The 57671-nt window shown below is 43.5% G+C and carries 39 protein-coding genes and 1 rRNA gene (1 of these 40 running past the window's edge); 23 read left to right on the top strand and 17 right to left on the bottom strand.

Features of this window, described 5'->3' with window-relative positions:
- The 3 genes from HMPREF1536_RS05705 to HMPREF1536_RS05695 all read right to left on the bottom strand — a co-directional run.
- A protein-coding gene (locus tag HMPREF1536_RS05705; RefSeq protein ID WP_028727770.1) for a RagB/SusD family nutrient uptake outer membrane protein crosses the window boundary here: on the bottom strand, positions 1-1479 show its 5' portion. The gene continues 15 nt to the left of window position 1, outside the view; 1479 of the gene's 1494 nt are visible here — the first part of the coding sequence; the start codon lies at positions 1477-1479; its stop codon lies off the left edge, out of view.
- 21 nt (positions 1480-1500) lie between these two features.
- Positions 1501-4539 (bottom strand): SusC/RagA family TonB-linked outer membrane protein, encoded by a 3039-nt coding sequence (locus tag HMPREF1536_RS05700; protein WP_028727771.1) that lies wholly within the window; start codon positions 4537-4539, stop codon positions 1501-1503.
- A gap of 98 nt (positions 4540-4637) precedes the next feature.
- Entirely contained in the window at positions 4638-8678 is a 4041-nt protein-coding gene (locus HMPREF1536_RS05695) for a two-component regulator propeller domain-containing protein (protein ID WP_028727772.1), read from the bottom strand.
- A 188-nt stretch (positions 8679-8866) separates the two neighbouring features.
- Between HMPREF1536_RS05695 and HMPREF1536_RS05690 the strand changes: the two genes are divergently transcribed.
- Complete coding sequence (locus HMPREF1536_RS05690; protein WP_028727773.1) at positions 8867-10072, top strand: glycoside hydrolase family 88 protein; 1206 nt, start codon at positions 8867-8869, stop codon at positions 10070-10072.
- A 123-nt stretch (positions 10073-10195) separates the two neighbouring features.
- Here the strand turns inward: HMPREF1536_RS05690 and HMPREF1536_RS05685 are convergent, their stop codons facing one another.
- The 3 genes from HMPREF1536_RS05685 to HMPREF1536_RS05675 all read right to left on the bottom strand — a co-directional run bounded on the left by HMPREF1536_RS05685 (position 10196) and on the right by HMPREF1536_RS05675 (position 15427).
- Positions 10196-12055 (bottom strand): sensor histidine kinase, encoded by a 1860-nt coding sequence (locus tag HMPREF1536_RS05685; RefSeq protein WP_028727774.1) that lies wholly within the window; start codon positions 12053-12055, stop codon positions 10196-10198.
- Positions 12056-12151: 96 nt separating this feature from the next.
- A complete protein-coding gene (locus tag HMPREF1536_RS05680; RefSeq protein ID WP_028727775.1) occupies positions 12152-14473 on the bottom strand; it encodes a glycoside hydrolase family 20 protein in 2322 nt (773 codons plus the stop codon).
- Between the two features lie 123 nt (positions 14474-14596).
- Entirely contained in the window at positions 14597-15427 is an 831-nt protein-coding gene (locus tag HMPREF1536_RS05675) for an MBL fold metallo-hydrolase (protein WP_028727776.1), read from the bottom strand.
- A 95-nt stretch (positions 15428-15522) separates the two neighbouring features.
- Here HMPREF1536_RS05675 and HMPREF1536_RS05670 point away from each other — a divergent pair, with 95 nt between their 5' ends.
- The 4 genes from HMPREF1536_RS05670 to HMPREF1536_RS05655 all read left to right on the top strand — a co-directional run bounded on the left by HMPREF1536_RS05670 (position 15523) and on the right by HMPREF1536_RS05655 (position 19517).
- Positions 15523-16443, top strand: coding sequence for a Mur ligase family protein (locus tag HMPREF1536_RS05670; protein WP_028727777.1), 921 nt, complete (start codon positions 15523-15525; stop codon positions 16441-16443).
- Between the two features lie 2 nt (positions 16444-16445).
- Entirely contained in the window at positions 16446-16994 is a 549-nt protein-coding gene (locus HMPREF1536_RS05665) for a DUF4924 family protein (protein WP_028727778.1), read from the top strand.
- A 4-nt stretch (positions 16995-16998) separates the two neighbouring features.
- Positions 16999-17859 carry a dTDP-4-dehydrorhamnose reductase gene (gene rfbD / locus HMPREF1536_RS05660; RefSeq protein WP_028727779.1) on the top strand — a complete coding sequence of 287 codons (861 nt, stop codon included), beginning with the start codon at positions 16999-17001 and terminating at the stop codon, positions 17857-17859.
- Positions 17860-17936: 77 nt separating this feature from the next.
- Complete coding sequence (locus HMPREF1536_RS05655) at positions 17937-19517, top strand: peptide chain release factor 3 (RefSeq protein ID WP_028727780.1); 1581 nt, start codon at positions 17937-17939, stop codon at positions 19515-19517.
- A gap of 95 nt (positions 19518-19612) precedes the next feature.
- On the opposite strand, the gene HMPREF1536_RS05650 is transcribed toward HMPREF1536_RS05655, so the two are convergent.
- The 7 genes from HMPREF1536_RS05650 to HMPREF1536_RS05620 all read right to left on the bottom strand — a co-directional run bounded on the left by HMPREF1536_RS05650 (position 19613) and on the right by HMPREF1536_RS05620 (position 26867).
- Positions 19613-20611, bottom strand: a complete 999-nt coding sequence (locus HMPREF1536_RS05650; RefSeq protein WP_028727781.1) for a glycoside hydrolase family 43 protein — start codon at positions 20609-20611, stop codon at positions 19613-19615.
- Between the two features lie 538 nt (positions 20612-21149).
- Positions 21150-22013, bottom strand: coding sequence for an Rpn family recombination-promoting nuclease/putative transposase (locus HMPREF1536_RS05645; RefSeq protein WP_028727782.1), 864 nt, complete (start codon positions 22011-22013; stop codon positions 21150-21152).
- Positions 22014-22294: 281 nt separating this feature from the next.
- Positions 22295-22987 carry a YjjG family noncanonical pyrimidine nucleotidase gene (locus tag HMPREF1536_RS05640; protein WP_028727783.1) on the bottom strand — a complete coding sequence of 231 codons (693 nt, stop codon included), beginning with the start codon at positions 22985-22987 and terminating at the stop codon, positions 22295-22297.
- On the bottom strand, positions 22987-23859 hold the full coding sequence (locus HMPREF1536_RS05635; protein WP_028727784.1) for a Cbp1 family collagen-binding glycoprotein adhesin: 873 nt from the start codon (positions 23857-23859) through the stop codon (positions 22987-22989). Before HMPREF1536_RS05635 ends, HMPREF1536_RS05640 begins: the two co-directional genes overlap by 1 nt.
- A gap of 18 nt (positions 23860-23877) precedes the next feature.
- Positions 23878-24582 (bottom strand): 16S rRNA (cytidine(1402)-2'-O)-methyltransferase, encoded by a 705-nt coding sequence (gene rsmI / locus HMPREF1536_RS05630; RefSeq protein WP_028727785.1) that lies wholly within the window; start codon positions 24580-24582, stop codon positions 23878-23880.
- Positions 24583-24585: 3 nt separating this feature from the next.
- Positions 24586-25341 carry a hypothetical protein gene (locus HMPREF1536_RS05625; RefSeq protein ID WP_028727786.1) on the bottom strand — a complete coding sequence of 252 codons (756 nt, stop codon included), beginning with the start codon at positions 25339-25341 and terminating at the stop codon, positions 24586-24588.
- Positions 25342-25451: 110 nt separating this feature from the next.
- A complete protein-coding gene (locus HMPREF1536_RS05620; protein WP_028727787.1) occupies positions 25452-26867 on the bottom strand; it encodes an ATP-dependent DNA helicase in 1416 nt (471 codons plus the stop codon).
- 94 nt (positions 26868-26961) lie between these two features.
- On the opposite strand from HMPREF1536_RS05620, the gene HMPREF1536_RS05615 reads away from it, so the two are divergent.
- The 3 genes from HMPREF1536_RS05615 to rsmD are packed head-to-tail and all read left to right on the top strand — an operon-like array spanning position 26962 to position 28962.
- Positions 26962-27588, top strand: a complete 627-nt coding sequence (locus HMPREF1536_RS05615; RefSeq protein WP_028727788.1) for a hypothetical protein — start codon at positions 26962-26964, stop codon at positions 27586-27588.
- A 10-nt stretch (positions 27589-27598) separates the two neighbouring features.
- A complete protein-coding gene (locus HMPREF1536_RS05610) occupies positions 27599-28426 on the top strand; it encodes a DUF3822 family protein (RefSeq protein WP_028727789.1) in 828 nt (275 codons plus the stop codon).
- Positions 28414-28962, top strand: a complete 549-nt coding sequence (rsmD, locus tag HMPREF1536_RS05605) for a 16S rRNA (guanine(966)-N(2))-methyltransferase RsmD (RefSeq protein WP_028727790.1) — start codon at positions 28414-28416, stop codon at positions 28960-28962. The genes HMPREF1536_RS05610 and rsmD overlap by 13 nt, the downstream gene beginning before the upstream one ends.
- On the opposite strand, the gene cls is transcribed toward rsmD, so the two are convergent.
- Positions 28959-30398 (bottom strand): cardiolipin synthase, encoded by a 1440-nt coding sequence (gene cls / locus HMPREF1536_RS05600; protein ID WP_028727791.1) that lies wholly within the window; start codon positions 30396-30398, stop codon positions 28959-28961. The two genes, rsmD and cls, sit on opposite strands and share 4 nt — an antisense overlap.
- Positions 30399-30496: 98 nt before the next feature.
- On the opposite strand from cls, the gene HMPREF1536_RS05595 reads away from it, so the two are divergent.
- A complete protein-coding gene (locus HMPREF1536_RS05595) occupies positions 30497-31090 on the top strand; it encodes a rhomboid family intramembrane serine protease (RefSeq protein WP_028727792.1) in 594 nt (197 codons plus the stop codon).
- A 109-nt stretch (positions 31091-31199) separates the two neighbouring features.
- Positions 31200-32486: a Gfo/Idh/MocA family protein gene (locus HMPREF1536_RS05590; protein WP_028727793.1), complete on the top strand. Its 1287-nt coding sequence runs from the start codon at positions 31200-31202 to the stop codon at positions 32484-32486.
- Between the two features lie 102 nt (positions 32487-32588).
- Here HMPREF1536_RS05590 and HMPREF1536_RS05585 read toward each other — a convergent pair whose 3' ends face one another.
- The gene (locus HMPREF1536_RS05585; protein ID WP_028727794.1) at positions 32589-35378 is read right to left on the bottom strand and encodes a TonB-dependent receptor; all 2790 of its coding nucleotides are present in this window, start codon (positions 35376-35378) and stop codon (positions 32589-32591) included.
- A 183-nt stretch (positions 35379-35561) separates the two neighbouring features.
- Here HMPREF1536_RS05585 and HMPREF1536_RS27840 point away from each other — a divergent pair, with 183 nt between their 5' ends.
- Complete coding sequence (locus HMPREF1536_RS27840; protein ID WP_157395714.1) at positions 35562-35720, top strand: hypothetical protein; 159 nt, start codon at positions 35562-35564, stop codon at positions 35718-35720.
- Here HMPREF1536_RS27840 and HMPREF1536_RS05580 read toward each other — a convergent pair.
- Complete coding sequence (locus HMPREF1536_RS05580; protein ID WP_028727795.1) at positions 35700-36263, bottom strand: RNA polymerase sigma-70 factor; 564 nt, start codon at positions 36261-36263, stop codon at positions 35700-35702. The two genes, HMPREF1536_RS27840 and HMPREF1536_RS05580, sit on opposite strands and share 21 nt — an antisense overlap.
- A gap of 149 nt (positions 36264-36412) precedes the next feature.
- Here HMPREF1536_RS05580 and HMPREF1536_RS05575 point away from each other — a divergent pair, with 149 nt between their 5' ends.
- The 9 genes from HMPREF1536_RS05575 to HMPREF1536_RS05535 all read left to right on the top strand — a co-directional run bounded on the left by HMPREF1536_RS05575 (position 36413) and on the right by HMPREF1536_RS05535 (position 51252).
- Positions 36413-37468 carry a FecR family protein gene (locus tag HMPREF1536_RS05575; RefSeq protein ID WP_028727796.1) on the top strand — a complete coding sequence of 352 codons (1056 nt, stop codon included), beginning with the start codon at positions 36413-36415 and terminating at the stop codon, positions 37466-37468.
- A 264-nt stretch (positions 37469-37732) separates the two neighbouring features.
- The gene (locus tag HMPREF1536_RS05570; RefSeq protein ID WP_052349828.1) at positions 37733-41125 is read left to right on the top strand and encodes a TonB-dependent receptor; all 3393 of its coding nucleotides are present in this window, start codon (positions 37733-37735) and stop codon (positions 41123-41125) included.
- An 11-nt stretch (positions 41126-41136) separates the two neighbouring features.
- Positions 41137-42870: a RagB/SusD family nutrient uptake outer membrane protein gene (locus HMPREF1536_RS05565; protein ID WP_028727798.1), complete on the top strand. Its 1734-nt coding sequence runs from the start codon at positions 41137-41139 to the stop codon at positions 42868-42870.
- A 79-nt stretch (positions 42871-42949) separates the two neighbouring features.
- A complete protein-coding gene (locus tag HMPREF1536_RS05560; RefSeq protein WP_028727799.1) occupies positions 42950-45094 on the top strand; it encodes a hypothetical protein in 2145 nt (714 codons plus the stop codon).
- Positions 45095-45104: 10 nt separating this feature from the next.
- Entirely contained in the window at positions 45105-46502 is a 1398-nt protein-coding gene (locus tag HMPREF1536_RS05555; protein WP_028727800.1) for a sugar porter family MFS transporter, read from the top strand.
- Positions 46503-46610: 108 nt separating this feature from the next.
- A complete protein-coding gene (locus tag HMPREF1536_RS05550) occupies positions 46611-48125 on the top strand; it encodes a Gfo/Idh/MocA family oxidoreductase (RefSeq protein ID WP_028727801.1) in 1515 nt (504 codons plus the stop codon).
- 21 nt (positions 48126-48146) lie between these two features.
- Positions 48147-49001, top strand: a complete 855-nt coding sequence (locus HMPREF1536_RS05545; protein WP_028727802.1) for a sugar phosphate isomerase/epimerase family protein — start codon at positions 48147-48149, stop codon at positions 48999-49001.
- A gap of 181 nt (positions 49002-49182) precedes the next feature.
- Entirely contained in the window at positions 49183-50775 is a 1593-nt protein-coding gene (locus HMPREF1536_RS05540; RefSeq protein WP_028727803.1) for a beta-N-acetylhexosaminidase, read from the top strand.
- A 111-nt stretch (positions 50776-50886) separates the two neighbouring features.
- On the top strand, positions 50887-51252 hold the full coding sequence (locus HMPREF1536_RS05535) for a hypothetical protein (RefSeq protein ID WP_028727804.1): 366 nt from the start codon (positions 50887-50889) through the stop codon (positions 51250-51252).
- A 59-nt stretch (positions 51253-51311) separates the two neighbouring features.
- Here HMPREF1536_RS05535 and HMPREF1536_RS05530 read toward each other — a convergent pair whose 3' ends face one another.
- On the bottom strand, positions 51312-52601 hold the full coding sequence (locus HMPREF1536_RS05530) for a 3-keto-disaccharide hydrolase (protein WP_028727805.1): 1290 nt from the start codon (positions 52599-52601) through the stop codon (positions 51312-51314).
- A 141-nt stretch (positions 52602-52742) separates the two neighbouring features.
- Here HMPREF1536_RS05530 and HMPREF1536_RS05525 point away from each other — a divergent pair, with 141 nt between their 5' ends.
- From HMPREF1536_RS05525 to HMPREF1536_RS05515, 3 genes are all read left to right on the top strand, one after another.
- Positions 52743-54434, top strand: coding sequence for a hypothetical protein (locus HMPREF1536_RS05525; protein WP_028727806.1), 1692 nt, complete (start codon positions 52743-52745; stop codon positions 54432-54434).
- Positions 54435-54585: 151 nt separating this feature from the next.
- Entirely contained in the window at positions 54586-55734 is a 1149-nt protein-coding gene (locus HMPREF1536_RS05520) for a 6-bladed beta-propeller (RefSeq protein WP_028727807.1), read from the top strand.
- Between the two features lie 403 nt (positions 55735-56137).
- A 16S ribosomal RNA gene (locus HMPREF1536_RS05515) occupies positions 56138-57664 on the top strand.
- Positions 57665-57671: the final 7 nt, after the last annotated feature.

Raw genomic sequence — 57671 nt, 5'->3', positions numbered from 1 at the left:
TTCGAACCCGCAGTCTTCTTGTTCGCGCTCGGGGAGAGGCATCAGGTAAACCCTCCGGTTGTCTTTTGTTATGCCTGTTTTGTCGAGTGCGGCCTTTACACGTGAATTATACTGGTTGGCTTCGTACACCTTTTCCGTACGGATAAGTTGGAACCATCTTTTGAATTCGGCGAAGAATTCCCAGCCCCTTTCGTCGAATACGGCCTGGTCGAAGGCTTCTTCGTTTAAGCCGGTTGCGAGGTTGTTGTCCGTACCTCCCATTGCCCGGCGGCGGATCTCGTTGATACATTTATAAGCCAGTTCATTCGGGCCATGATCGGCCTTGTTCTGGGCCTCGGCATAGGTTAGCAACACATCTGCATACCGGTAGAGAGCTGTGATACCTGCACTTTGTGCACTTGTCTTAGTACCATAATCACGGTATTTATTGACTGCCGGTGATTTCATGGCACTGTTCTGGTAAGGTACTTCTTCCCCGTCTTTCTTGACAAATACGGTTACATAGTTGAATGCCTTGCGTTCGTCGTTCGGGTAACGTTCGTAGAATGCCGCATCCGCCAGGTAATCGCCCCAGCCGCCTTCTTCTTCAGAGGTCATGTATGAAATGCCGTAGTTGCTGGCCTGTTCCGTAACGGAATGGTTAAGGGCGAAGATATGTTCCTGGTCGTCACTTTTGGTTGCTTCCTTCCAGAGGTCTTCGTAATGGGCGACGAGTGAGAAACCACCGTTGTCTATGATCTCTTTCGCCTTGTCGCGTGCAAGTGCATAGTTCTCTGTCTTTTTCAGCGGCCAGCCTGCCATTGTCAGATAGACGTCCGCCAGGCATGCTTTGGCTGCCCATTTGTTGGCGGTAGAGTTTTTAGCAGCGGTTCTACCACGGTTAGGCAGATATTCTTCTGCCACTTTCAGGTCAGGGATGATGATAAGATTGTAAATATCTTCCACCTTGTTTCTTGTAATATTGGTGTTTCCCAGTATATCGGCCGTACATTTGGAGTCGGTAAAACCGGGTACGTCGCCAAACCAGCGTACCAGTTGGAAATAGGCGAATGCACGCATGAAGTGGGCTTCGCCCATATATTGCTTTTTCTTATCATCCGGAAGGTCGGTTGTTACAGTCAGTCCTTCGAGTAGCTGGCTGCATCCCTGGATCACAGCGTACATATTCTGCCAGATAGTTTCCGTGTCTCCGTTGAAGGTCGTACCGTCGATCATCAGCTCATCGGCGATGTAGTGGCGTTTCTGGGGAGAACCGCCGATCAGGTCGTCAGCTCCCAGTCCGAGGATTTGCGGACGGCAATTGAACCCCCAGTTATTCCACCAGAGTGTTTTGTATAATCCGTTTGTCAGGCTGACAACGTTTTCTTCACTGTATTCGATATTCTCAGGAGTGAGGAAGCTTTGCGGCTCCTGCATCAGATCCACACATCCGGTGAGTGTAGCGCAGGCAATACATACTGTTATAATAGACTTTTTCATGATCTTTTCTGTTTTTAATGATTAGAATGAGAAATTTAAACCGACCAGATAATTCCGTCCGTTAGGGTAGTATCCGTAATCGATACCGGAAGTCAATGGGCTCTTCAGGGATACTTCCGGGTCTATTCCCGAATATCCGGAGAACAGGAAGGGATTCTGTACGGAGGCATAGATGCGCACGTTACCCAGCTTAGCTTTTCTAAGTAAGGATGTCGGCAAAGTATATCCGAGTGTGATGCTTTTCACTTTTACAAAGTCTCCCTTTTCTACATATTGGGAAGAAGGTGTTTTTGCATTTCTGACAGTGATGAACCCTGCGATATCAGAGTTCTCGTTTTCCGGTGTCCAGCGGTTCAGCCATTCCGGATTCGGGCCGAGCGACATCGGGTTTTGTCCGGCGCCGAAACGTGCTTCGCGGGTATAATTATAGATATCGAAACCGTGTACACCGATAATGAAAAGGCTCAGGTCGAAATTCTTGTAGTTGAACGTATTGTTCCATCCCCATTGGAAAGAAGGCTGTCCGTTGCCGATAACCGTTTGGTCTTCCGGTGTGATCTTGTTTTCCGGATCTCCGTCCAGGTTCTTGAATTTGTAGGAACCGGCCTGTGTCCCGGCGGGAGCGTTTGCCAGTTCGGAGGTTTTCCATACACCGTCACTTACATATCCCCACATGGTGCCCAGCTTCATACCTTTGATATTACGGAAATAGTCATTCTGGTATCCGCCGCTGATAACGGCATATTCCTGGTCACCGTTCAGTTTTTCGATGGTGCCTTCGTTATGGGAGAGGGTGATGTTAGTGCTCCAGCGGAAATCTTTGGTGACAACCGGGTCTGCCCCGATCGTGACTTCATACCCTTTGTTCTGTATTTCAGCAGCATTCATCAGGCGGCTGGAGAAAGCGGTGTACATCGGCGCGTTAACTTCGAGTAAGGCATCTTTGGTGCGCTTGTTGTAGACGTCGACAGAGACAGTCAGCCGGTTATCGAAGGCTCCGAAGTCGATACCGCCGTTCCACTGTGTGGTGCGTTCCCATTTCAGGTTTGGTGTGCCTAGGCGTTTAGTGGTAAGGGCTAATGTTTGGTCTGCATTTCTTTTGGCCTGCAACTCCGTCCATGCCGAATAAGCAGCTACACCCTGGTTACCGGTTTCACCGTATCCGCCGCGTAGCTTCAACTGGCTGAGGAAACCGACATCTTTCAGGAATGACTCTTCCTTGATGTTCCAGGCAAGTGCAACGGAGGGGAATTGCTCCCAGCGGTTGTCTTCCGACAGGTTGGAAGAACCGTCGTATCTCCAGGAAGCTGTTAGCATATAACGGTTCATAAATACATAGTTGATGCGTGCCATATAAGATAGGATCGTGGACTTGTTGCGCCCGGATTCGCCTTCGGAAGTGGAACCTAAAGAAGTGTTATTGGCTCCCACTATATTAGAAACCAGCCATTTTGCACGTGAGATGTTGGTGAAATTGTTGCTGTATTGTTGTTCCAGTACGGCTGTGGCGTTGATACGGTGCTTTTCGTTGAATTCTTTCACATACGAAAGGATATTCTGGTTTGTCCAGCTGTAGTTCTGGCCGGTTGTTGCATTAGCCTGGCTCATACCCCCATTGTTCCAGCCGCTGAGGCTTTCGGATGAATCGGTATTCAGGGCAGAACTGTTACCGAAATAGAAGCTTTGGTTCATGCGGAAGGTCAGTCCAGGAAGGATTGTTGCTTCCAGGTATCCTTGCAAGGTCGAGCCGTAGCTGTAACCGTCCTTGTTGACTTCCCATATCTGTCCCATCGGGTTATAGGCTTCACCGAGTAAGTTCATATTATTGTAGTTACCGTTCTCGTCTTTCGGCTGTATCGTGTTGGGCTGGTTCAATGCTTCATTCAGGATACTTTTCCAGCCGGAGAAGTTCGGCCCCTGGCTTTTGGAATAGCTGCCGGTGAAGTTAAGGCCGCCTTTCAGCCATTTCAATATCTCCGTGTCGACCTTCAAACGGTAGTTTATCAGTTCGCGCTGAGACTCTTTGGCGATACCTTCGTTATAGTTGTAACGGCCGGAGAAGATAAACTGGGTCTTATCGCTACCGCCGGATACGGAGAGTTCGTGTGTATGCTCGATAGCCGGGTCTCTGAATATGTTGCTGATATAATCATATCCGCCACCGTTGTAAAATCCCTGTATCTCTTCCGGCGTATAGAATACTTTGGTGTCTTGTCCGGCACTGGCATAAAATTCCCTTCCGTAAGCATTCGCCAGTTCGGCAAATTCGCCCGGGGAAAGCATGTCAGGCAATGAGTAGGATTTCTTGAAGTTCACATAGCCGTTATAGTCGACACTTACTTTACCGACTTTCGGTGCCTTGGTGGTAACAAGGATGACCCCGTTGGCCCCGCGTGATCCGTAGATCGCTGTGGCGGAAGCATCTTTCAGTACCTCGACCGACTGGATATCTCCGGGATTCAGTGTATTTAAAGAACCGCCGATAAAGCCGTCGATCACTACCAGCGGGCCGCCGTCTGCTTTGATGGAGTTCGCTCCGCGGACGCGGATCGTTGCTGCGGAACTCGGATCACCGGAGCCGGACACGATACTTACACCGGCCAGGCGTCCCTGCAATGCGGTTTCTATATTGGCGGTCGGCATACTTTTAATTACATCCTCAGCTTTGACGGAAGCGACGGCTCCGGTCAGATCGGATTTCCTTTGTACGCCATAACCGACTACTACGACTTCTTCCAATGCCTGTGAGTCGTCTTCCAGCCGGATAACAAAATACTTTTTACCGGCTACCTTCACTTCCTGCGTTTTGTAACCTATATAAGAGAATACTAAAGTAGCATTGCCGGCTACATTATCGAGTGAGAACTGTCCGTTGATGTCTGTAATGGTTCCCGTGTTGTTTTCCTTAATAACAATGTTGGCACCGATAACAGGTTCACCATTCAGGTCGGTGACGATACCTGTAACTGTACTGACCTGTGCGACCAGTTGCTGATAAAAGATGGTACAGAAGAGTAGTACCCATGCTCTTTTCAAGAATGTTTGTGATTTTGACTTCATAGAGATTTCTTATTAAAGTTATTTTATGATGCAAAAGTGGCATAAAAGGCAGGTCTCGGATTTCAAAATCATTCAGAAGGTGTATAATTTCGTACAAATTACTCTTCTGACTCTTCTTTTGAGCCATTTTTCCGGTATGCTCCGGGTGTCAGTTGATAGATATTTTTGAAACAGGTACTGAAATATTGGGAGGAACTGAACCCGGTCTGGTCTGCTATTTCGGATATGTTCAGTTCCGGCTTATTGCGTAACAGCCATGCACCTTTTTTCAACCGGATATTTAGTATGAAATCATTGGGCGTCTGTCCGGTCACGGCTTTGATCTTTGCAAATAGTTTGGTGCGGGCTGTTCCTACTTCGCGTGCCAGTAGGTCGATGTTGAATTCCGTATTGTCTAGGTTGCGTTCCACGATTTCGATTATTTTGTCCATGAACTCTTTATCCATCGGATTGGTGGCGAGCATCTGCGGTGTGGTCTGGGGTTGTTTACTAAACTTTTCCTGTAATAACAGTCGGCTGTTTACCAGATTGTTGCATCGTGAAACCAGTAGGTTTATGTTGAACGGTTTGGTGACATAGTCGTCTGCTCCCATCCGTAATCCTTCCAGGTTATGTTCGATTGCCGTCCGGGCAGTGAGCAGGACGATCGGGATATGACAGGTGTCTATATTATTTTTGATCTGTTTGCATAGTTCCGTACCTGACATGTTCGGCATCATGATGTCGCTGAGAATGATATCCGGCATTTCAATCTTTATGGCTTCGAGGGCTTCCAGTCCGTCTGCCGCCGTACTTACATTATAAAACGTACTGAATATCTGTACCAGCATTTCACGTAAGTTCTCATTATCTTCCACAATCAGCAATTTGGCATTGCGGATGCGATTTTGCTTGGATTCTTCCATGGCTATCTGTTCCAGGGAAAGAGCCGATTCGGGAAGTGTTTCTTTTTCTCCCGGGATAATGATTGCCTGTTCATGTATCTGGTCGGAGGTGAAATGATTATTTCCTAAGACTAAACTTACTGTAAACCGGGTTCCCTGACCTGGTTTACTGGTTACCGAGATTGTCCCTTTATGAAGTTCTATTATTCCTTTTGTTAGTGCCAGTCCTATTCCGGTACCTGAATCATTAGTCGTCAATTCCATGTTCTCGATCTGGTAGAAACGGTCGAAGATGCGGGAAAGCTCCTTTTCTTCCATTCCCCGGCCGTTATCACAGACTTCTATCACGGCCTGATTATCCGATTGGCTGATGCGGATTGTTATTTCTCCCCCTTTGGGAGTATGTTTTAGTGCATTCGACAGCAGGTTATTGATAACCTTCTGCATTTGCCTGTTATCGAACCATACTTCCAGTGAATCGACATCTTTTATAAACAGCAGGGAAATCTGTTTATTCCGGGCGTACTCAGAGAAGATCAGATAGTTTTCATACAGGAAGTTGACCAGATCGTTTGGGGAAACCATAATTTTCAGATGGCCTTGTTCCTGTTTCCGGAAGTCCAGCAATTCGGAAATAAGTTCGCGCAACTGTACGCTGCTTTTATAAACACCTAATACCTTATTATATATAGCAGGTGTAAACGACTGGTATTGCAGTAGCATCTCCACCTGTCCGATGATCAGTGTCAACGGGGTTCGGAATTCGTGCGAGATATTGGTGAAGAACCGGAGTTTCGATTGATTCAGTTGCTCCACGTCTAAGATATGCTGTTGCTCGTATTTGAGCGACTCCTGCAAACGTATCCTTTCCCGGTAGGCTCTGATGATGAAATAAATAATCCCACTGATGAGGAGTATATAACACAGGTAAGCCCAACCGGTTTTATAGAAAGGCGGTAGGATGGCGATTGCCAGTTGCGTTTGCGGATAAAACTTATTTTCAGATTCCTGTATCCGGAAAGACAAGGTGTATTTACCGGGGTTCAGGTTGGTATAAGTGATTATGTTATTATCCTGCGGGGTGATCCATTCATCCGAAAATCCTTCCAGCCTGTATTCTATTTTCTTTTTGTTGGCGGGAATATAGTTGGAGGTTGAGAAATAGATACTGAAGACAGAGCATTCAGGGCCCAGGACGATGGCGGGCGAATAGTTTAACTCTTTTTCCAGGATGCCGCTTTCATCATTGACTTTCACTTCTTTATTGTTTATCAACAGGCGGTCGAGGACGACGGTGTAAGGCTTGGGGGCGATGTTAAGGTCTTTTTCAAAGAACGAAATCATGCCGTGTGTGCTGCCTAAAAACAATTCTCCGTCTTGCGTGATATACATGGAATTTTCCGTCGTACTCCATGCCGGGAATCCATTTTCTTCGGTGTAGTTGGTGGACGTTTTGTTTGAGTAATCGAATAGGGATAATCCCCGGTCGGTTGCCAGCCATAATAAGCCGTAGCGGGATTCACAAATCTTAAAGACCTCGTCTCCAGCTAGTCCGTGTGTTTGGGAGTCGTAATTTTCAAATGTTTTGGTTTCGTAGTTGAAACGGTCGATGCCGTTCCCTTTTGTTGCAAACCATAGATTGAAATAATGGTCTTGCATGATATTGCTTATGTCATTATCGCTGATACTGCTCGGATCGTCCGGGTTATGGCGGTAATTCGTCAGCAAGTTTGTTTTAAAGTCGTAGGAGAATACACCTTCCCCTTTCACGGATATCCAGAGCGTACCGTAATAGTCGATGAACAATTCGTAGGCAGAGAGTGGGTAAAGCCTGTCTATATCGGTAAACAAACGTTTGCAACGGCCTGTCTCCGGATTAAAGAGGCAGACACCGCTGCGTGTCCCTACTATCAGTTGTCCCTTGTAGGGAATAATATCCAGCACTATATTATTCGGGATAGAGGTCGTGTCACCTTCTATGGATAAATAATGGGTGAATTTCCCGGTTTTTATTTCCAGTTTATTCAGCCCTCCCAGATGGGTGGCTATCCACAGGAGATCGTTGTTTCTGTCGTAATAGAGCGACTTTACATTATCTTGCGAAATACTGTTCTTTTGGTTGTCGCGTCGGTACCAGCGGAATGTCCCTTTTTTACGGTCATAGAAATTCAGTCCGCCGCCATCGGTACATATCCAGAGGTTGTTGTCTTTATCTTCTATCATCCGGCCAATGACGGGAGAACTGAGCCCTTTAAGTTCGTTGTTGCTGACATCGTAATGGGTGTAGATTTCATATTCCGGGTTGAAGTAATTGATGCTCCCGAAATAACCGCCTGTCCAGATCGTCCCCTGATTATCTTTTATGAGGCATTGGATAGAGGAGTGGGTAAGATTCCCTTTGTTTTGGCCGGAAGTATAAAGAGTAAATTTATCGGTCGACGGATTGTATTTATTCAACCCGTTGATAGTGCCGATCCAGATATTCCCCACATTGTCTTCCTGGCTGCAAACGGCGAAATTGGAAGAAAGGCCGTGCCCGGTAAAGTCTTCTTTCAGTTGGATCACCTTCTTGCCTATGATGCGGAGCATCCCTTGTCCCCATGTTCCGGCCCATATTCCTCCGTGAGAATCCATCGACAGGGAGATTATATGTCCTTTCGGATAGATATGTGAGAGTTCTTTCTTCTCGGAAAGGCAAAAAAGGCCATCTTTTTCGGTTCCTATCCATAAGTTGTCCTGTTTGTCGACAAGAAGCGATTTGATATTTGAATCAGTCTCCTTTACAGTATAATAAGGTAAGAACTTTTTCTCTGTTTCATCATAAACAATGATTTGGTTCCTGACGTTTGAATAAAGCCGTTTGTTGAAATAGACGGTAGAAACTTCATTTTCCTGTAGTAATACAGAGAACCGGCCGTCGACGAGGTTCAATCCTGTTACTCCCGTTGGCCCCAGGATATATATTTCCCCGTTCCGGTTGCCTGTGATCTGGGAGATAACGTTGTGAAGGAGAGTATTGTCTGAGTTGCGGCTGCGTTTGTACACTTTTATTTCATTGCCGTTATACCGGTTCAGTCCGTTACCGGTTCCTATCCAGATCAATCCGTTCTCATCCTGGTAGATGGTGTTTACGGTATATTGAGACAGGCCGTTTTCCGTTGTGATATGACTGAAAGTTATATCATTGGCATCTACGCGGTTGAAACAACAGCATAGAATAAACAAAAGTATGAAAGTAGAGTGTCGTAACTGCATCCTTTTTACTCGTAAAGATTAACTGATACAAATATATACAAAATATAATTGAATGTTATTCAGTTGATTGGTCTACGTGGGAGAATGTATTATTTTGAACATATTGGGGATGATTTTATACAATCTTTGGTTTGCTTTTGTTGACTTTTGTATCTGAAGAATTATGAATAACTATACATTTCCATATGATGAAGAAATATTTAGGATTGCTGTCGGTTGCTTTTTTCTTTTATAGTTGTGTAGAACAACCGCTTTCGGAGAGTGTCCTGGCAGATAAGGCATTGGAGTCGGCAGAAAAACAATTGTCGTTGTTGCGTGATGAGGCCGTTGCACGGAAAGGATTGCCCCGGACGGTAGAAGGCGGTAAGATCTGCTGGACGGACGAGATCAATTATATTGACTGGACGGAAGGCTTTTTCCCCGGTACTTGCTGGTATATGTTCGAATATACGAAGGATAACCGTTGGGAAAGTGCAGCAGGTCTGTTGCAGGCTTTATGTGAAAAAGATAAATATCTGACCTCTGCTCATGACCTGGGGTTTATGTTTAACAGTTCGTACGGGAACGGTTTCCGGCTGACCGGTAATGCCGATTATAAGGAAGTGCTACTCACGGCCGCCCATTCATTGAGTCAACGTTTTAATCCGGTGGTCGGTTGTATCCAGTCGTGGGACGTGAACAACGACAGCTGGCAGAGTTATAAAGGCTGGCAATATCCGGTTATCATAGATAATATGATGAATCTGGAATTGTTGTTTAAAGCAACCGCCCTGACAGGTGACAGTTCTTATTACCACATCGCTATTTCTCATGCCGATAAAACACTGGAAAATCATTTCAGACCCGACAATAGTAGCTACCATGTCGTGGATTATGATTCGATTACAGGGAATATCCATGTAAAACAAACCGCCCAGGGTTATGCCGATGAGTCGAGCTGGGCGAGAGGTCAGGCCTGGGGGTTATACGGTTATACCATGTGCTATCGCTATACCAGGGAAGAACGGTATTTGCAACAGGCAATAAAGATAGCGGACTACATTACTCATTTCCCCCTCATGCCGGAAGACCGTATTCCTTATTGGGATTATAATGTGTCGGAATTGGAGCAGCAACCCCGCGATGCTTCTGCAGCCGCCATCACTGCATCCGCCTTGTTGGAATTGTGCACGCTCGTACCCTCTTATAAGGAATATGCTGTTTCGATACTGCGAAGTCTGTCGTCTCCGGCCTATTGTGCTCCGGTAGGAAAGAATAATTTCTTTGTCCTGATGCATAGCACAGGTAGTGTACCTCATAATGCAGAGATCGATGCTCCGCTGAACTATGCGGATTATTATTATGTGGAAGCACTGTTGCGTTTGAAAGAATTAAGTGGATATGGAAAGAGGTAGTGACGGGCATAAAGTTTCATGCGCTTGAAACAACTGTTTCATTAGGGTGGAACAACTGTTTCATCTAGGTGAAACAAAAAAATCTGGATGTAAGGTAAAGACGTATTAAAGCAGGAAAGCACTTTAATCTGGTTTGATAGTAAACCAGAATAACGTACCTTTTCCTTCTTCCGATTCCACACCGATTTCGCCGCCCAGCTTTTCTACGATCGTTTTGCAGATGGAAAGTCCCAGTCCGGTACCTTGCTGGAAGTTGTTCAGTTTGACGAAACGGCCGAACACTGAATCGATCTTATCCGCAGGAATGCCGCAGCCGGTATCTTTTACGTAAAAGCGCAACATGTTTCCTTCCTGGCGGTAGCCGAAGCGGATGCTTCCCCGGGTAGTAAACTTCATGGCATTGTTCAACAGGTTGGTAATGACCTGGGTCAGGCGATTCTGCTCCGTATGGATCAGGCACTGGGGGAGACGTTCTTCGAAAGAGATCTGAACTTCCGGATGCTGGTTGCGGATCCGGCAGCTTTGCTCTATTCCCGTTAACAGACTGTTCACGTCTACATCCGAATAAGTGAATTCGAGTGTCCCGGCTTCTATTTTGGAAAGATCCAGTATGTCGTTAATCAGTTGGAGCAATAATTCATTGTTATTCTCGATGATCTTGATAAACTCTTCTCTCTCTTCCTGGTTCTCCTCATTGGTTAAAAGGGTGGAGAAGCCTACGATTGCATTCAAGGGAGTACGTATCTCGTGGCTCATATTGGCCAGGAAAGCCGACTTGAGACGGTTTGCTTCTTCCGCCTTTTCACGTTCGCGTATCTCCTGTTGTACCTGCCAGTAAAACCGGAGTCTCATCACCAGGATTATGATTATGGCACAGACAAGCGCGATGATGCAGATAATAGCCAGCTTGTTTTGTTCATAGAAACTCGGAGGGCGCTGATAATAGACTGCATTGTGAGGATAAAGGTTACTGTCGGTATTATGTAGTTTTAAATGTCGGTAATTCAGATAGGTTTGCGGTTCGCCTCCGTTGTGCGGCTGGATATCACGGGCCGGAGTGCCGTCTACTATTTGTTGTAAAGTATGAATAGCTTCTTCACTAAAGTCGGATAGCGAGATATAATGACCTCCGGCAAAGTTCCCGTTTTCCGCTTGTAGGTCGGCAACGGTAAAAACCGGATTATGGGCAAAGCCGTAAACGATCCGCTGTATGTTGTCATTCAGGAAATTATTCTCTTGAACCTGTTTTGAGAACCAGGAGTAATACAGTATTCCGGTTTCCTTATTGTAGCGTGAGATCGTATCCAGTAATTGTTCGGTAGAAAGCCGGGTCGTAGTGAGAAGGTCTAATTTCAGGGACGGATAATAGTCAGCCAATGCTTGTTCCACTTCTTTCTGTGCACACAGGCTGATATACCGGTTATCGGATATGAAAGCTATCTTCTTGATCTCCGGTTGAATGCGTTGCATGAGTTCAATCGTTTCCTTCATGTAGAAAGGTTGATATAAGGCCGTTATGTTATAACCTTTCAGCATCTGGCTGGCGGGGACAAGTTCTTTTTCTGATATATTCCGGAAAAGGAGATTATCGATACAGGCTGGCATTGTTTGACGTGAGTAGCAGATCAGGACAGGTACCTCTTTCCAATCGCTGTCGAATAAGGGACGGTATACTATCCATCCCGGGTCGCCGATAAAGACAACGGCTTTAGGGCGTATGGGGTATTTTTCCAGTAAGGAGTTTCTTTTGGCTTCGGCTTCATCCGCATTCGCGATGGTAGGAACCATCAGCTCTTCTGTGCAGACTGCATATTGAGGGCCATTAAAGGTATTGTAGATAGATTGATAGACTCCATTTGTCCAGACTTCGTCGTAATTGACGGAGTTCAGAACAAGGATGTATTCCTGCTTGCCTTGATTATTACCGTATACTAGTGTGAGGTGGCAGAGGAAAAGGCTTAGCATGATAATTGCTTTTCGCATAAAGCCCGTATGAATTTAAATGAAAAAGCCGGCTATAAGACCTATTGTCGGGAACAGATGAGTCTTGTAGCCGGCTTTTTGTGTGAATGTTTTACCCTATTGAATAATGATTTCGTCTACAAACAGATAGGCCGGATTGCCTGCACCACCGTGCCATGCCGGTAGTTTATCGCTCTTGATGATCACTTCCACATAGCGTGCTTTTACCGGGTCGAAAGTGATTTCCTGCGAATAGATGCCGTCTTTATCCGACTGCTTTAGTGAGGGGATTACTTTGGTAGCCACCTCTTTGAAGTTCTGGCCGTCTTCAGATACCTTTACGGTAATTCCGGCTGCCCCCATGATCCAGTCGCCTTTTACCACATTGGTGTTAAAGCTGACCTTGCTGATCTCTACCGGCTGTTTCAGGTCGATCGCTGCATCCAGGTCTTTTCCCTGGAAGCCCAGCCAGCGGCCGGTTTTGTAGTTGGTATCACCGGTAAGGCCGTCTGTCAGTTCGGGGCCACCGTTGAATTCATATCCTCTGCTCGGAGCTACGCGCAATGTTACAGGCTTCGCTGTCGATTTGCTGAAATTGATCTTTTCAGAGAATACGCGGCTGTTGCCGGTAGGACGTACAACGACTGCTTTTATAGTCGCATCTTCTTTGATCTTAACGGGTGCTTCATATTTACTGCTTGTACTTGTCGGTTCGCTACCGTCCAGTGTATAGTAAATATCACCATCACCCATCGTCGACAGGTTTACAAGGATCTGCCCGTTTTCAGTATCTGTAGTGAATTCGGCATGGATGTCGAAGATGTTCTTGGCATAGTTGTAACCCAGACGGTCGTACAATTTTGTCATGCGAACCAGGCGGGGAAGGAAACTTTCATATTCTTTCTTGCTCGGGTCTGTCCACTGTACTTCTGCCAGGGCGGCCATACGCGGCATTACCATGTATTCAACCTGTGAGAAGGTCGGGATATATTCAGTCCACAGATTAGCCTGTACACCGATTACATATTTCTTGTATTCGTCGGGGATGCCGGCAGTCGGTTCCAATGAGTAGACCCGTTCCAGCGGCAGGTAACCACCGATAGCCATCGGTTCGTTTTCCGTGTCGGTAGACTGGTAATAGTCGAAATAAAGGTATGTGTTCGGAGTCATGATAACGTTGTGGTGTTGTTTTGCCGCTTCGATACCTCCGTCTACACCGCGCCAGCTCATAACCGTAGCATTCGGAGCCAGTCCGCCTTCCAGGATTTCGTCCCAGCCGATGATGTGGCGTCCTTTGCTTTCCACGAATTTCTCCATCTGTGAGATTACAGAGCTTTGCAAATATTCTTCCGCACTGTGTTTCTTGTCAGCCTTAATACCTTCCGCTTTGATACGAGCCTGGCATTTCGGACAAGTCTTCCAGCGTACTTTCGGACATTCATCTCCTCCGATATGGATATATTCGGACGGAAACAGGTCGATCACTTCTGCCAATACATCTTCCAGGAACTGCATCGATTTCTCGTTTCCTGCACAGATCACATCATCGGAGATACCCCATTGTGTCCATACTTCGTACGGGCCGCCTGTGCAGCCCAGATCCGGATAAGCTGCCAATGCTGCCTGCTGGTGTCCGGGCAGGTCGATTTCAGGAATGATCGTGATGAAGCGCTCTTTGGCGTAAGCAATTACGTCGCGGATTTCGTCTTGTGTATAGAAACCTTCGTAAGGTTTACCGTCATATTCGCCGGTATTATGTCCGATCACGGTTTCTTTACGTTTGGAACCGATTGTTGTCAGCTCCGGATATTTCTTGATCTCGATACGCCATCCCTGGTCGTCGGTAAGATGCCAGTGGAATGTGTTCATATTATGTAACGCCAGTATATCGATATATTTCTTGATAGAGTCGACAGGGAAGAAGTGACGCGATACATCCAGGTGCATGCCACGATAGGCAAAACGGGGATAGTCGTTGATCGTTACAGCCGGGAGTTCGATATTCATTCCTTCGGCTACTGCGGGGATCGACTTGCGTAAAGTCTGTATACCGTAGAATACGCCTGCTTCGCTTGCACCGGCCAGTTCGATCCCTTCGGGTGTTACTGCCAGGCGGTAGCCTTCGGGGTTGGAGATGCTTTTGTCGATCGACAGGTTGATAGGTTTGGCACTCTTGTCGGTCACGACTTTTGGAGCATAGCCGGTCGCTTCCTTAATATAAGAGGCCAGAAACTCGCCTGCCTGTTTCAGTAAGTCATTTCCTTCCGGGTAAATGATAGAAGTAGAAGGCGTTAAGATAAAAGGAGTCCCGTTTGTCAGGGATACATCCTGCGGCAGCGGAATGATCTGATAATCACCTGTTACGACTTTCCCGTCGGAACAAGCTACCATTCCTGCAAAAGCTGCGCAAAGCAGCGCGTACTTGCTTAGTTTATTCATGCGTTATAAAAAGTTATAAATGATAATGTCTTTTTCTGCTTATTTTATATTTTGTCAGAGATTGTGTTCAAAGATAGGAATTTATTTCATATATGTAATAATCAGAGGAATAAAGAGGAATAATTATATATCTACAAGCCTGTCTTTTTTGTAGAAGTTATTAACCTTCTTTACTGTACTGCATTTGGTGTAAGCATCGTGGCAGTAAATCAGTACCTGGTCTTCGCGGGCGGCTTCTTCCAACATGCGTATTTTTTCCTGGTAAGAGGTCACCGGATAGGTGTCGTAAGCCGATATCCATTCGGGCGAAACACTTGCAACGAGAGGGATTACATCGCCGGCAAAAACAAAAGTCTGTTCAGAGGTGGTGATATAAGGTACGAGCTGTCCGGGGGTATGTCCGTCGAAGATACGCAGTTCGATATCCGGACAAAGCTTCGTATCGGTATTGATCAGGCGCAACAAACCTTTATCTGCTATTGCTTGCATGTTTTCCATGAAATAGGAGTCTTTTTCGAGCGGGTTAGGATGCAGGAAATTCTCCCATTGCTTCCGGCTGACCCAGTGTGTGGCGTTAGGGAAAGACGGGTATAACTCTCCGGTCTTTTCCTCTTTCCGGGTGGAATAGCCGCAGTGGTCGAAATGTAAATGAGTCAATATCACATCCGTCACCTGTTCCGGAGTGATCCCTTTTTTTCGCAATTCCTCTTCCAGATCGACCAGATTGAAGAAATTATAATAACTGAGTTGATCGAGATGTTTATTGCCCGCACCATTATCGACAAGTATTATTTTTTCGGGATGCTTTGATATAAGAAGGCTCCTCATCGTCAGGATACAACCGTTCTTTTCATTGCTCGGATAACGCCGGCTCCACGCTGTCTTGGGAATAGCGCCGAACATAGCTCCCCCATCCGCGTAAAAACATCCTGTGTCAATAAGATCTATCTCCATTTCACTTTTTTTGTGTCAAATATAAGCAAGTTTTTTCTATTCCCCATATGTTGAAGCTTGATGAAAATGTGTACATTTGCGCCAAAATCTAAGCGATGCGAAAAGTTCATTTAATCTCCGTAACCGAACCTCTTGTCCTTGACCTGGCTTTGGCTATTCACGAGAAGGGATATGAAGTAAGCGTTTCCGGCGATGGTATAACAGAAGAAGTTGTTGCAAAGCTCCGCGCTGCAGGTTGTACTTGTCATGGAAACGGATGGTTTCCGGAGAGATTAATTAAAGATAGTAATTTTGTCGTTCTGGGTGCCACTGTCAAACAGGATAATCCGGAATTGATAAAGGCCAAAGAATTAGGCTTGCTGATTCTCTCAATCCCTGAATTCATATTTCAGCGTACTAAGGAGAAAACACGGGTAGTTGTTGCGGGTAGCCGCGGAAAGAAAACAATTATCTCGATGATCGTTTGTGCCCTTCAGCGGCAGAAGCTGGTTTTCGATTATGCCCTGACTAGCGAGGTCGCTCTGCTGCCTAACCGTGTACGGATGAGCTATGAAGCACGCATTGCCCTGATTGAAGGAGACGAACATGTTACTTCTGCGTTGGAAAAACGTTTCCAACTGGAATTTTATCGCCCGCATATCGCTATTCTTACCAATCTGTCGTGGACACCGGATACCGACCATGCCACACCGGATGCTTATTATGATACATTCAGGAGTTTCACAAAGCTGATAGAGCGTGAAGGCAAACTGATCTATTTCGAAGGCGACCGTATGGTCAAGCAACTGGCCGAGAACGTTCGTGAGGACATCACCGCTATCCCGTATGGAGAACATGCTGTGATCGAGAAAGACGGAGCTACGTTTCTGCAAACCCGTTACGGGGACTTCCCGATACGGATAGCCGACAGTTATTTCCTTACCAATCTGAATGCTGCCCGTCTGGCCTGCCGTCAGTTAGGTGTTAAAGATGCCGATTTTTATCGGGCGTTATCCGAATATAGTGTATCTTTGTAGCTATGATTATAGCAAAACAGAAAAGAAAAGAAAATATAGCCGAGTATTTGTTATACATGTGGCAGGTGGAAGACCTGATACGTGCCAATCATTTTGATATCGATTCCATCCGCCGTACGGTTATCTCCCAATACGATCAACCGGACGAAGTAAAGGAAGAAATCGCCCGATGGTATGAAGAACTGATCGAAATGATGCGTAGCGAAGGCGTCATGGAAAAGGGACATATTCAGTTGAATAAGAATGTGATTATCACCTTGACCGACCTGCATCTGCGGCTGCTTAAATCTCCGAAAGAAATGATTTACGGGGCGGCCTATTATAAAACGCTCCCATATATAGTTCAGCTCCGGGCTAAATCCGGGGGAGAAGAGCTACCCGAACTGGAAACCTGTTTTAATGCTATCTATGGTTTTCTGCTTCTGCGGATGCAGGGAAAGCCGGTAAGTCCGGAAACCCAGGAAGCTATTAAGCAGATCAGTTCTTTTCTGGCCCTTCTTGCCGAGAAATATCGCGAGGATATGAACGGAGAACTGAAATTAGAAGATTAAAGACATGAAAACAATCTTAGTAACAGGTGCCAACGGACAGCTGGGCAATTCTATCCGTCTGCTGGCAAGCCAACATCCGCAATACAATTTCCTTTTTACGGATGTCGATACATTGGATATAACAGATCCTGTAGCGGTAAAAGCCGCGATAAAAGATAACCAGGTAAACTATATACTGAACTGTGCAGCCTACACGGCTGTAGATAAGGCGGAAGACGACGAGGCTTTATGTCGCCGTTTGAATTGTTATGCGGTACATGTATTGGGTGAAGCTGCCCGCGAAGCCGGAGCAAAAATCGTCCATGTCTCAACCGACTATGTGTTCAGCGGTACAAGCTGCCGTCCGTATAAGGAGACCGACGATACACGTCCGGTTTCTGCTTATGGCCGTACCAAGTTGGCCGGTGAAGAAGCCCTGGTGGAAGTTTGCCCGGATGCGGTAATCATCCGTACTGCCTGGCTGTATTCCGAATTTGGGAATAACTTTGTCAAGACCGTTCTCCGTCTGGGTAAAGAACGGGATCAGCTTGGTTTCGTATTCGACCAGATAGGTACACCGACTTATGCCGGCGATCTGGCTGAAGCGATCCTGACTGTTGTTACTGCCGATGAAAAGGGAGCTTTCGTTCCGGGAATTTATCATTATTCGAACGAGGGTGTTTGCAGTTGGTACGATTTCACTGTGAAAGTACTGCAGATAGCCGGAATAGCTTGTAATGTCCGGCCGATTGAAACAAAAGATTATCCTACACGGGCAGTGCGTCCGCCTTATAGCGTATTGAATAAGAGTAAGATAAAAGAAACGTACGGTATTGCTATCCCGCATTGGGAGGAGAGCCTTCGTGTTTGTATGAAGAAACTATAGGGTGTTGATAACCCTGTTGATAAGTATGTTTAAAACCCTGTTCATAACCCTGTTGAAATAAAATAAACGATATAAAGATGAGTCAATATTCAGAAGAGATTAAAAGAAGAAGAACGTTTGCTATTGTCAGCCACCCGGATGCCGGTAAGACGACATTGACAGAAAAACTGTTGTTGTTCGGAGGGGCTATCCATGTGGCTGGTGCCGTGAAGTCTAACAAGATCAAAAAGACGGCTACTTCCGACTGGATGGAAATAGAAAAACAACGTGGAATCTCCGTTGCAACCTCTGTAATGGCTTTCGACTATGAGGATCATAAAGTGAATATCCTCGATACACCCGGTCACCAGGACTTCGCCGAAGATACTTTCCGTACCCTAACGGCCGTAGACAGTGTAATTATCGTGATCGATATTGCCAAAGGTGTGGAAGCACAGACACGTAAACTGATGGAAGTCTGCCGTATGCGTAAAACGCCGGTGATCGTGTTTGTCAACAAGATGGACCGTGACGGTAAAGATCCTTTCGACCTTCTGGATGAGATAGAAGAAGAACTGCAGATCAAGGTACGCCCGCTGAGCTGGCCGATTGATATGGGACAGCGTTTCAAAGGTGTATATAATATATATGAAAAGAAACTTGACCTTTACACTCCGAGCAAACAGTATGTAACGGAGAAGATCGGTTTTGACGACATCAACAATCCCGAACTGGAAGACCATATCGGTATTAATCTGGCTGATAAACTTCGTTCGGATATCGAACTGATCGAAGGTGTTTATCCTGAGTTCGATGTAAATACTTATTTGAGAGGCGATATCGCCCCGGTATTCTTCGGTTCAGCCCTGAATAACTTCGGTGTGAAAGAGTTGCTGGATTGCTTTATCAAGATCGCTCCGTCTCCCCGTCCTATACAGGCTGTAGAACGTGTGGTCGATCCGGAAGAGGATAACTTCACCGGCTTCATCTTCAAGATCCATGCGAACATGGATCCGAACCATCGTAGCTGTATCGCTTTCGTAAAGATCTGCTCCGGCCGTTTCGAGCGTAATGCCAACTATAAGCATGTACGTTTTGGCAAACAGATGCGTTTCAGTAGCCCGACAGCGTTCATGGCTCAGAAGAAAGAGACGGTGGACGAAGCATTTGCCGGTGATATCATCGGTCTGCCGGATACCGGTAACTTCAAGATCGGTGATACGCTGACTTCCGGTGAAGAACTTCACTTCAAGGGACTGCCCAGCTTCTCTCCGGAAATGTTCAAATATATCGAAAATGCCGATCCGATGAAGGCTAAACAGCTGAACAAGGGAATCGAGCAATTGATGGATGAAGGGGTTGCACAGCTCTTTACCAACCAGTTCAACGGCCGTAAGATCATTGGTACGGTAGGGCAGTTGCAGTTTGAGGTTATCCAGTATCGTTTGTTGCACGAATACGGTGCACAGTGTAAATGGGAACCGATCAGCCTCTACAAAGCCTGCTGGATTGAAAGTGATAACCAGGTTGCTTTGGAAAACTTCAAGAAACGTAAATCGCAGTATATGGCTCTCGATAAGGAAGGGCGTGATGTATATCTGGCAGACTCCGGTTATGTGCTGACTATGGCGCAACAGGACTTCCCGGATATTAAATTCCACTTTACTTCGGAGTTCTGATATTGTTTGAGATAACAATATCTATATTCAGAAAGAGCCGTGTCGACAATCTCAACACGGCTCTTTTCGTTTACTTTTATCTTGTCCGGCAATATTTATTTATAAGGCTTACCTACCACCAGTTTATCTCCCGACAGATCGACTTCAAACAGATGAGGAACGCGGTGATAGTGTCCGTTCCTGTTTTCATGGCTATGAACAGACATCAGCCATTTCCCTTCCAGTGTCTGAAACAGCATCCCGTGACCGAAGTTCTCAGGAGTGATAATCTCTTTCTCCTGAATCCAGGGGCCATCCAGCGTACCGCTTTCCGAATAGGCAACTCCCTGTACATAGACATCATAAATCCAGCTAGTCCAGATCATTCCCAGACGACCTGTTCCGGTCGTGAACAGATAAGGGCCGTCGGTGACCTTGTGCGGGCCAATCTTTCCATTTTCGTCTTTCTCCCGGCTCCACGGAGAGTCGCTGGCACGGAAAAGGAGTTTCCCTTCGCCGACAGAACCGCTTAAATCAGGTTTCAGTTCTATCTTTTCGATTGTACCGTTCCAGTTTTGCAGCCATTCGTAACAATAGATCATATAGGGCTTTCCGTCTTTATCCACCCAAAAAGTACCGTCCAGAGTCGGCTTATCGGCGGGTAGATAAGTCGGATCTTTCATCGGGACATAGGGACCGTCCGGTTTATCACTTACCAGGATATGCGAAGCCCGGCGCTCTATCGGAGTACTGCGAACCGTATCGATCATTACCGCCTGGTTCGTGAATGTGGCAAAATAGTAATACTTATCCTTATAGTGATGCAATTCCGCCGCCCAGATCATAGGGGTAGGGCCCATCCATGATTGCGGATCTGTTTGGGCAACCTGAAAAGGCCCTTCCCAGAGCTTCAGGTCTTTACTCTTCCAAAGCAGGCCTCCGGTACCGGTCATATAGTACATAGAGGTTTTCCGGTCGGCCAGAATAGCCGGATCACTTAATGTGATGGAATCCAGTGGAATATTCTTTCTTACGGGGATATTTCCTTTCTTTTGGGCCGGAAGTATGAGCGAGAAAGTCAGGCAAGTCAATACGATCAGACAAAGTTTATTCATAACAATGGTATTTAAAGTTGATAATATGAGTAATCGAAACACTTATCGTGTGCAAAAATAGGGATATAATCTTATAAAGCTGCTTACAGACTCCCAAAAAATGTTTATGCGGATTTTGCCTTCATGGGTTCATATGCTAACTATGCCTGTTGATAATCTGGGTTTCATGGCATGAAGGCACTGCTTTGTTTTGCCTTCATATAGCCTTCATTTTACCATTCATCTCAATTTATATCGGTTTAATCTCTTGACTTTACATCGAAAAAGAGCTAACTTTCACCCCGAAATCTTATCTCCGGCAACCTGCTACTAAGCCCTCAGCATAGGAGAACTAAGTCTTTATCTCCCTATATCTAAACTTTTTTCTCCTTACTTTGAAAAACGTAAGGTTCACTTTCCTAATATGTAAGGCATGGATTGCAAATATGAAAGGCTAGCCTTACTCTTTTGTATGGCTAGCCTTTCATATTTAAAATAGCGGAGATAATAGCTTAATAGTGCTATGCTAAAAGCTTAGTTCTCCGGTACTAAGGGCTTACTATAGCTTTTCTATTACTTCCAGGGTGAGACCTGTACATTCCGATATATCCTTGAAGTCAAATCCTTTCTGCTTCATGGTTGTTGCGACGAGGTGCATGCCTTGCTCCATTCCTCTCTCTATCCCTTTTTCCATGCCTTGTTTTAGACCTTTCTCGTTTGCTTGTTCTATGGCATATTCTGTTGTGCAACGCCAATCGCGGTAACGCTTCAGTACTTCGTCATATACGGCACGCTCATGGGGATCCATTGCATTCACGTTTGCTGCATCAAGTATGCGGCGGAACGCCTCGTTTTCCTCCTTAAAAGGTGACACGTCAAATATATTCATATTCTTCAATATATAAATCATATTCTCAAGAGGAGTGATGCATTCCTCTTTCTGTAAATTAAATAACTCAAACGAAATATAGACTTGTTTCAGTTTGATTTCACTAAAAGATTTACCTGTTGCTTCATTCGCCAATACTACATTCGTACGCCAGGTAGGGAATTCAGGTAAGCTGAAGTTCAACAGGAAGATACCATAGACCGGAAGCAATTCATATTTCCACTCCGATCCTATTTCTCCCTGACGGGAGATCATACGACAAATGTAATAAAATCCGCGGTTAAAGAAGTAACGTTGGGGGCAATTCTGCATTTCAAGGATAAACTTTGTCCCGTCTGTGTCTTCACAAAGGCAATCGAAAATGATTGTGCGTTGATCCAATGATTCGGGAATAATCTCTTTATCCAAGTAAGTAAGGTCTTTTACCTTATGTTCGCCTTGCAGAGTGGCATTAATGAAATCGATAGCTACTTGTTTGTTACCGAATACAGCCTTGAAGCCGCTGTCGAGCATAATGTTAACGTAATGTTCCATAGCTTATGGTATGTAATGGTTAACACCTAATAGCAGGTGATGGGGCAAATGTAGTCAATATTTTATTTATTGCAAGTATAGATAGTACTTTTTATTAGACTATGAGTTTTACTGGCTGACAATTACGTTGTGCGATCGGATATGTAAATGGTTGAAGATGTAAGCTATGAAGGCGAAATGAAGGCCCGATGAATCCGGAAATACTACCGCGTTCATTTCTTGTCGTGTTGAATATCAGTATGTGCTGGGCTTGTATGAATGCTGAAGCCGGATTAACTCTTTTATAATATTCCTTTTATTTCTTCCAGGCTACTGACAACATAAGTCGGGGTAAAGCCTTTGGCCGGTACTCCTTTCGGGTTGAGCCAGAGCTGGTCTATTTTGGAGTGGTAGGCGCCTTCGATGTCGGCTTCGAAGCAGTCGCCGATCATGAGTGATTCGGTACGGCGGGAATTGGTGTTGATCAGGGCGAAGTCGAATATGCCTTTATGAGGTTTTTGGATTCCGGCATCTTCAGAGAGAATCATCCGGGTGAAGTAAGGAGCCAGGCCGGAGTTGCGCAGTTTCTTGTCCTGCACTTCACGGAAACCGTTCGATAAGATATACATCCGGTAAGAAGGACGCAGGTATTCGAGTAGCTCGATGGCACCGGGAACAAGGCGCGTCTTGGTGGTGGTGCGTTGCAGGAAGTCGTTGTTGACTGCCAGGACAGATTGGGTATCTTCAATACCCATCGGGCGAAGCATATAACGGAAACGGTCGACGATAAGTGTCTGCCTGTCGATTTCACCGGCCCGATATTGTCTCCACAATAACTCATTATGTGGCCAATAGATTGCAAAGAAAGCCTCGAAGGAGGCATAATACCGATCAAAGTGGTGATCGGTATAAATCTCTTCGAGGCATTCTTTATTATTATGGTACGTATCCCAAAGGGTATCGTCCAAGTCTATAAAGAGGTTTTTGTATTTCATCATCCTACTTCGATAACCAGATATTTGCCAAGGCTCCAGAATGCTCTTGGATCTGTGATATTCAGTGTCAGGTTGCCGTCTTCATCTTTTACGAATTCGTAAGAACCTTCCGGATGGTTGGATTTCAGTTTAGCTTTAGCAGCAAACAAAGGGATTTCCTTTACTTCACGGATGTCGACAGAGATAAAGTAATCTTTGTTGAAGCCGCTCTGCAATACTTTTGATTTAGAGAAAAGGCCGCCACCTGAAAGGATCTTCTGGTCTTTCAGTTCTTTGGATGTACCGAAACAATAGTAAGCTGTGTTGAGAGCCTTATCCTGTTCGTTCAGCTTTTCAGACTGGGCGGCAGCAGTCGTTGCCAGGCTTTCCACATCTTCGTTCAGGGAAGAAACCATTTCGTCCAGTTCCTGGATACGTACATTCTTTTTAGCCAGGTCTTCCTGCAAAGCAACAATCATGGTAGCCTTCTGATCCAGTTCGGAAGATAGGCGGTTGATTGTCTTTTTCAGTGCGGATGACTGGATGCCGCTCTTTTTCAGTTTGTCTTCAAGCTGATTGATCGTTTCTTTGTTTTTCTTCAGTGTCTCACTGATCAACTGCATATTCTGCTTGATCTGTTCGCGGTTGCTCTTGCTGAACTCACCTCCGGTTTGCTGCTGGATGTTCAGATAGTTTTCTGCATCGCGGATAGACTGTATGTCTGCCTCTACATCGTTCAGGATGGAAAGGATTTCGTTCATTTCGCTGCTACTCTTTGTGTTCTCTATTTTCAGAGAATCGTTCTCGGCTTTCAGCTTTTTATATTCGGCCGAATTCTGTCCGCAGGAAACCAGCAATGTTGCGCAGGTACAAGCTAATAATAACTTCTTCATTTTCTTTTTGTTTTTGAGTTAAACATCTTTTTCTGTCTCTTTTTCTTTTTTATCTTTCAAGCCTGCTAATACTATAACAATCTCACCTCTCGGATCGTTCACGGTAAAGTGAGCTATAACCTCTTCGAGGGTTCCGCGTACAGTCTCTTCGTGCAGTTTGGATATCTCGCGCGAGACGGAGACTTGCCGGTCGGTTCCGAAGAATTCGGCTAGTTGGGTTAGCGTCTTTACTAATCGGAAAGGTGATTCATAAAAGATGATCGTTCTGTTTTCGGTAGACAACTCCTTGAGGCGTGTTTGCCGCCCTTTCTTTTGGGGAAGGAAGCCTTCGAAACAGAATTTCTCGTTGGGTAGCCCGGAATTAACCAGGGCCGGAACGAATGCGGTTGCTCCCGGAAGGCATTCAACGTCTACACCTTGTCGTACACATTCCCTTACGAGCATAAAGCCGGGGTCGGAAATGGCCGGTGTGCCGGCATCGGAAACAAGTGCAATGTTTTCGCCGCCTTTGATGCGGGAAGCGATCTGCTCCACCGTCTTATGTTCGTTGAACTTGTGGTGCGACTGCATCTTGTTTTGTATCTCAAAATGTTTCAGTAGAATACCAGTCGTACGTGTGTCTTCGGCCAGAATCAGGTCGGCCTCTTTCAACACACGGATCGCCCGGAAGGTCATATCTTCCAGATTTCCTACGGGAGTGGGTACAACTGTTAACTTTGCCATATCTTACAGGAATCGTTTTTCAAGTAGCTTGATGAAGTCGGCTACGGCTTCATCTTCTATATTCCATTTCAGTTCGTTATTCAGATAAGCCACCGATTCTTCGTATGAATGAATGTCGTTGAGGTCGGTGATCGCTTTATTCATTTTCTCCTCATCGCCCCCGAACAGTTCGCGGCGGAAGCGGAAACGATCGTTCAGGCTGAATGCCTTACGGAAGTCGGAAAGATTCTTCTTTTCGAGCAGGTCGCTCAGGAATACGCCCTGCTTTTCCGTCGTAATGGTTTTATGAGGTGCTTCAGCCGGCTTTTCCGGTTTAGCCGACGAAGTAATGATCTCCGCTTGGATAACTGTTTCCGGTTGGACGACTTTCTTTTCTTCTATGATTATTTCCGGTTTCTCGATAATGATTTCCCGGACAGGTTCCTTCGCTTCCACTTTAACCTCCGGTTCCCGGACGATTACTGTTTCAGCAACCGGCTCTTCCTGTACTTCCTGCACTTCGGGCACAATGGGCATCGGTGCGGCAGCCGGGTTCGGCAACGATTGGATCAGTGCCTGATGGGCTTCCATTTGTTCGCGTAACATTTCGATCTGAGCCGTTTCCAGTGAATGAAGATCATTCAGTACTTTATGTGTCAGATTGAAAGTCTGGCTAAAGAAGGACACCGGGTAAACCTCTGCATCCCGCATCCCGGCAATCAGCGTCTCAAGTTCTTTGAGATCGAGTAACAGATAATCTATTTTTTCTTTATTTGCCATTCCTTATTTTAATCTTTACGGGGAAGCTTAATAAAGGCGTCCCGGTATTATTGCAGCAAAAATAACTATTTCTATTCATGTAACGTGGCTAATATATGAAAAATGTACTGTCACTCAACAAACTCATCCGGTAAATTAACCAAATATAACCGATGAGTGGCGCGGGTGAAGGCGGTATAGAGCCAACGGTAGAAATCTTCGCCCAGCATTTCTTCGGTCATATATCCGATATCGAGAAAGACGTTCATCCATTGTCCGCCCTGTGCTTTGTGGCAGGTGATGGCATAGGCGTATTTCACCTGGACAACGTTGTAATGCGGGTCGGCTTTCATCTTTTTCATTTTGCCCGCCTTGGTCGGAATGTCGTCGTAGTCTTCGAGTATGGTGTAGAACAACTTGTCATTCAGCTCTTTTGGAAGGGCGGGAGAGTCTGTTTGCAGGGTGTCGAGCAGTATCTTGATATCCATTTCAAGATCGTAATCCTGAAAGCGTACGGTAACATCGGCGAAACGGAATCCGTATAGTTCGCTGGTTCGTCTGACACGAACTACCTGCACGATCTCTCCGTTGGCTATGAAATCCATCTCCTTGCATTCGCTTGTCCAGTAGTAATTGTTCTTGGCCACCATCAAACGGTCGCCCGACGATAATTCTTCTTCGCGGTACAGGATACGGTTGCGGATACCATTATTGTAAATTGTAGCCCGTTTGTTCGACCGGGTGATGATCATCGTATCTTCCACTCCGTCGCGGCTGTAGGCCGAGGAGATTTCTTCGATCAGTTCGTCCCCGTTCACTTTCCTGAAATCGGCGAAACCTTTCAGATTAAGCTTCGGATAGATCTCCACCGTGTTTTCCCGTAAGGCATTACGCAAACGGGTGGCGTTGAACAGGATACCCGAGTCTTCACTCTGTCGTACAACCTGTGTCAGCGTGATTTCCCGTACCTCCAGATTATATCCTTTCAATATTTCTGCGTTCAAGGCAGGGCTTTCTGTTTGCATGACCGGGGGAAGCTGTGCCACGTCACCCATGAGGATAAGTCGGCAGTTCTCGCCGGAGTATACATATTGTATCAGATCGTCCAGCAAACGTCCTGTACCGAAAAATGCCGAGTCGAGCCCGTCGTTCGAGATCATGGACGCTTCATCTACTATAAATAATGTATCTTTATGTAAATTATCAGCCGGTAAAAATCCGGTCGGTTCGTTCGAAAAAGCCTTCTGGCGGTATATCTTTTTATGTATGGTGAAGGCTTTGTGGCCGGAATAATTAGAGAATACTTTGGCCGCTCTTCCGGTGGGGGCAAGCAAGACGGTTTTCTGTTTTAGTTCAGTCAGTGTCTTGACAAGGGCTCCTACCAGGGACGTTTTTCCTGTTCCCGCATATCCTTTTAGCAATAATATCGAGTCGGTTTCGTCCGAAAGTAGAAACTCCGTCAGTATTTTTAAGGCCAAATTCTGGTCTTCAGTAGGATTATATGGGAAATTTTGTGTAATTTGGCGGCTTAAATAACTATTTATCATTTTGATTGCAATAATTTTGGTGATAAAGGTAGTGTATTAAATATTCTTTTTTAAATTTGCCGAACGAAATAAATTCAAAAAAACAATACAAACCATGAAAGTTACATTAAAGATTTTAGTAGCAGCTGCAGTTGTCCTGCTTGTTTACATGTGCTATAGAAGCATTATGACGCCGATCGAATTCAACAAGGAAAAAGATGCGCGTGAAAGTGCTATTAAGGCTCGTCTGATCGATATTCGTAAAGCTCAGATCGAGTACAAGAATGTGTACAAAACTCATGCAGGTACATTCGCCGATTTGATCAAGTTCCTGAAGGACGACAAACTTCCGTTCCTGATCAAAGAAGGTGTTTTGACTGACGAGCAGCTGGAAAAAGGTATGACTGAGAAAGAAGCTGTAAAGAAAGGTTTGATCAAACGTGATACAGTTTGGGTTGTGGCTAAGGATACTTTGTTCGGAGCAAACTACAATGTGGATGATCTGGCTAATGTTCCGGGTGCAGGCGTTCAGTTCTCTATGGACACAGCTACGTTGACTTCCGGTTCCGGTTATACTGTAAAAGTATTTGAAGCTGGCGTTAAGTATGACGATTATCTGGGTGATCTTGACAAACAGTTGGTTGTAAACCTGAAAGATAAAGCTGAAAAGCTGGGTAAATATGATGGTTTACGCGTAGGTTCACTGACTGAAATTAATAACAACGCAGGTAACTGGGAATAATCAATCGCTTATGACTATCAGTATTCCTGATACGTTGACTGCTGATAATTCTGGAAAATATATAATGTCCATCCGGCTTAGGTCGGATGGACTTTCTTTTTCAGGATACAGCCCTTCGGAGAACGAAAGTTTCTTTTACAGGAACGTGGAGTTCGACCGGACGAAGCCTTATATTGCTTCATTGAAAGAGTTCTTCTTTGAGCACGAGTTTCTTACTTATTCTTATAAGCGGACGAATCTGGTTTGTGTAACTCCGCAATATACGATGGTGCCTGAAGAGGTCTTTACCGATAAACAGAAAGATGAACTGTTATCGTTCACCTTCTTCTCCCCTGAAAGCAAATGCCTGAACAACCTGCTGACGCGTGAGGCGGTAGAAGTGGTGTTCGGTATCGATGAAGATGTATATGAGTTTTGTTCCCGTTCGCTGATCAATCCTGCATTTATCCATCATATCACCCCTCAGTTGGCTTTGTGGAAACAACAGAGCCGGCAGTTGATACCCCGGCAGTTGTATGTTGTCTTACACCGGAGGATGATGGATGTGGTTTGTTATGCCGGAGGATCTTTGCTTTTTGCCAACTCTTTCGAGTATGATAAACCGGATGATATCCTATACTATATATTATATGTATGGAAACAGGTGGGGATGGATCAGGAAAGAGATCAGCTTCATATGTATGGAGGTGCTTCCCTTCGTAACACGATAACTGCTACGTTGCGGAATTATATACAATATATCAGTCCGGCAGAAATACCGTCGGACGCTTATTTGTTGGGAGCCGAGATCGTACAGGCCCCGTTAGATTTAATAGCTTTATCTGTATGCGAATTATAAGCGGAATATATGGCCGTCGGCGTTTCGATGTACCGTCTACTTTCAGTGCACGGCCGACTACCGATTTTGCCAAAGAGAATCTTTTCAATGTAATCAACAACCTGACCGACCTGGAAGGTGCAGACGCACTCGACCTGTTTGCCGGGACAGGCAGTATCTCGTTCGAACTGTTGTCGCGCGAATGTAAAAGCGTTACGGCGGTGGAGAAGAACAATGCCCATGCTTCTTTTATTGCAAAGGTGGCTAAGGAACTGAAAACCGACTCGCTGCGTCTGATCCGGGGTGATGTGTTCCGTTATCTTCATTCTGCTCCGAAACAAGGTTTCGATTTTATCTTTGCCGATCCTCCCTATGCGCTGAAAGAGTTGCCGGAAGTTCCGAAACTGGTGTTCGAAAAAGAGCTGTTGCGCGACGGGGGTATCTTTGTCATGGAGCATCCCAGGGATAATGACTTCTCCGAGCTTCCTTATTTTGATCAGCGACGGGTGTACGGCTCTGTCAACTTCAGTATCTTTATTAAAGAAGAAAAGGCTTAAAGGAGCGGGGAGAACAACCGCATGAACGACTCTGCCAGGCGTTGCTTGACCGGTCGTTTGAGCCAGCGGGAAGGAACCAGCCGTTCGCAACTGTGCAGGTCGTGCAGGAATACCCGTTTCATCTGCAAGGCGAAAGAGGGTTGGTAGACGAATGCATTGATCTCGAAATTATGTTCGAAGCTTCGGAAATCCATATTGGCCGAGCCTATGCAGGCAAGTGCGTCGTCCGTGATCATCAGCTTCGAATGAAGGAAGCCCGGTTTATAGAAATAGACTTTGACGCCGGCTTTTACCATCTCGTCGATAAAAGAGTGCGTTGCCATGTTGGCCGTACGTGTATCCGAACGTTTGGGTAACATCAGGCGCACGTCGACTCCTCCCAGTGCTGCAATCAGCAAAGCCTGATTCAGCCCTTCGGTCGGAAGGAAATAAGGTGTCTGTATGTAAATATACTTTTTAGCATTGGCTATCGTGAAGATATAAGCCTGAAGCAGGGTACGCCATTGACCGACGGGGCCGCTGGTGGCAATCTGCATGATATTATCGTCGTGGTATATCTTTGCCGGGGGATAAAATATCTTGTCGTTCAGTAGTTTTTTGCTGACAACATACCAGTCGATCAGGAATGTCGATTGAAGCCCGTGGACACCTTTGCCGATGATCCGGAAATGCGTATCGCGCCAGGTGCCCCATGCCGTCCCTTTCTCATACCGGTCGGCTATGTTCATGCCGCCCATATAACCGATTTGTCCGTCTATCACGACAATCTTCCGGTGGTTTCGGTAATTTACCTTGCTGGTGAAGACCGGAAACGCTACTTTCAGGAAGGCATAGACTTCAATCCCTGCTTCCCTCATTTCGTTGAAGAACTTATCTTTTACATTCCAGCAACCTACGTCGTCATAGAGCACCCGCACGGTGATGCCTTCTTTAGCCTTGGCTATCAGGGCATCCTTAAACCGTATGCCGACTTCGTCATCACAGAAGATATAATATTGAAAGTGGATATGATGCGTTGCACCCTGTATATCTTTCAGCAGGTCTTTGAACTTCTCCGTCCCGTTTGTATATATTTTGATTTCACTACCATACAGCAGCGATGACTGGTTGTTGTTATTCAAAAGAGTGACCAACGGCTGGTATGGGGCGGGGACGGTACAGGCATCCTGGGGCAGTTTGCCTTCCTGCGGCCGTTTCATGATGCGTTTGTAAGTCCTGCGTGAGATGATCCGCTGCTTCCTGTTGTCCTGTCCGAAGAAGAAATAAAAGAGCAGACCGACACCGGGAGCGAGTAATAACACGATTACCCAGGGGATGGTTTTTAACGGGTTCCTGTTCTCTGCAATGATAACCAGCACTAACCCCATGATCGTGATTGAGTATAATATAATGAATATTACCCCAACGACCCATTGTATATGTATGACTGCCGGCATTCTTTTTATTCTTTGTTACAGGTTGATAAAGGTAATAAGGTAATTCGGAAATAACAAATCTTTACTACATTTGCCGGATAATATAAAATAGGAAGAAGATGATTACATATATTATTATAGGTATAACAGTCGTTGTTTCATATCTTTGTTTCAATAACCAGGAACTGTTTCGCAAATTAGCGCTGATACCTTACCGGACGGTGAAGAATAACGAATGGTACCGGCTGGTTACACATGGCTTTGTACATGCGGATATGACACATCTGTTGGTGAATATGTTTACTTTCTGGTCGTTCGGAACTTATATAGAAAGTATTTTCGGATACCTGGGTTTCGGAACGTGGGGATATCTGGGTCTTTACTTCGGTGGGATGATCTTTGCCTCTATTTATGATGTGCTGAAACATCACAACGATCCGTATTATGTCTCTATCGGGGCATCCGGCGCTGTGTCGGCCATCCTGTTCTCGTCTATCCTCTTCGACCCGTGGAGTAAAATATTGCTGTTTGCTATTATTCCGGTACCGGGAATTATCTTCGGAGTGCTCTATCTGGCTTATTGTCAATATATGGCTAAACGTGCGGGAGACAATATCAATCACAATGCCCATTTTTACGGTGCTGTCTACGGTTTCCTATATCCGGCTTTACTTAATCCTTCGTTGATAAAAGCGTTCCTTTCTCACTTTTAATCGGAATATTTTCCATATTTAGCACTGTTCAAGTATTTGTTTTTTAAGGTATTATTTATAGATTTGTGGAAATATCTCAATTTGTAAGTAATACCATAAGACAGACACAATGAAAAGAAGGAACTTCATCCGAAGTGGGGCACTGGCTATTGCGGGCTTCACGATTTTACCTCGTCACATTTTAGGCGGAACTAATTTTGTAGCTCCCAGCGACCAGATAAATCTGGGAATTATCGGCTGTGGGGCACAGGGCCGGTGGACACTTGCTCCGGAGTTTGCCCGGCGTGCTAACCTGATAGCTGCCGCCGATTGCGAATCCCGCCAGTTGAAAGCCATGCAGGAAATTGTCGAAAAAGAAACGGAAAAGGCAAAAGGGCAGGCCTATAAAGGATTTAAGCTTTATGCAGACTACCATGAATTATTGAACCGGAGTGATATAGACGGTGTGATTATAGCAACCCCCGACCATTGGCATGCCGTACAAACGATAGAAGCTTGTCGTGCCGGAAAAGATGTCTATGTAGAGAAGCCGATGTCGCATAGTATCGAAGAAGGCCGTGCTATGGCCGATGCCGTGGAAAAGTACAACCGTGTATTGCAAGTCGGTAATATGCAACGTTCGTGGCGTAACTTCCGCCATGCCTGCGAGTTGGTTCGCAACGGCTATATCGGTGAGATCAAGGAAGTGAAAGTATCCATCGGACCTCCTCCCGTAAAGTACGATTTGCCTGCACAACCGGTTCCTAAAACGTTGGATTGGGAAATGTGGATCGGCCCGGCTCCTATGAATGTTTATAATGAAGAACTGGCACCGCCTATGGAACGTAATATGTTCCCGAACTGGCGAAACTATAAAGAATATGGTGGCGGTATGATCTGCGACTGGGGTGCTCATATGTTTGATATCGCCCAATGGGCATTAGGCATGGACGATTCCGGCCCGATCGAGTTTACTCCGCCGGAAGAAGGTGAACTGCGTCCTCTCAGTATGCGTTACGCCAATGGTACGGTTATGACACATGAGCCTTTCCGTAAAGCGGATGGCAACGCCGTTCGTTTTATCGGTTCGGACGGAGTGATCGATATCAGCCGTAGTTTCCTGGACACGATCCCGGCGAAATTGCAGGACGAAGTGATCGGAGAGGATAAGATCAAGCTATACAAGAGTGACGATCATTATAATGATTTCCTGACTTCCATGAAGACCCGCAAGCAACCGCTTAGCACCGTGGAGATCGGACACCGCACGGCTTCCCTGTGCCATATCGTGAATTTGTGTTATGAGTTCGACCGTAAACTTGTGTGGAATCCGGAGAAAGAAGAGTTCTTCTTTGATGATGAAGCGAACAAACGACGCGGTAATCCGATACGCGAACCGTATAGCCTGAAAGTATAGTATATATAATAATGTATAGGAAAACGCAATCGGTGGTAAATGTTCTGACGAGCTTTTACCACCGATTACTGTTTATAGGCTGAAATGTTTTACGTTCGGATATCAGAACCGTGGCGGGCCGCCATGACCTCTGCCACCCGGTCCGCGTACGTCGTTCATACTGGCTCCCCCTTTAAAGATGCTGAACCGGTAGATGAAGTGAACCATAAAGTAGCTGCTCAATGTATTGTATTCCGAATACTGGGTATATTCGGTGTTGATTGTCTGGGAAATATTACTGCGTTGTTGCAGGATATCGTATATCTTAAAACGAATTGTAGCCTGGTTTCCCTTCAGGAATGATTTGGATGCCGATGCATTCCACAATACTTCTTTTTGCTTGTAACCTTCGGCATAACCGGAGTTGGCAGACCAGGTTATATCACTTTCAACCTTGAAATCGAGCGGAAGATAAATAGCTGTCGTTCCCCCCAGACCGTAGTTGAAAGTATTCTGGTCGTTCTGTCCCTGGAGTGAGTTCTTTGCACCGGTATAACGGATGTTTCCATTTAATCCCAGGTCGATGTAGTCCGACCGGAAGTCGATGCCGGCACGCTCCATCGCGGTGTAATTCTTGTTCGTGTTTTTCTCCTCATTAATGAAACCATTGGTATTGGCGTAAGAAGCCATTGTCATGGAATTGATCGAGAATTTCTTATTCTTCAGTGGAGTATTGAACAATACACGGAGATTACCGTTGTAATTACCGTTGACATTATCGTAAGTAGTCATCTTCCTTCCTGACTCGCCGACGTAAACGGATTTTTTGACGATATCATTCATGATGTAGTTTGCATTCAACATGATCATAAGAGCAGTTTGCTTTTCGGGAATGAATTTCTGGTAACGGGCAAACAGGTTGTTTGAATAGGTCGGTTTCAGATCCGGGTTACCGGTGATCGTATTCAACGGATCAGAAATATCGGCAACCGGCTGCAACTGCGTCATCGAAGGCTGGCTGGTGCGTCCCCGATAGTTGATCCTTAGATTCGTACGTTTGTCGAACCGGTAGTTGAACCGGATCATTGGCGAAACATTGATCACATTGCGTGTCAGGCGCGACAGCGTCGAGTCGCCAACAAAGTTTTCGCTTACGCTATGTGAAGGAGAAAGGTTCATTCCGACCGTATAATCATATTTCTCACGAACCGCTTTGAATGCCAGGCTGGCCTGTTGGGTGACGAAATTATTACGGTAACTTTTACTGTATGCCGTATCCAATACATTATATATATCGCTTCCTTCTTCTTTAACGTAAGAGTTCTTCAGGGATTCCTGCTTGTTCTGGCTGAAACTGTATGTCGCCTGGATGAAGTTGTTGTGCCCGATCGGTTCCACCCATGATAAATAAACCCGGTAATTGAAACCTTTATTGTCGTATCTGAATTGCTGGTCTATCAGTTCATTTTGTTCGTCCCCCATAAAGTATTCCGTATTGGAATAGTTCAATCCTTTATTGTAGGAATCGCTTGTACCTCCGGATAAAGAGCCGCTGAAAACGCGTCCTTCATCGTTCAGCTTCCGGCTGAATTCCAACCGTGCATTCAGGTTATAGCCTTCACCGTCGGAAAGGTAGCTGGATTCACCGAGGTTAACAGTGTCTCTCCGGTTGGTCAGTGTGTTGAACGAACCTGATTCCCGATTGTGACTGTTACTGTAAGTGAAGCTGGGTTGGAAAATGATTTGGGTTAGCGTGTCCGGTTTCCACTCCATACGCAGGTCGGCTGCAATATTGTCGCTTTTGGTATTGTTGTTATTCAACTCGTTTTTGATTGTGCTACTGTCGTTAGGGAGTAAGTTCGTCCTGTTGATCTTGCTTTGTGCATCATTGTCGGAATGCGAATAGCGCACATTGCCACCAAGCGTCAGCTTCTTATTGAACTCTTTACTGAAGTTCAATCCCACATTGCCGGACGAGGTGATACCGTTTCCGGCTCCTCTTATACGTCCGCCGCGCTGTCCGCCCATACCTGAAAACATATTGGAAGCAATGTCCGAGAATCCCATATTGTTCGTATTATTCAATCCTCCCATAATGGTTATCTGGTCGTTGTTGATAAACCGGTTGACCATGAAATTCCCTTCGTACCGGTCGTCGCTACCATATCCGGCAAAGGCATTCCCGAACCATCCTTGTTTCATTCCCGGCTTTACGGTCAGGTTGATAACGGTTTCTTCGTCCCCGTCGTCAAATCCGGTCATCCGTGCCATATCGCTTAGGCGATCCAGTACCTGTACCTTTTCAATCATCTTCGAGGGCAGGTTTTTAGAAGCCACTTTCGGGTCGTCGGAGAAGAACTCTTTTCCATCGATCAATACCTTCTTGATCTCTTTCCCGTTGACGGTGATCTTTCCTTCACTGTCGACTTCCACACCCGGCATCTTCTTCAACAGATCTTCCAGCACAGCTCCTTCTGTCGTTTTGTAGGAATCGGCATTATATTCGACCGTGTCGTTGCGGACAACCACTTCCGGTGCTTTTCCGATTACCACCGCTTCTCCGAGCATAATGGAACCGTCGCTAAGTGCAAGTTTGCCGACATTCACCGGGTTGGTTTTCCCTGTGATCCGTAAAGGTTGATATAATGGATCGAACCCTACGAAAGAAACGTGCAGCAGATAACTGCCGGCTTTGATCCCTTTCAGTGTGAAATTACCATTACGCGAACTGGCCACCCCTCCGACCATCGTACTGTCCTTTACATTTAACAAGCGTACCGTAGCCTGTTCAATAGGCTCGTTGTTCCCCTCTTCTATCACAGTTCCTGTGACATCAACTCCACCCCGCTGTGCGAATGCCGGCAAAGAAAAGAGAATAAGAAATAACCATAAAAAGTATCTTCCCGATTTCATAACTAATATATTATCTGTATCAAACAAATATGTATCCGGACTGGTTTCCGGTTACGAGAAGATAGACGGCTCCGACTTGATTAAGTTTAATAATATCTGTGATGATTTTGATTTATTAACCAAAAGGGAAAGGCCATTCTTCCCGGCATTTAGTTAAAAATATCCCGATATAAATTGATTTTGTTGCCGGGAAAAGTTATTGCCGACGCTGTCGAAAGCTTTGCCGACGCCCTCGACAATTTAGCCGACACTGTCGACAATATAGCCGACGCCCTCGGCAACAACTTTCCTGCAAGGAAAATTGAACTTTCTCCGGATGTATCAGGAAGGAAACCCGAATAAAAAGGAAAGAAGAGGGAGATAGTCTTTCAGTTTAACACGAAGTATTTTCAGGGATTGACTGATACGGTATTCGACGGTTTTGACGGACACTCCAAGTTGTTCTGCTATCTGAACATTGGTTTGTTCACCGAAACGGCTTAAGGTGAACGTGTCTCGGTAAGTGTCAGGAAGTTCTTTGATAGCATTGTTTATATTCTCTGTCAGTTCGTTCACGAAGTAGTAATCAGGATCTTCAAATTGCTCTTTTAGTTTTTCATAAAGAAGGGTATGTACTTTCTTATGATACAAATTCTTTTGAATCGCATTCAGGCACCGATGTTTAACTGCTATAAATAAATATGATTTCAAGGATTGAGTGATAATGATATTTTTTCGGTTTTCCCATATGAAAAGCATTAGATCTTGTACCAGTTCTTCGGCGTCTTCATCTGTTACGTATTGGGAAATGTATTCGCATAAAGGAGAATAGTACTTGATAAACATTTGTTTATAAGCCTCGGAATTACCTTCTTGTAATTGTCTAACTAATAGAATATCATTCATTTACTAAATTTTGTTTATGAAGGTTTCGGGCAAAGATAGTTGATAATTCTAATTATATTTAGAAAAAAAAGGAATATGTATAAAATTTTTTATGATATTGTTTAGGGTAGAAGAGGGGGAGTTTTGTCGTATATATAGAAACAGATAAAATGGAAGAACAGAGAAAACATATAGAAGAACCGGAAACTTCATTATTGTTGTTGTATATCGGGGGAAAAGCTTCGGCAGAAGAATGTGCTATTGTTGAGAGCTGGCTGCATGACAAAGAAGAGAATGAACAAACCTTGTTACAAATTGCTCGTATTTATCATGTGCAATATACACATAGGCGTATTGAACAGCGTGATCCTCTTAAAGCTTTTGAGAAGGTACAAGAACGGGTTAGGCAGCGTGTATGGAAGAAAAATATCTATCGTTTTTCTACTGTTGCTGCTTGTCTTGCTGTTGGATTCTTTTTGTCAACTCTTCTTTCATGGTGGAATACAACAGACAGTGAGGTGAAAGCACAAATGGTTACTGTTCGTTCAAATCCGGGGATGCGTACCAGTTGTAACTTGCCGGATGGGACAGTTGCATATTTAAACTCAGGATCTACGCTGATTTATCCGGTTCCGTATGATAACGATAAAAGGGCTGTAACGTTGGATGGAGAAGGTTACTTTAAGGTGACACATGATCCGAAAAAGCCCTTTATAGTGAATGTCGCTGATGGAAAAATGAGGGTAAAAGTACTGGGAACTGAATTTAACTTACAGGCGTATCTGGGAGAAGGACAGATAGAAACGACTTTGGTTTCTGGAAAAGTTAATATTGAAACAGAAAAAGAGAATGGCACCGTAGTGAGACAAGAACTATCTCCTTCGATGAAAGCTACATATATTCTCTCTACTGGAAAAATGAATATGGAAATTGTGAATCCTGTATATGAAACTGCCTGGATAGAAGGAAAATTAATGTTTTATAATTCTCCTTTGCCTGAAGTGTTGCGTGATTTGTCTTATTTCTATAATGTAAAATTCGAAGTGAAGGATCCTTTGATAAAATCCTATTACTTTACCGGAACGTTCATCGATAAACAATTGTCACAAATTTTGGATTACCTGCAAATATCATCAGGAATAGATTATAAGATCAGGCAAATTACCGGAGATGACAGTAAAGGAATTAATTATACGGTGGTCGAGTTGACCAATAAACGGAAATAGAGACATAGTATAATGTTGGATAATCATTAAAAACAGAAAGCCTATGGAATAGAACAATCATTGCAGACCTTATTATTGAAAAACATACGGAAACATGTTACCAGCATCTTCCCGTATGAAATATTCAATAGCCGGTCTATAAACAGACTAAGGAATTTATTTTTTTAATCTTAAATCATTTACAAAAGTATGGTAAAGAATTATTATATCCAACAGGATAGGGAAATTTGTATCCTGAATTTAGTACCTAAAATAACAAGAACCATGAAGTTAACCTGTTTATTGTTATGCTTGTCTATTAGTATGGCACTTGCGTCCCAATCTTATGCGCAAACGACAAAACTTTCTGTATTTGGAACAGAAAAGACTGTCGCAGAGATATTGGAAGAGATTGAACAACAGACCGATTTCCAATTTTTTTATAATAACAAAATCATAAATGTCAACCGGAAGGTTTCTATCAATGTACAGAATGAAGATGTATTTGTTGTATTGAACCGTTTGTTTAAAGAGTCGAATGTACGGTATAAAGTGATAGATAAAGATGTAATTTTGACAACTATTGATGTGGCCGGATCGGATCAGGTTGGTAAAAAAGTTAGCGGAAAAGTAACTGATCATTTAGGAGAACCTGTTATTGGGGTGAATGTTGTTGAAAAAGGAACAACGAATGGGACGACTACAGATGTGAATGGTTCTTATTCTTTGATGCTATCCAGTGATAATGCGGTTCTTCAATTTTCTTATATCGGATATACAACAAGAGATATTGCTGTAGGAAGTAAATCTGATGTTTCTGTTTCATTGTTGGAAGATAGTCAGGCGTTGGAAGAAGTGGTAGTGGTTGGTTACGGTACAACCAAGAAGGTGAATCTGACTGGTGCTGTTGCACAAATAGATAATAAAACAATGGAAAACCGCTCTGTTACAAACATTGGAAAGGCTTTGCAGGGAGTAGTCGGAAACTTGAATATGACAGTTTCTGGAAATGGCGGGGCTCCCGGCTCAACGATGGATTATAATGTTCGTGGTACAACCAGTCTTTCCGGGGGGGCTCCGTTATTTATTGTAGATGGAGTTCCGGCTGATAATATTAATAATATTAATCCTGCCGATGTAGAAACTCTGACTGTTTTGAAGGATGCGGCTTCTGCTGCTATTTACGGTGCACGTGCTGCTTATGGTGTTATTCTGGTAACGACTAAGAAGGGGGCTAAAAATGAAAAGGTGACCGTATCTTATAATAATGTGATAGGCTATAATCATGCAACATGTATTCCGAATCAGGTAAACTCACTTGATTTTGCGAATGCGTATAATATCGCATCACTAAACTCAGGACAGTCTCCGATGTTCAGTGATGAACATATTGGGCGCATCAAAGCTTATATGGCAGATCCGGGACATTATCCGTCAAACATTCCGAATCCGAATAATACGGATTATTGGTCGTATGCTACATTGGATAATGATAATGTGGATTGGTTCAGGGCATTCTTTAAACCGGGATCATGGAATCATAAACATGACTTGAGTGTAAGAGGTGGTACGGAGAAATCCAATTATTATGTGGGAGCCGGCTATTATAAGGAAAATGGATTGTTGCGATATGGAAAAGATCGTTTTGAACGTTTTAACCTGACAAGCAATTTACATTTTGAACCCTATAAATGGTTGCGTGGAGATGTCAGAGTCAAATTCAGCCGGGATAAAAATAATACCGTTTCAGAGGCTTATAATGGGGATATAGGTAACTGGGTACATTTGGCAACAACCCGCTATCCGAACTGGTCTTTGAAAGATCCGAACGGACATTGGGCTTCAACCTCTCATATTTATAAACAAATAGACGGGGGACGTACACTTGACAATACCAATGTTTTTAGTGCAACGGGAGCTTTAGAGGCTGAGCCGATTAAAGGTTGGAAGATAAACGTTGATTATACTTACCGAAATACGGCAAGAAAAGAGTCTACTCACGACAAAGCGGTAATCTGGGAGTATACGGTCTCCGAAGTTCCGGTAATGGCTCCAAATCATGATGCTTTTTCAACTTTGCAGGCTCAAACTGATTATAGCTCATTTAATGCTTATACTTCTTATGAACATTTGTTTGGCGACCATTTTATGTCGGTCATGGTTGGTCAGCAATTGGAGTTAAGTAAATATGATTATTTGACTGCTATGCGTCGTAATTTGATAAATCAGGATATTCCTTCTTTATCAACTGCGATTGGTGAACAGACGAATTCCCAGACACTGACGCATTGGGCAAATATGGGTACTTTTATCCGTGCTAATTATAACTATAAAGAAAAATACCTGATTGAGTTTAATGCTCGTTATGATGGTTCTTCCAAATTCCAGCGTGGTGACCGTTTTGGATTTTTCCCTTCCGTTTCTGTCGGTTATAATATTGCCAGAGAAAACTTCTGGACAATCGAACATATTGTGAACTCATTGAAACTACGTGCTTCTTATGGATCGTTGGGGAATCAGAATGTGGGTGATTATTTGTATTTGAGCACAGTGAATGTAGGCAATAATTATGGTTATCTGATAGACGGGGTACGTCCGAACTATCTGGAGGCACCTGGGTTGGTCAGCCGTAATCTGACCTGGGAAACAGTTTCTACCATTGATGTGGGAGTAGATGCTTCATTCTTATCGAATCAGTTGAATCTTTCATTTGACTGGTATCGTCGTACGACAACTGACATGTTTGGCCCTGCCAATGCCCTGCCGGCGGTATTGGGAGCAAGTGTACCACAAGAAAATAATGCCGATTTACGTACTTCTGGTTTCGAATTGAATCTGGGATGGAGAGATCAGATAGGAAGCGATTTCTCTTATAATGTAAATTTGGTTTTATCTGATTATGTATCCAAGGTTATCACTTATAATAATCCCACAAAGATTTTGTCAACCTACTATGAAGGGCAGACGATTGGAGAAATCTGGGGATATAAAACAGCAGGTATCATACAAACGGAAGAGCAGTTGAAAAAGATATCTGATCAGTCATATATCTATGGAAACTGGACAGTTGGAGATGTGGAGTATAAGGATTTAAATAATGATGGTAAAATTGATAAAGGTAAAAATACGAAAGATGATCATGGAGACCTAACTGTTATTGGAAATACAACTCCACGTTTTAGCTATGGTATTTCTTTAGGTGCACAGTGGAAAGGTTTTGATTTGAACATTTTCCTGCAAGGGGTAGGGAAGCGTGATTTTTGTCCTCCGACAGGTGGAAATAGCGGAGTTTTCTTCTGGGGATTCACTGGTGGGTTTGGTTCTAATATGTATGAAGAAACATCTGATTTCTGGACTCCGGAAAATACTAGTGCTTATTATCCGAAGCCCTATAATTCTTCTGAAGTATATAAAAACCAACAGTCGCAAACTCGTTATCTACAGAATGCAGCTTATCTACGCCTGAAGAATTTTCAGTTAGGTTATACAATTCCAAAGACTATTATGTCAAAGATCGGTTTAGAGCGTATCCGTATGTTTATCAGTGGAGAAAATCTCTTTACAATTACATCTTTGCAGAAAAATTTTGATCCTGAACTTTTAAACGGAAGTTGGGGAGCCGGAAAAGTTTATCCTTTATCGAAGACATTCTCTTTTGGTTTTAATGTTGATTTTTAAATTGAATTATTATGAAAAAATATAGCTTATTTATCGTACTGTTAGGATTGTTCATTACGTCTTGTGAAGATTTCCTAGACCGGGATCCTTTGGATAAGATCACAGATCAGCAGATGACATTTTCAGCAAAGGAAATGGAACTTTATGCCAATAAGTATTATGGGAATTTCCCGGTATTGAGTGGTCATGATTACGGACCATATGAGAAGGATAATGCTTCAGATAATCTGGTCTCCGGGTCATATAATTATGATGCCCAAATATCCGGAACGATTACAGTTCCATCTTCCGGAGGTGGATGGGACTGGACAATGCTTAGAGGACTGAATTTCTTCATTGATAACTACCATAAATCGCAGGACCCTATTTCTGAAACGGCTCCTTATATTGGTGAAATTTATTTTTGGCGTGCCTGGTTTTATTATGACAAATTGAAACAGTTTGGTGATCTTCCCTGGATTGGGAAAGCTTTGTATGCTGATTCAGAAGAACTGTTTGATAGCAGGGTTTCACGGACGGTAATAGCAGATTCTATTATAGCTGATTTAGATAAGGCTATTAGTCTATTACCGGAAAAGAGTATGGCTACTTCCGGACGAATTCATAAAGATGTAGCTCTGTTGTTTCAGAGTCGTGTCGCTTTATATGAAGGAACGTGGGAAAAATACCATAACGGAACGGCCTTTGGCGTTGCAAATGCAGATCCGAATCGTTTCTTCCGGGTTGCAGCAAATGCAGCACGGGCGGTGATCGATAAGGACGTCTATGCAATAGAACCGGTAGGGGGAGATAAAAGTAAAGGTTATTGGAACTTGTTTAATCAGACAGATTTATCTGCTAACAAAGAAGTTTTACTTTGGAAAAAATATGATATGGGATTAGGGGTATATAATAACAGCCAGAGTATTTGGGGTGTAAGTGATAATAATACCGGAGTTTCTAAGTATATGATAGAAGCTTATCTCTGTTCAGATGGTAAACCTATCAGTATCAGTCCTCTTTACCAGGGGGATGATTTGGTGGAGAAAGAAGTACAGGATAGAGACCCTCGTTTGAGACAAACAATTTACCAGAAAGGTGATCCACGTGTGATTGTGAATGGACAAGTGAGCGGTTCTTTTACTGTACCGGATATGACATATGATTCCCGTTTGAGAAATACAACCGGTTATCAATTATATAAAGGATGTGATCCGGCCGCAGTACATGAAGGTGGATATATTACAGCAAGTATTATTTTCCGGTACGCAGAGGTTTTATGTAATTATGCAGAAGCCAAGGCTGAGCTGGGTGAGTGTAGTCAGAATGATCTGGATATTTCGGTAAACCAATTGCGTGATCGAGTGGACATGCCTCATATGACAGTGGATGTCGGCTTTATTGATCCGAGGTGGGACTTCCCGGAATTGAGCCCGTTACTGAATGAGATACGTCGTGAACGGAGGGTTGAATTTGCTTGCGAAGGATATCGCTTTGATGATTTAATGAGATGGGCGGCTGTTAATTTGATTAAACGTCCTATGTTAGGAGCAAAAATGAAACAATTTGCAGATATCAAAGACCAGTTCAAACCAGTTCTTGATCCTAGCGCAATACCAGTGAGTGATGCCGGTTATATTGCTCCTCATTGGAATAGTCCGGCAAAGAATGGTTGGCAGTTTGATGAAAAGAAAAACTGGTTGAAACCGTTGCCTTCAAATGAATTAGTTCTAAACTCGAACTTAGAACAAAATCCAGGATATTGATATTCAAAATGAGTATATAAAGGGGGATTTTTATATATCCTCCTTTATTTTCGTGACAGTTTTTTTCAAATAGTAATATATGAAAAATATGAAATTAAAATTATTATGTTTTTGGGGTCTCTTTCTTTTGTTATGCAGTTGTGTTGAAAATAAAACAATATATTATTGTGGTAGTGAGCAGAATGAAGTGTATCAATTACTTAAAAGTGAGGGGTTCAAATTGATAATATTTGACTCTCCGGAAGTAATGATTGAAAATGCGACCAACGGTTCAGGAGCCGTTATCGTTTGTGATACTTATCCGATGTGTCCTCTGGAAATTACACAGGAAACATATAAATTGGCACAACAGAAAAAGATTAGGCTTTATTTGGAATATCCGGATAAGTTACCAGATCTATGTGTTGAAAAAGAAACTTTTCATGCATCTTTGGAACGTGGAGTAATAACCAGTGACAAACTGATGAATCTGGAACCGATGGATATTATAGGTGTTAATGATTGCTATACTCGTGTAGCAAAAGTGAATGACCCATTGATTGTATTAGCTCGTGTTGCAGGTTTTGATCAGGCAGAGTATGGGATAGAAGATGTGGAGAGCTATCCTTTGTTATGTGAGAAAGATAATATATTGGTCGCATTTACAAAACTCAGTAATTTCCGGACAGGTCGCTACGAACCTCTTGGCGCCTGGCAATCTGTATGGAAATATATTATTTCGTTTGTAACAAATGATTCTGATTTCACATTTTCAACAGAATGGCCGTCTGATGTTAGACCTACTTACAGTAGAGAACAATCTCTTCCGGCTGATGCAGGAAAGGATATGATAAGCAGAGGTCTGGAGTGGTTTTTCAATGGCCGTTTCTTTATTGATCCCTCATGGAAAAAATTGCAGTTGGAACGACAGGGGGACGGGTTAATGCCTGTAGCCCGCGCACTTCCGGCTGACAGCAAAGTTGGAAATGGCTCGATGGGAATTCTTGAAGGCCATGCATCCAATATCTATTATGATGGAGAACAAGATTTCCGGTATTGGCTTCGAGCTGATGTGCAAGGGGAAGTTGCATTTGCTCTTGCTGCTGGAGGGAAGTCTTTGAATAATTCAACCTATGAAGAAGTGTCTAAGAATCTGATGGAATATGTACTGAAAAAATCAGCATTTAGAGCTGGAAAAAGAATAGATCCTTCCAGTCCGGTCTATGGTTTGATCGGATGGTCTGATACTCATCCTTATGTTTTTTATGCTGATGACAATGCTCGTTTGGTATTAGGATTGATAGGGGCTTCTGCTTTTATGGATTATGATCGGTGGAATAAAGAAATTATCGAGAATATACTAGCTAATTTCCGTTTAAGTAATGTAAATGGTTTTTTCGGCAATGGTGGTCGTTTGGAGGAACCTCAGATTTTGGAAAAAGGTTGGCAATATTATGCTAAGCGTCCGGAACTGGTGAATCCTCATCCTCATTTTGAATCCTGGATGTGGGCCTGTTATCTATGGCTTTATGACAAAACAGGTTATCAACCATTATTAGAAAAAGCTGAAAAAGCTATCAGGCTTACAATGGAAAACTATCCGGAGGGTTGGAAGTGGACAAATGGAATTCAGCAAGAGCGGGCGCGAATGATACTGCCGTTGGCTTGGTTAGTACAGGTGCAGGATACTCCGGAGCATAGGGAATGGCTAGATCAGGTAGTAAGTCGTTTGTTGGAAAATCAACAAACATCAGGAGCGATCAGGGAAGAATTAGGCAATAGTAGTACCGGTACGTTTGGAAAAGCTAAATCAAATAAGGATTATGGTGTGACGGAGGCTCCGCTTATTTCACATAACGGTGATCCGGTGGCGGATATGTTATATACTTCGAATTTTGCTTTTTTCTCATTGAACGAAGCTGCAAGAGCGACAGGTAATACCCAATATCAAGAAGCGGTAGAAAAATTGTCGGATTTCCTAATCCGTATTCAGGTAAAAAGTGACAGATATGCCCATTTAGATGGAGCCTGGTATCGTGCATTCGATTATAACCGGTGGGACTACTGGGCTTCAAATGCCGATCATGGTTGGGGGGCATGGTCTACCTTGACCGGTTGGATCCAGAGTTGGATCATTGGTACTCAGGTATTGATTGAGGATGATACCAGCTTTTGGGATAAAACAAAGGGTGTTGCAATGAAACCTCATATGGATGAGGTGATACAAACAATGTTTGGAAACTAATAAAGTGAGTATGAAAACGAAAATCAACTTTGGTTATCTTGTTTTTCTTTCCGTGGTGGCAGCTCTGGGTGGTTTCCTGTTTGGATATGATACGGCTGTTATTTCCGGGACGATCGCTCAGGTCACCCAATTGTTTCAGTTGGATTCGCTGCAACAAGGATGGTATGTCGGATGTGCACTTATCGGTTCGATAGTAGGGGTGCTTATGGCTGGTATATTGAGTGATATAACGGGGAGAAAGCAGACAATGATTTTTTCAGCCATTTTGTTTTCTGCTTCTGCTATCGGTTGTGCATTCAGTACAAATTTTAATCAACTGGTCATTTATCGCATCATAGGTGGTGTTGGTATTGGTATAGTCTCAATCGTGTCTCCTCTCTATATTTCAGAAGTCTCAGTCGCTGCATACCGTGGGCGGTTGGTGTCACTTTATCAAGTTGCAATTACAGTTGGTTTTTTAGGTGCATATCTGACTAATTACATTTTATTACAGTTAGGGAAAGGAGATATTTCTTTAACGACTTCGTGGCTAAACCGTCTGTTCATAACGGAAGTTTGGCGGGGCATGTTGGGGATGGAAATTTTTCCGGCTTTGTTTTTTCTTGTGATTGTTTTCTTTATACCTGAAAGCCCTCGTTGGTTACTGTTGAAAGGGAGAGAAACGGAAGCTTTTTCTGTTTTTTCCGGAATTTATCGCAATGTGAGTGAAATTAAGATACAACTGAATGAAACATTATCTGTCATCCGGAGTGAATCAAAGTCTGAATGGGCTCTGTTATTTAAACCGAAAATCCTAAAGATAGTGTTAATAGGTGTTTGTATCGCTATTTTGGGACAGTTTATGGGTGTTAATGCAGTTCTTTACTATGGACCATCTATATTTGAAAGTGCGGGTCTTTCCAGTGGAGATTCTCTTTTATCTCAGGTGTTGGTTGGGCTTGTTAATATGATGACATCCATTCTCGCATTGGTAATAATAGATCGGGTTGGGCGAAAAAAGTTAGTATATTATGGTGTGTCAGGGATGATTGTTTCTTTGTTGCTTATCGGTGGTTATTTTATACTGAATAGATCAATGTCTATACCTAGTCTTTTTTTATTGGTATTTTTCTTGTGTTATATTTTTTGCTGTGCTGTCTCTATCTGTGCTGTGGTTTGGGTGCTTCTTTCGGAAATGTATCCTGCTAAAATTAGAGGACTGGCCATGTCTATTGCAGGTTTTGCCTTGTGGGTCGGAACTTATTTAATAGGGCAACTTACACCTTGGATGCTCCTGACTTTAACCCCGTCAGGTACATTTTTCCTGTTTGCGGTCATGTGTGTACCTTACATATTAATAATATGGAAATTAGTTCCGGAAACAACCGGTAAATCATTGGAAGAAATAGAACAAAACTGGATAAAATGAGAAAATATGCTACGTGGTAAAGCTAGATAGTGACTATCGTAGTTGTTAGGCTAATTTTTGAATTAACAAAATCAGTATTAACTGCTGATTTGTATTATAGTAATAGTTATGAAAAACATTTCAAGAAGAAATTTTCTGAAGACAAGTGCTGTTATGACAGCTGGTCTTACCATTATTCCGAGTTCTGTATTAGGCAGAACTTACGGACATATTGCTCCGAGCGATAAGTTGAATATAGCTGGTATCGGTGTCGGTGGTATGGGACGTCGTAATCTGGCAAATATGAATACGGAAAATATTGTTGCACTCTGTGATGTCGATTGGCATTATGCAGATAAGACCTTTAAGGATTATCCGAATGCAAAACGTTTTAAAGATTGGCGTGTGATGTTTGATGAGATCGGAAAGTCGATTGATGCTGTCATGGTAGCAACACCCGACCATACGCACGCCGGTGTAACAGCTCATGCCGTTACATTGGGTAAACATTGTTATACACAAAAACCGCTTACTCATTCTGTTTACGAGTCACGTTTACTTACCAAACTGGCTAAGAAATATAAGGTAGCCACACAGATGGGAAACCAGGGTAACTCATTTGACTGGTGTCGTCAGATTGCGGAGTGGATACAAGCAGGTGTCATTGGTGAAGTGTATGAAGTACATTGCTGGACTGATCGCCCGATTTGGCCACAGGGATTGATGCAACCCAAGGAGGCAGCCAAATGCCCGAAGACTTTGGATTGGGATTTATTCATCGGGCCGGCACAGAAACGCCCATATAATCCGGTTTACACCCCCTGGAATTGGCGCGGCTGGTGGGACTTCGGAACAGGAGCGCTAGGAGATATGGCCTGCCATATCATGGATCCGTTGTACTGGGCTCTTGATCTTAAATATCCGACCAGCGTTATCGGTAGTTCCACATTGAGTAATCTGTACTCTCCTCCCCATGCTCAGGTTGTTACTTATACTTTCCCGGAGCGACCGGCAAAAGGAAATGTAAAAATGCCGAAAGTAAAAGTTTACTGGTATGATGGAGGGTTGATGCCACCCCGTCCGGAAGAACTGAAAGATGGACAAATGATGGGTGATGAAAACGGAGGTATTATCTTTATGGGTACGAAAGGTAAAATCATGACAGGATGTTATGGGATGAATCCGACTTTATTACCTGTCTCTGATATGGAACATTTTAATCAGCCTAAACCCTCTATTGCTAGGATCAAAGGCGGTAACGGAGATATCTGGTCGACAAATGCCCACGAACAGGATTGGATACGTGCATGTAAAGAGTCTCCCGAAAACCGGACAGAAGCTTCTTCTAACTTCCAGTTTTCCGGTCCGTTCAACGAAATGGTTGTGATGGGAGTCTTGGCCGTACGGTTATCTGGATTGCAGGGGTTACACCGTGAATTGCAATGGGACGGCGAGAATATGTGCTTTACCAATATCTCTCCGACAGACAAAATTAAGATCGTTACGGTAGACGATTTCAAAGTAATAGACGGTGATCCTCGTTTCGACCGCCGCTTTGCCGAATTTAATGCGGTAGAAATGGCTAACGAATGGATCAGGCACACTTACAACAATGGTTTCTCCTTACCGGATATGCCTAAATAATCAGAATAAAATAAATTGATCATGAAAAAGCGAATATTCAATATCTTACTGTTGTTGGTTTGCGGTTTATTCTCCATTCCTGTACAGGCACAGACCAGAGCGGAAAAGAACGGTTGGCGGCTGGGGATGCAATCATATAGTTTTCACCTGTTCTCACTAACAGAAGCTCTCGATAAGACACAGGAATTAGGCTTAAAATATATAGAAGTATATCCCGGACACAAGTTGGGAGGTAAATGGGGGGATTGGGTGTTCAACTTCAACCTGGATACCCAAACTCAAAAGGAGTTGAAAGAACTGGCTGCTTCTAAGGGAATAACAATTGTTGGAACTGGTGTATATGTTGCCGAGAAATCTTCCGACTGGGAAAAAATGTTCCGTTTTGCTAAGGCGATGGAAATGGAGTTTATCACTTGTGAACCGGCACCCGGCGACTGGGATTTGGTAGAAAAATTGTCGAAACAATACGGAATCAACATATCGGTACATAATCACCCTCAGCCATCCGATTACTGGAAACCGGAGAATTTATTGCAGGCTATTTCTCACCGCAGCCATTTGATCGGTTCGTGTGCCGATGTTGGACATTGGCGCAGGGAAGGACTCGACCAGATAGAATGTCTGAAAAAACTGAGTGGACGCATTATTTCCCTTCATTTTAAAGATATAGCAATAAAAAAGGTTGGAGAAAAGGAACAACATGATGTGATTTGGGGGACAGGTATACTCGATGTTAAAGGGATGTTGAAGGAACTGAAGGAACAGGGTTTCAAAGGGGTATTCTCAATCGAATTTGAATATAACTGGGAAAATTCTGTTTCTGATATAAAAGAATGCATAACCTATTTCAATCAAGTAACAAATGAGCTGTTTTAGTACCCAATGAACCACTTAATCGTTTGTGTTTGATGAATAATTGTGAAAACTGGAATATTAAATAGACATTCCAGTTTTTAGTTTTTGAGGATCTGTATTTATGTTTTATCTTTGTACAATTGTTGAATAAAGGGTATTATGTAAGGTGTTTATGCTTTTATCCTAATTTAAATTTAATTCTATGAGAACAAACTTGTTAATCTCTTTGTGCTTTTTATTCCTGTGTGCCTGTCAGACCCCTCCCGTTGAAGAGTACACGATCATTCCGCAACCTCAGGAGATCAGTTATACTCCGGGGTTCTTTAAAATGAGTAATCAGCCGGTAATATCTTACTCCGGTAATCTTGTTAATGAAGCTCAGTATTTACAGAATGTCCTTGCTGCTGATTTTTCAGTAAATGCAACCCTTAAGGAAGGGAAGGGGGATATAAACCTCGTACTTGACCCTGCTGTATTGGCGGATAAACCGGAAGGTTATCAACTGGAAGTCGCTTCCAGTAAGATCGCAATAAAGTCTAGTACTCCAGCCGGCGTTTTGAACGGAGTACAAACCCTGCGTCAGATTATAAAGGAAAAAGACGGTAAATATGTAGTACAAAGAGCGGCTGTTTCCGATTATCCAGCTTTTTCCTGGCGTGCCTTTATGTTGGATGAAGGACGTTATTTTAAAGGAAAAGATGTCGTGCTTAAGTTGTTGGATGAAATGGCAGGATTGAAAATGAATGTGTTCCATTGGCATCTTACAAATGATCAAGGCTGGCGAATTGAAATTAAGAAATATCCGAAATTGACGGAGGTTGGAGCTTACCGTGACTCATCTGAGATCAATCATTTTGGTAGCGATGTGTATGACGGTAAACCTCACGGAGGATTTTATACCCAAGCGGAAATCAAAGAAATTGTAGAATATGCCTCTAAACGTCATATCACGATTGTGCCGGAAGTAAGTATGCCGGGACATGCCAGTGCCGCTATCGCTTCCTATCTCTGGTTGGGAACCAGTGGCAAGCAGATCAAAGTTCCAGGTAAATTCGGTGTACATTATGAAGTTTTTAACGTGTCTGATCCGAAAGTGATGCAGTTCTTTGATGATGTAACGAATGAAGTGATTGCTCTGTTCCCTGGTTCGGTATTCCATATCGGAGGGGATGAAGTTAAATACGATCAGTGGAAAGCTTCTCCGGTTATCCGTAGCTATATGGCAAAGAACGGATTGAAAACACCGGCTGAGCTTCAGGTTTATTTTACGAATGAGATTTCCAATATGTTAGCATCAAAAGGGAAGCGAATGATGGGATGGAACGAGATTACCGGTGATAAACTGCATGAGTATCAGTCTGCCGAAGATACGAAAGAGGTGGAACAACAGTTAGCGAAAGGAACGATCGTTCATTTCTGGAAAGGTGATCCGGCTCTTATCAAGAAAACGATTGATAAGGGATATGATGTGGTGAACTCTTATCATGAATATACTTATATAGATTATAATTATGAGTCAATCCCTTTGTCTAAGGCTTATTCATTTAATCCGGTTCCGGAAGGATTATCTCCAGAAGAACAGAGCAGAGTGCTGGGATTGGGCTGTCAGATGTGGGGGGAATTTATCCCAACGGTTGAGAGCATGAACCGGCTGGTTTATCCCCGTATTGCTGCTTATGCAGAAACAGGATGGACGGGTGCTGATAAAAAAGATTATAACCGTTTCCTGAGATCGCTTGATTATTTTACTGGTAAGTGGACTGCTGAGGGAATCGTTATAGGACCAACCGAATAAAAAAAGATTTTTTTTTAGCGGGACGATTAAACTATTTCCAAATAACAGTGTCTATTACTTCGAAGCGCTTCACAAACAAAAGTATATTAATTAAGTAATAAGTAATAGTTTATGAAGAAGGTAATAGGATTGTTTTTGGTTATCTTGATCAGTTCAACAACAGTTTTTGCTCAGAGTGGTAATCGCCAGGGAAAGAAGGGAGATCCCTCAAAGCGTAGTGAAAAAATGATCGAAGAGTTAAAACTCGATGATAAGCAAGCTGCGGAGTTCCGTAAGGTAGAAACCGAGTTCAGAGCTCAAATGGAAAAAGAACGTGAGGCTGTAAAGGAGGATCGTTCAAAAATGCGCGAAAAAATGTCGACAATGCTTAGTGAAAAGGATGCTCAGATAAAGAAGATACTGACAGACGAACAGTACAAACTCTATCAGGAGAAACAAAAAGCGAATGGCCCTCGTAAAGGGCATGGACGTAAATGATAAAAATGAAAAAGCCCGGTGGAATATCCATCGGGCTTTTTTGTCTGTTATAAATGGGATTATAAAGTTTTCAGCTTCAGATTACGCCATAATACTTTGATGCCACCTCCATCATGGATCTGCAAAGCGATACGGCCTTGACCGGCACCGATCTTTTCGTCATTGATATTAACCATTTCTTCACCATTCAACCAGGTCTGAACATTGTCACCCTGCACTTTGATGCGCATAGTATTCCAGTCACCTTCCTTCAGGATTGTTTCTTTTTCGTCCGGGATCTGGATCAACCATCCGCGTCCGTATGATTCGTAAATACCTCCGGTATCATGACCTTTGGGGGCAACTTCAACCTGCCATCCGTTTACTTTAACATCTTCTTCGATGAAAGAGCGGATAAATACCCCCGAGTTACCATCAGCCTCCTGCTTGAACTCAACGGTCAAATCGAAATCATCGTAATAATCGCGGGTTGCCAGGTAACCGTATTTCTTGTCAGGACCACTTTCGCAAATCAGCAAGCCGTCTTTCACATACCATAATTCAGTACCATAGGCTTCCCAGCCTTTCAGGTCGACACCATTAAATAAGTTAACTTCTTTGCTTTTACGGGGAAGTTCTTTAATCTTTAAATTACGGAATGATGCGGGATAACCGTGATCCTGTAAACAAAGGACACCTTTCTTAGCCAAGCCGTATTCTGGGGCATTCGACCATTTACCGCTATTCTTCTTTTCATACCAGTCATCTGTCCAGGCTTCAAATTCCAAAATCTTTTCTCCGTTTAACCAATGTTCTACATGACCGTTATCGAATACTATTTTAGAGTTGTTCCATTCTCCTTGCGGATTTACTTTCATTTTGGACTTGTCTGGTAAATGCATAGCGTAGTCAACTCCTAATTTCTGCCATTCTTCCAGAGGTTCCGGGAAATTCGGTTCATCAATCAACTGATATTCCGGGCCTGTTACATAAGGTACTGCAAACTGGGGACGTTCAACAACATGGTAAAGCATACCGCTGTTCCCTCCTTTAGATAGTTTCCAATCCCATGATAATTCGAAGTTTTCATACTGTTTGTCGGTTACAATATAACCGCTGGCATCACTGCCGTCACCTTTTGCTTGGATACATCCGTCAACAACATGCCAAGGCTGAGTGAGGGTTGTCTCATTGTAATCTTTCCAACCGTTGAGTGTTTTTCCGTCGAAAAGGAGTTGCCATCCATCGGCGACCTCTTCGGGAGTAAGTGTGTTTTGCTCTGCACCCGCACATGAAGTAAACAAAGCCAATGATACTGCACAAGAGGCTAACAAGCTTGTGGCTGTTACTCTTTTCATTACTGATTCCATTTTAGATTAAGTTTAAATTGATGATATTGATAAATTGCAAAGATAAAAAAGTTATTTAAAAGATTCTGCAAAAAATACGCAGAGAGGCTAACTGCATTTCTGAAAATAAAGTTTTATCTTGCATGCATTAAATCATACTTAATGGATAAGTGGATACTACATTTCTCCCTTCTATTGGTTCTGCTTGGCTTTGTGTTTTTTGGAAGCAAGAAAGGGGAGGTGACTGCATTGTTGAGAGTGGTAGAAAAATCTATAGAGAAAGAACCGGACAATACATTGATATTGTTGGATAGTATTCAACAAATAGAAGAATTGTCTGAGCAGCAACAAGCTCTTTGGTGTCTGTTATATACATCGGTGATAGATAGAAAGCAGATAAGACATACTTCTGATTCTTTGATACAGATTGCAGTGAGTTATTATGATAAGAATGATTTGCCCGAGCGTAAGATGCAGGCATATTATTATTATGGAATTGTTCTTCAAGATTTAAATGATGCAATTCAGGCACAGGATTATTACTTAAAAGCGTATAAATTGGGACTTGAATTGGAAAAATACACATTTTTAGGGCGTATATGTACCAATTTGGGCAGGTTGTACACCTATCAAAAATTGTATGGTCAGGCTTCGCATTTTCAGCAAAAGGCTGTCGGCTATTTTGAGAAAAAACAGGATACGGTTCGTCTATCATTAGCCCTCAGGGATATTGCTCGGATTCATGTGAGTGAGCATCGTTTGGATAGTGCCGTCACTAATTATACAAAAGCATTGGAGTACACTTCGGATGCACACAAGTTTTGTATGTATAATGAATTGGCAGGTACGTATGAACAAATGGGAGATTATGCAAAAGGGGTGTCTTATGCCTATAATGCTTATACCCGGGCTAGGACTACGGAGGATTCTTGCTTAGTCACTCTGGGGTTGGGGAGTCTTTATTTGAGAATGGGGGAAAAAGATTCGGCATATCATTATTTATCTTTTTGCCGTCAAAGTACAAATCCGTATACATTGAAAGATCTTTATCTAAATTTGGCGCAGTTGGAAAAGTCCCGGAAAAATTGGTCGGCTTATGCCTTTTATCAGGAACAATATAACGTTTTTCGTGATTCGATTGATAACCTGACCCAAATGGAAACTCTTGCTAGGTTACAACGTTTGTATGATTATCGGGAGATTGAAAAGAAAAAGGAATATTATCGGCAAGAGTCGGATCGTAAAACGGGCAACTTGTATAAACTTTCTCTGGGAGGAGCCGGATGTCTGCTGTTCGTCGTTTGTCTCGTTTTTTATCTGTGGAGAGAAAGGAAAAAGAGGGAGGAGCAGCTTAATCAATCTTTGCGTCGTAAGGAACAACAATACTTGAATAGCCAGCAATATTTGGAAGAGCGAAATGCTGTTGTGGCGCAATTGGAACAACAGTATGAAGCGGTTGTGGCGCAACTATCAGAACAATCCACCCAGTTTACAAGGTCTATTCAGGGGAAGATGAATTCTGCACATCCGTTCTTTTCCTCCGATTTATATCGGGGAGTATATACGGATTGGAAAAAACTGAATGAGACACAGTGGCCGGAGGTTATAAAAATGATAGATCATATATTATATAAAGATTTTACAGGTAAGATAAGAATGTTGTATCCCCGTATATCTAACTTGGATTTGAATGTATGTTGTTTGGTAAAATTGCAGATTCCGGTAGGACGTATTGCTGTATTGTTGTCGGTGAATAGCCAGGCGATATCCAATAAACGTAAGCGTTTGTATGAAAAGCTGACTCAAGAGAGTGGATCCGCACAAGATTTCGATAAGTTCATCAAAACTTTTTAATTTTTCCTTTTCCTTTTATAATGTTGTCTATTAGTAGCTTAAAAATGTGACATTTTTGTGACATCAAATCCTTGGTTGTCTTTGGGTCGGTTTCTACTTTTACGAATCCAAACAAAATAGTCAATGTTTAATAACTAATATAACTGGAAACATGAAAAGTAAAAATCTTATTTTGGGAACTATCCTATTAATATTAATGGGATGTGAAGGTAATAAATCAGACAGTCTTATCACGGTAGATGTTACGGCGGATTATCCAAAGAAAGAACTGATTTTGCAGGATTTTATAGATGTGGAATATGTTTTGTTGGAAACGACGGATGAATTTATTGTCAAAGGAAAGATCGCGGATATCGGTAAGGATATCTTGGTATTGACGAATGTGCGTCAGGGGGAAATTTTGATATTTGACCGGTCGACTGGCAAAGGATTGAAGAAGATTAATCGTAGAGGGCAAGGTCCAGAGGAGTATATATTGCCTTTTAATGTTCATTTAAATAAAGAAGAGGATGAGATATTTGTGAATGATGGTCCTTCAAGTAAAATTCAAGTATATGATTTGGATGGAAATTATAAAAGGACAATTCCTTATAAAAAAGGAGCACTTGTTACGAACTTGTACGATTATGATGAAAATCATTTTCTTTCTCAGAATGTTTATTCGCCAGAGAACGAGTCTTCTACATCTACATTCTTTCTTTTGTCTGCACAAGATGGAAGTTGGACGGATATTGAGGTTCCATACGAGAAGAGAATATCGCCGATAATCGTAAAGCGTGTTGCGGATGGGGTGTATGCAAGCGTTCCCAGTAATAGTTTTGTATCTTCTTATCAGGGTGATTGGATTTTGAGCGAACCTTCAGCCGATACTATCTATGCCCATCGGCCAAACGGGGATCTTCGCCCGTTTATGGTCAGAATTCCTTCTGTACAGACAATGACGCCGGAAGTCTTCCTGTTTCCGGGAATCTTGACGGATCGTTATTATTTTATGCAGACGGTGAAAAAGGAATGCAATTTCGAAAAGGATAACAAAATGCCAACTGTTGATTTAATATATGACAAGAAGGAAAAAAAGATTTATCATTCTATTGTTTATAATGCAGACTTCGATAAACGTGAAGAGGATTTATCAGTATGTGCTTTGAATGAAGAGATTGCTTTCGCCGTATCTTTGGAAGCTTTGTCACTTATTGAAGAGAAAGGTAAATTGAAAGGCAAATTGAGAGAAATTGCAGCTCATTTAAAAGAAGAGGATAATCCTGTGGTCATGCTGGCTAAGATAAAAAACATTTTCTAGCTTATTCACCCGTACATTATAATACAGTGCCTACCGTGAAAAAATAAATAAAAAATAATTGGTGAAAAGTTTGGAGTGTATGTAGTAATCGACTACTTTTGCACCCGCATTCGAGAGAGAACGGCGCATGATACATGATGAAAGAGGTAACCTGAGGAAAGGGGATGAGGTTAGCGATGCTAAGCAAAATTCCAACCGCCACAGCGACTTCAGAAAAACTTTTCAAATTTTCTTCTGAAATATTTGGTAGTTAAAAAAAAGTCCTTACCTTTGCAGCCGCAATCGAAAAGAAAGCGAAAGTTCTTTGAAAGATTTACATATCAACAAGTAGTACAAGTATTAAAAATTAATACCGTCAAAACTTGAAATAATAACGGATTCTGAGCAAGACAAAACAATTTATACAACGAAGAGTTTGATCCTGGCTCAGGATGAACGCTAGCGACAGGCTTAACACATGCAAGTCGAGGGGCAGCAGGAAGTAGCAATACTTTGCTGGCGACCGGCGCACGGGTGAGTAACGCGTATGCAACCTACCTATCAGAGGGGGATAACCCGGCGAAAGTCGGACTAATACCGCATAAAACAGGGGGCCCGCATGGGAATATTTGTTAAAGATTAATTGCTGATAGATGGGCATGCGTTCCATTAGATAGTTGGTAAGGTAACGGCTTACCAAGTCTGCGATGGATAGGGGTTCTGAGAGGAAGGTCCCCCACACTGGTACTGAGACACGGACCAGACTCCTACGGGAGGCAGCAGTGAGGAATATTGGTCAATGGGCGAGAGCCTGAACCAGCCAAGTCGCGTGAAGGATGAAGGATCTATGGTTCGTAAACTTCTTTTATAAGGGAATAAAGTGCGGGACGTGTCCTGTTTTGTATGTACCTTATGAATAAGGATCGGCTAACTCCGTGCCAGCAGCCGCGGTAATACGGAGGATCCGAGCGTTATCCGGATTTATTGGGTTTAAAGGGTGCGTAGGTGGTTTATTAAGTCAGCGGTGAAAGTTTGTGGCTCAACCATAAAATTGCCGTTGAAACTGGTTAACTTGAGTATATTTGAGGTAGGCGGAATGCGTGGTGTAGCGGTGAAATGCATAGATATCACGCAGAACTCCAATTGCGAAGGCAGCTTACTAAACTATAACTGACACTGAAGCACGAAAGCGTGGGGATCAAACAGGATTAGATACCCTGGTAGTCCACGCAGTAAACGATGATTACTAGGAGTTTGCGATACACAGTAAGCTCTACAGCGAAAGCGTTAAGTAATCCACCTGGGGAGTACGCCGGCAACGGTGAAACTCAAAGGAATTGACGGGGGCCCGCACAAGCGGAGGAACATGTGGTTTAATTCGATGATACGCGAGGAACCTTACCCGGGTTTGAACGCATTTGGACAGCTCTGGAAACAGAGTCTCTAGCAATAGCCATTTGCGAGGTGCTGCATGGTTGTCGTCAGCTCGTGCCGTGAGGTGTCGGCTTAAGTGCCATAACGAGCGCAACCCTTATCTTTAGTTACTAACAGGTCATGCTGAGGACTCTAAAGAGACTGCCAGCGTAAGCTGTGAGGAAGGTGGGGATGACGTCAAATCAGCACGGCCCTTACATCCGGGGCGACACACGTGTTACAATGGTGGGGACAAAGGGCAGCTACACAGCGATGTGATGCTAATCTCCAAACCCCATCTCAGTTCGGATCGAAGTCTGCAACCCGACTTCGTGAAGCTGGATTCGCTAGTAATCGCGCATCAGCCATGGCGCGGTGAATACGTTCCCGGGCCTTGTACACACCGCCCGTCAAGCCATGGGAGTTGGGGGTACCTAAAGTCCGTAACCGCAAGGATCGGCCTAGGGTAAAACCGATGACTGGGGCTAAGTCGTAACAAGGTAGCCGTACCGGAAGGTGCGGCTGGAACACCTCCTTTCTGGAGC

This window comes from Parabacteroides gordonii MS-1 = DSM 23371 (assembly GCF_000969825.1).
GTDB lineage: Bacteria > Bacteroidota > Bacteroidia > Bacteroidales > Tannerellaceae > Parabacteroides > Parabacteroides gordonii.
The sequence above is the reverse complement of the archived record's forward strand: the minus strand, read 5'-3'. Positions and strand labels throughout refer to the sequence as shown.

Excerpts from the sequence above, each read along its gene's own strand:
- HMPREF1536_RS05700 (WP_028727771.1), bottom strand. The coding sequence starts at position 4,539 with ATGAAGTCAAAATCACAAACATTCTTGAAAAGAGCATGGGTACTACTC.
- HMPREF1536_RS05695 (WP_028727772.1), bottom strand. The coding sequence starts at position 8,678 with ATGCAGTTACGACACTCTACTTTCATACTTTTGTTTATTCTATGCTGT.
- HMPREF1536_RS05690 (WP_028727773.1), top strand. The coding sequence starts at position 8,867 with ATGAAGAAATATTTAGGATTGCTGTCGGTTGCTTTTTTCTTTTATAGT.
- HMPREF1536_RS05685 (WP_028727774.1), bottom strand. The coding sequence starts at position 12,055 with ATGCGAAAAGCAATTATCATGCTAAGCCTTTTCCTCTGCCACCTCACA.
- HMPREF1536_RS05680 (WP_028727775.1), bottom strand. The coding sequence starts at position 14,473 with ATGAATAAACTAAGCAAGTACGCGCTGCTTTGCGCAGCTTTTGCAGGA.
- HMPREF1536_RS05675 (WP_028727776.1), bottom strand. The coding sequence starts at position 15,427 with ATGGAGATAGATCTTATTGACACAGGATGTTTTTACGCGGATGGGGGA.
- HMPREF1536_RS05670 (WP_028727777.1), top strand. The coding sequence starts at position 15,523 with ATGCGAAAAGTTCATTTAATCTCCGTAACCGAACCTCTTGTCCTTGAC.
- HMPREF1536_RS05665 (WP_028727778.1), top strand. The coding sequence starts at position 16,446 with ATGATTATAGCAAAACAGAAAAGAAAAGAAAATATAGCCGAGTATTTG.
- rfbD (WP_028727779.1), top strand. The coding sequence starts at position 16,999 with ATGAAAACAATCTTAGTAACAGGTGCCAACGGACAGCTGGGCAATTCT.
- HMPREF1536_RS05655 (WP_028727780.1), top strand. The coding sequence starts at position 17,937 with ATGAGTCAATATTCAGAAGAGATTAAAAGAAGAAGAACGTTTGCTATT.
- HMPREF1536_RS05650 (WP_028727781.1), bottom strand. The coding sequence starts at position 20,611 with ATGAATAAACTTTGTCTGATCGTATTGACTTGCCTGACTTTCTCGCTC.
- HMPREF1536_RS05645 (WP_028727782.1), bottom strand. The coding sequence starts at position 22,013 with ATGGAACATTACGTTAACATTATGCTCGACAGCGGCTTCAAGGCTGTA.
- HMPREF1536_RS05640 (WP_028727783.1), bottom strand. The coding sequence starts at position 22,987 with ATGAAATACAAAAACCTCTTTATAGACTTGGACGATACCCTTTGGGAT.
- HMPREF1536_RS05635 (WP_028727784.1), bottom strand. The coding sequence starts at position 23,859 with ATGAAGAAGTTATTATTAGCTTGTACCTGCGCAACATTGCTGGTTTCC.
- rsmI (WP_028727785.1), bottom strand. The coding sequence starts at position 24,582 with ATGGCAAAGTTAACAGTTGTACCCACTCCCGTAGGAAATCTGGAAGAT.
- HMPREF1536_RS05625 (WP_028727786.1), bottom strand. The coding sequence starts at position 25,341 with ATGGCAAATAAAGAAAAAATAGATTATCTGTTACTCGATCTCAAAGAA.
- HMPREF1536_RS05620 (WP_028727787.1), bottom strand. The coding sequence starts at position 26,867 with ATGATAAATAGTTATTTAAGCCGCCAAATTACACAAAATTTCCCATAT.
- HMPREF1536_RS05615 (WP_028727788.1), top strand. The coding sequence starts at position 26,962 with ATGAAAGTTACATTAAAGATTTTAGTAGCAGCTGCAGTTGTCCTGCTT.
- HMPREF1536_RS05610 (WP_028727789.1), top strand. The coding sequence starts at position 27,599 with ATGACTATCAGTATTCCTGATACGTTGACTGCTGATAATTCTGGAAAA.
- rsmD (WP_028727790.1), top strand. The coding sequence starts at position 28,414 with ATGCGAATTATAAGCGGAATATATGGCCGTCGGCGTTTCGATGTACCG.
- cls (WP_028727791.1), bottom strand. The coding sequence starts at position 30,398 with ATGCCGGCAGTCATACATATACAATGGGTCGTTGGGGTAATATTCATT.
- HMPREF1536_RS05595 (WP_028727792.1), top strand. The coding sequence starts at position 30,497 with ATGATTACATATATTATTATAGGTATAACAGTCGTTGTTTCATATCTT.
- HMPREF1536_RS05590 (WP_028727793.1), top strand. The coding sequence starts at position 31,200 with ATGAAAAGAAGGAACTTCATCCGAAGTGGGGCACTGGCTATTGCGGGC.
- HMPREF1536_RS05585 (WP_028727794.1), bottom strand. The coding sequence starts at position 35,378 with ATGAAATCGGGAAGATACTTTTTATGGTTATTTCTTATTCTCTTTTCT.
- HMPREF1536_RS05580 (WP_028727795.1), bottom strand. The coding sequence starts at position 36,263 with ATGAATGATATTCTATTAGTTAGACAATTACAAGAAGGTAATTCCGAG.
- HMPREF1536_RS05575 (WP_028727796.1), top strand. The coding sequence starts at position 36,413 with ATGGAAGAACAGAGAAAACATATAGAAGAACCGGAAACTTCATTATTG.
- HMPREF1536_RS05570 (WP_052349828.1), top strand. The coding sequence starts at position 37,733 with ATGAAGTTAACCTGTTTATTGTTATGCTTGTCTATTAGTATGGCACTT.
- HMPREF1536_RS05565 (WP_028727798.1), top strand. The coding sequence starts at position 41,137 with ATGAAAAAATATAGCTTATTTATCGTACTGTTAGGATTGTTCATTACG.
- HMPREF1536_RS05560 (WP_028727799.1), top strand. The coding sequence starts at position 42,950 with ATGAAAAATATGAAATTAAAATTATTATGTTTTTGGGGTCTCTTTCTT.
- HMPREF1536_RS05555 (WP_028727800.1), top strand. The coding sequence starts at position 45,105 with ATGAAAACGAAAATCAACTTTGGTTATCTTGTTTTTCTTTCCGTGGTG.
- HMPREF1536_RS05550 (WP_028727801.1), top strand. The coding sequence starts at position 46,611 with ATGAAAAACATTTCAAGAAGAAATTTTCTGAAGACAAGTGCTGTTATG.
- HMPREF1536_RS05545 (WP_028727802.1), top strand. The coding sequence starts at position 48,147 with ATGAAAAAGCGAATATTCAATATCTTACTGTTGTTGGTTTGCGGTTTA.
- HMPREF1536_RS05540 (WP_028727803.1), top strand. The coding sequence starts at position 49,183 with ATGAGAACAAACTTGTTAATCTCTTTGTGCTTTTTATTCCTGTGTGCC.
- HMPREF1536_RS05535 (WP_028727804.1), top strand. The coding sequence starts at position 50,887 with ATGAAGAAGGTAATAGGATTGTTTTTGGTTATCTTGATCAGTTCAACA.
- HMPREF1536_RS05530 (WP_028727805.1), bottom strand. The coding sequence starts at position 52,601 with ATGGAATCAGTAATGAAAAGAGTAACAGCCACAAGCTTGTTAGCCTCT.
- HMPREF1536_RS05525 (WP_028727806.1), top strand. The coding sequence starts at position 52,743 with ATGGATAAGTGGATACTACATTTCTCCCTTCTATTGGTTCTGCTTGGC.
- HMPREF1536_RS05520 (WP_028727807.1), top strand. The coding sequence starts at position 54,586 with ATGAAAAGTAAAAATCTTATTTTGGGAACTATCCTATTAATATTAATG.